The following is a 57,671-nucleotide window of genomic DNA, read 5'->3' as shown; positions in this document are numbered from 1 at the left end:
AACATATACTTATTTAATACTTTCTCTTTCTTTCTAGAATAAAGACATCAATGATGAGTGATAAGACGGCAAGTAGTGCAAACGCCTGGAATTGCTCATCATAATCACTATATACAACATTATTTATCTCTCCCTTTTGAAGTTTTCCAAGTTCTCTCTCCAGAAGGGCATCAGCAACACTACTATTATCTACGTGTATATATACTCCGTGCCCTGCATCTGCTATTTTCTTACACATTTCTTCATTGAGATGTGTCTTAACAATATTACCATTGGCATCTCTCAAGTCCTCACCATTAGGCATTGGAATAGTAGTTCCTTGTGTAGAACCTATACCAAGTATAAACACCTTAATACCCTTTTCTTGCGCTTGTTTTGCCATAGCTTCTGCACCTCCCTCATTATCTTCACCATCTGTAATGACGACAATCGCTTTACCTGTTTGAGTATTAGGTGTAAAACTGTGCATAGCTAAGTTAATCGCTTTACCAATGTCTGTTCCTTGTGTTCCGATTAATGAAGGATTTATATTATCCAAGAACATCTTTGCCGAAACATAATCACTCGTTATTGGTAGTTGAACAAAAGCGTCACCCGCAAAGACAATTAAACCTAGTTTGTTCTTCGTAAACTTATTCATGAGTCCCTCAACCATAAGTTTACTCTTATCTAAACGTGAAGGTACAACATCTGTAGCCAACATAGAGTTACTAATATCAAGCGCCATAATAACTTCGATGCCCTCTCTACTTGTATTATTTGCAATCTTATTACCAATCTGTGGACGAGCTACTATCAATATAAGCAATGTCAATATTAGTTCTGCCAAAACAAACTTTATCAACTTCCTTCTTGGACTTGCCATAGGAGATAATTGATGCATTAACTTTAGCGAACCAAATCGTTTAAGTCTACGTTTACTTTGGCGAAGAGAATATAGATAAATCATTGCTAATAGAGGTATCAGCAATAACAACCATAAATATGTAGGATTATCAAATCTAAACATTCTTCATTTATCACATTAAATAAGTTATTCACCTTATTATATATAGGCAAATCACTTATGGTAATCTTCTAAAAACCGTCAGACGTAATAGTAAATCTAAACAGAAGAGGAACAATGCCAGCCATGCAAAGGGCATATAAGCCTCATGCAAATGACTATAAGCTTTTACTCTCAATTTCGTCTTCTCTAATTTATCAATATCTTGATAAATCTTGGAAAGTTCAGCTTGGCTTTGCGCTCTATAAAACTCCCCATTTGTTGATACAGCTATATTTTGTAATGTCTTATAGTCTATTGCTCCTAAATCTCCCTCTGACTCCTTACCCAAACCTATAGTATAGATTCTTATACCATACTTCTTAGCTATAGACGCAGCTGTCATTGGAGAGATAGAACCGACATTATTACTACCATCAGTCAACAGAATTATAACCTTACTCTTTGCTTTCGAGTCTTTTAGTCGACTAACCGAATTAGCAAGTCCCATACCAATAGCTGTTCCATCCTGTATTAATCCTTTCACTACTAAATCTGTACGTACATTATGAAGAAGATTTAATAAAGCGGCATGGTCGACTGTCATTGGACATTGTGTGAAAGCCTCTCCTGCAAATATCGTCAGACCGATGTTATCATTAGGGCGTCCACTAATAAAATCTGAAGCCACTTCTTTTGCCACTTCTATACGATTAGGGAACACATCTTCTGTCAACATACTTGCTGAAATATCCATCGTCAACATGATATCAATTCCTTCAGCATCCTTATTATCCCAGGAGTTATACGTTTGTGGACGTGCTAACACAATGACCACCAAAGTATAAACTAGACAACGCAGAAACATTGGAAGATGGATCATCCGAATCCTCCAACTCTTTGAGATATGTTGATAAGCGAATGTATCGCTCATCTTTATGGTTGATTCCTTACCTTTACCACAAAGAAAATACCATAATAAATAAGGTATTAACAAGATAAGTAAAAGAAGGTATCCACTATTGGCAAATTCCATTTCTACTTCAATTTACATTACACTAGAAGTCCTATAATCTCTGACACGAAATATATGAATAGAGCCACAGAACAAACTAATAATAATATGATAGCCAACTTGATAATTTTACGAGTACGCTGACTCCTTGTCTCCTCAGTCTTGTCAACTATTGGAACAATATCATCTTTCTTTGTCGTTTTTATGAAACGTACTACATTATCGAAATAGTAGTTCTTATCATTTTCACCCGTTTGGTATTTAGCAAACTTTACGAGATCTACTGTATTGAAAATTTCTTCTAACTCTTTAATATCTGTCTCCTTACATTCATCATGTAGTTTATCCAAGATTTCAGAAGAAGTCATCTCTAAGGCATTAAACTTATAACGCTTAGAAATATATCTTCTCAAGACATCAGTTACATGCGTATAATAGGTCTTTTGATCTGAATAAGACTTTATTTGTGAGCGAATCTCTTCCAACTCATTTAGTGCTTGTTCATAAGAAGACAATACACGCTCCTTCTTACTAACCTTACGTCTACTTAATGACTTATAGAGATAATAAGCAAGCCCCAAAAGAATAAGAATCAATAGCCCTATTAGGATGACGGGAAGCCACTCTGCAAAAGTAAGGCTAACCTGCTGAATATCATCAGGTGGCATTGGGGTATTCTTGACCGTATCAACAGGAATAGAACGAACATCAAAGCTAACGGCTTTCGTCAAACTCGTCTTACCATTAATAACAACCTTCTGTGCAGGAATGGTATAATGCTTTGCATTCCATGCCGTCAACACATAGGTACGTTTATTCAACTGATGATTAGAAGAATCCGTAACACTACGATTCACCTTTAACACTTCCACGTCTTGTGCATACTCTTTCGGCACAATCTGTTTAGGAAAGGAAACCTTTGTACCACGGGGAACATCTACGACAATACTATAACTAGTTCTTCCACCTATTAATATATGAGTAGAATCAATACTAGCTCTAACATTTATCTGTGCATAGCTGACACCAACTATAGATAATAACGCTATTATCACCAAAAACCTTTTCATCGTCTTCTCTTTAAAAATAACGTTATCAACATCTTGACATAATCGTCATTAGTAGCTATAGCCACACTATCAACGTGACTTTGCGTTAAAGTATCATGCAATCGTTGTTCACGCTCTTCCCAATAGGTATTGTGAGCCTTTCGAACACGAATATCATGTGTATCAACATACATCTCATGTCCTGTCTCTGCATCAATAACTTTCAGCAAACCGACATCAGGCATTACCTTTGCACGTGGGTCATATACTTGAATGGCAACAACGTCATGTTTTCTATTTGTGATACGTAATTCCTGACTAAAATCCTTCCTTGTATAGAAATCGCTAATAACAAAAGCTGTACAACGACGTTTGACAACCTTATTAAGATATTCCAGTCCTACTCCTACATCTGTCTTCTTACTATTTGGCGTAAATGTCAACATCTCTCTAATTAAATAAAGAATATGTTTCCTACCCTTCTTGGGTGGGATATACTTCTCAACGTGATCAGAAAAGAAGATAACACCTATCTTATCATTGTTTTGAATAGCCGAGAATGCTAATGTAGCAGCTATCTCCGTCACACATTCACGTTTAAGTTGTCCAGCGGTACCGAAATCTAAAGAACCACTCACATCTATCACCAACATTACAGTCAGTTCGCGTTCTTCTTCAAAGACTTTTATGTAAGGACGATGAAAGCGACCCGTAACATTCCAATCAATATCACGAACATCATCGCCATACTGATACTCGCGTACTTCAGAAAACGCCATACCTCTACCCTTAAAGACGGAATGATATTGACCAGCAAATATATTCTGGCTTAAGCCTAGAGCTTTAATCTCTATTTTACGTACTTTCTTTAGTAACTCAGTTGTATCCATATACAATGATGAAAACTATCTTTTCTTACAATACACTTAACAATGAAACGAGAATCATTAAGGTACTTGCACCTTGTTAATTATCTCACTAACTATTGTCTCTGTAGTTAAGTTAGCAGCTTCTGCCTCGTATGATAAACCAATTCTGTGACGAAGAACATCATGTGCGACAGCACGTACATCTTCTGGTACTACATAGCCACGGTGCTTGATAAAGGCGTATGCACGGCTAGCTCTGGCAAGATTGATACTTGCACGTGGACTACCACCAAAGGTTATCATCTCTTTCAAGTCAGCTAATTGATAACGTTCAGGATATCTCGTAGCAAAGACGATATCAGTAATATACTGCATAATCTTGTCATCCAAGTAAACATCCTCTACAACCTTTCTTGCTTCAAGGATTTCTTTAGTACCAATAACAGGGCGAATTACAGGAGCATTGCCTTGTAGATTCATTCGAACAACAAGTTTCTCTTCATCTAATGTTGGATAATCAAGAACAACCTTCAACATGAATCGATCCACTTGTGCTTCTGGCAACATATAAGTACCCTCTTGCTCTATTGGATTTTGTGTTGCCATGACAAGGAAAGGATCAGGCAAGGTAAATGTAGACTCACCAATGGTAACTTGATGTTCTTGCATTGCTTCCAATAGTGCACTTTGAACCTTTGCGGGCGCACGGTTAATCTCATCTGCAAGTATAAAGTTAGAGAAGATAGGTCCTTTCTTTACGTGGAATGTTTCGTCCTTTTGCGAATAGATTTGTGTACCAATAACATCAGCAGGCAACAAATCTGGAGTAAACTGAATACGACTATAGCGCACATCAATGAGCTGTGATAGCGTCTTGATAGCAAGTGTCTTTGCTAGACCAGGGACACCCTCTAATAGGATATGACCATCACTAAGTAAAGATATAAGTAACGAATCAATTAGATGCTTTTGGCCAACTATTATTTGATTCATTCCTGTCGTAAGGTCTGTCACAAAAGAACTCTGCCGTTCGATTCTCTCATTTAACTCTCTAATATCAATAGATTCCGCCATTATTTCACAATTTATATTGTACTCTTATGTATCATTCAACGAGTCACAAAAGTACAACATAAAAGCGGATAGGGCGAATATTTGTATCTAAATTATATTAAATAAAAACTTAGTGTTGGTTTTTAAAGACTTTTTTAATTGAAATAGGTTAACGTCTATGTTTTCATCCTTAAAAAAGGTAATTAGCGAAGTGATTCTACGTAAATTTAAATAGGTAAGAAATACATATAAAGACAAATATCCTCGTCTATTCAATGAATCAATGATTCTACAAATAGGCAGGGATATTTGCCTTTATTTATATGATTGACACACTCCTACTCTAAGGCTTATGCCATTAATTCCATAGGTGCTATAAATGTTTAAACTTATCTTATTCAGTATAGAGATAACGTTTAATAGACTTCTTCGGGGTTTTCTCAAACTCTTCTTCTTGAACACGAATCTCTGCCACCTTACAATAAGCTGGTACGATGGTATTCAACTGTGTGCGGTTTTCTTCCATTATATTCTTGATGTCCTCCGCATTAAGTCCAAGATTCTGAGCTTCGTCATAGTCTGGATAAACCAAAGCTATGAGTTTCTCGCCCTTCTGAATAACCAAACATTCACTTACCAGTGCCAAGGAGTTTAACTTATCCTCAATCTCTTCAGGATAGATATTCTGTCCGTTACTACCGAGCAACAAGTTCTTGGAACGTCCCTTTATAAATACATTACCATCCTCGTCCATTAATCCGAGGTCTCCTGTGTGGAACCAACCCTCCTTATCAATGGTACGTGCAGTATCTTCCTCATTCTTATAATAACCCAACAGAACATTAGGTCCCTTTGTAAGAATCTCACCAGCTACATTAGCAGGATCAGGACTATCTATGCGCACCTCTTGATGAAGTGCAGCCTGCCCGCACGATCCTTTTGCAAAGGTATGCCAATCACGATAGCAAATGATTGGTCCACATTCTGTAGCTCCATAGCCAACAGTATAAGGGAACTCTATCATGCGTAAGAAGTTCTCAATCTCTCCATTAAGTGCAGCTCCACCGATGATGATTTCATACAAATTACCACCGAATGCTTGATAAACCTGCTCACGTATCTTTGCACGAACTTTCTTGTTTATAACAGGCATGTTCAGTAGCAAACGCATCTTGTTGTTCTGAATCTTAGGGAAGACTTTCTTGCGGATAATCTTTTCTATCACAAGGGGTACAGCTATCATAATGATAGGCTTTACTTCTTGTAATGCTTGAGAGATTATAGCTGGCGAAGGTATACGTGTAAGGTAATATACATGGACACCTGAAAGGAACTCATAAATGAACTCAAAGGACATGCCGTACATGTGTGCCATTGGGAGTATGCTTATAACATTACTTCCTGGTTTGACAACATCTCCAAGTACATGTTTAGCAAAGTCTGCATTGCTCCACAAGGAACGATAAGGAAGCATTACTCCTTTCGAGCGACCAGTAGTACCACTTGTGTAATTAATTAACGCCAATTCATCGGGGCTTTGCTCACGATAGTAATGTACATGTTCTGGTCGGAAATACTTTGGGTAACGGCGTCCAAACTCCTCATTCAGATGTTCGCGAGCATAGGTTAGTTTCTCTGTACGACTCACTACTAAGGAGTAATCTGGAATATAAATAATACCTTCCAGCTTCGGCATCTTTGTAGCATCAATCTGGGTTACAACAACGTCGCCAACAAATAAAAGTTTAGCATCCGAATGGTTTACAATATTATGTATTTGTTCGGGCATAAACTCATGCAAGATGGGTACAGCTACTGCACCATAGGTCAACACGGCTAAGAAAGAAGCCGCCCAAGCCGAGGAGTTGCGTCCACATAAAGCTATCTTATCGCCTTTCTGTACACCACTCGCTTCAAACATGATATGTAGCTTTTCAATCTTTCTGGCAACATCATGATACTGAAGGGTCTTACCCTTGTAATCTGTAAGAGCATCCATGTCCCAGAACTTTATGATACTCTTCTCTACTAGTTCATTAAAACTCGAAATCTGTTCCATTGCACATTACTTCAATATATGCGCAAAGGTACATACTTATTGGCACATTACAAAATAAAATGTGCATAAATAAAGGTTAGCTATCGGGGATTATGTAATGGGACTACGATTCCAACGCTGTTGTAAGTCAATCGTACTTTAAGTTAAACAACAATCGTACTTCAAGTTAAACGACAATCGTACTTTAAGTTAAACATCAATCGCACTTTAAGTTAGAGAATAATTCGCTTATTTTAATCCCACTGATTTAAGAGAAATCATAAGTTAAGTAAAGAATATATAATATTGATATGCAAGTTTTTATAGCAATATAAATATACTATTACTATAAGTACTTTTAAAGTATTACTTTAAATAGTATAAACAAAAAACAAAGGAACTCTTCGAAGTCCCTTTGTTTATTATTGATAAAATAAGTTTTATGTTATGAGAACTTATTAGCGTCTGCCGTGATAACTCATACCATGCTTCTCATCGTGACGAAAGGTTGTCGTAAAGTCGGGTTTATCCATCTCTATAGGATTCGCGTTAAGTTCTGGCTCCCCCATCCATTCTACTATCTTGTCTACCCAGTGTGCTGCACCTTGCCGAGTAGGATGAATACCATCTATACGAGCGGCAACAATAGAACTGCTATCAAAGAAACGTTCAGCACCAGTGCGCTCACGAATTACATTTACAATGTTTCTATTCTTTATCTTACGCCATGATAATGGTCCAACCCATACGTAAGGGATATTACCAACACGATCTAAGATGGTTTGGATAGCCTCTGAACGTCTAGTAAAGTCATAATAGCCCAAATCATTTGTTCCAAGACTTATGATTACATAGGTTGGACGAAACTTCTCAATTTGGTATTGAAGGTCCTGTGTATTTGCCCAATTACGTGTGGTACTACCATACCATACTACTGAGTGAAATTCAAAGCCATTCTTTACTGCGTAATCATTAAAACGAGCACCTAACCCATCGACCATTGAATCACCAATTAGCAAAACAACTTGATTGCGAGAATTAGCAATATGCATTGTTGACTGAACGGAAGAAACGGGCTTCGCTTCTAAAGACATTTCACTCACGTCTTCTATTGGTTTCTGGCTTATAGACTGGCTGGGCATTTCGTCAGGTTGAATATCCATCCTGGTTCGCATTGCCTGATCAATGTTTGTGTTGTCTACGATACCTTTCTGTGCTTTCATAACTTGCACGGAAAGTAAACAAATAAATGCTATTAAATACTTAATACTTTTCACAACAAAATATATTTTAATTAGTGCGTTTCTTTGACTTTGAGTAATGCCAAATTTCAACGCTGTTAATAATGTTCTGCCAAAGGATATAACATCCTGGTCCTACTGTAGAGAGCGGATTAAGATAAGTGTTGGCTATCCAAATGGCAAAGGTTGTATTCTTCTGACCTAAAGCTTGTCCAGAATTGACTGCATTATGGAAGAAGGCTCCTATTGATTTCCCTGCTATAAATTGTAACAAACATAGTACCAAACTCGAAATAGCTATGAGTAAGAGGAAAGAAACACTTACATTAGCATGGACAATATTCTTAACGGTTGTTCCAGAAACAATCAGTAAGGAGGCACACCAGAGATAATAACTTAGATCATTCACATTAATAATCCATCTATAGAGGGGGCGTAACAAGTGCCAGTGCTTTGTAATATATGCCAATAGCATTGGTACGATTAGCACTAAACTCACTTTATTAAGAATGAGCAAGAAGGCTCCAGTAAAGGTAAAGCCCATGTTCGTTTCTATCAAAGGGAAACAAATTGGAATAAGAATAGCGCAAATGAAATTTGAAATGAAAGTGTAAGTAACCATCTCTGTCAAGTCACCTCCAATTTTCTGTGTGACGACGGCTGCAGCTGAGGCGCAAGGTCCTATAATACAGGTGAGTATAGCTTCTAAAAGAATTAAAACTTTATCCGTAGCGTGGAAGTACAATATCCATCCAACTATGACAATTACGCTAACTATTTGGAAGAGTCCTACCCACAAGTGCCACTTCACGGGAAGTAGTTTATGGTAATCAACCTTACAGAAGGTAACATAAAGGACAAGGAACATAAATAAGGGAAGGATAGCATTGAAGACTGGAGCAAGGATGCTCGATGCGTTATCCAATGCAGGGATAAACGCAAAGAGGAGATATAATACTGCACCAGTGGCTATCGATACAGGTAAGGTCCAATCCTTTAAAAATTGAATACTTTTCTTCATTTCACTTCCAATCATACGTATGATTCCATTCCAACAATGAAGTCAAACGGCTGCAAAGGTACAAAAAAAATGTCATAAAAGAAAGTGTATCAAACAATTATAACAATTTATTGAAGCAAAGAATCCCTCTAACTTCTCAGTTAGAGGGATTCTAATTAATATATATGAAGCTATAGAAAAGCGATTCTACTGCTATTATCTCTCGTGTAGACGACTAACTGCATCTGTCTTGAACTTAGCAAAATCGTTCTGAGTTGCCTTACCAAATGAGGTGTATTGACTTGCAACTCTTGTAGAGAGTGTGCTAGCCTTAGCAGAAGCTGGTCTCTGACGTGCAAGATCGAGTTTGAGAACGTCTGTGGTATTTGTACTATAACCTGTACCGAAGAAGGTGTCATAACCTTTACCCTGTTCGTAACCTAAGTGGAAGCCGTCATTTCCTTTATTCTTATCCAATACGAATATAGTACCTGTCTTGGTATATTTAATATAAATGCTACCATCATTGTTCACATACCATGAGAAGTTAAGCGTTTGTGTTTCACCCTTTGAGTTAGTATCAACTTCAACGCCATTACCACTTAAAGAACTTGTAGAAGAGTCATACTGGAAGAACTTCATGTTAGCTGTAAATTGATCGCGCACACGCTGGTGACTTTTATCATCAGTGTACTCATAAACAATGTCGCCTTCCCATTCACCTGTTAGTGTTTGAGCCTCTGCAACTAGTTGGTTATTGGAGGAATTGTACTGGTTATTGTAATTGTTATTCCAGTTATAATTGCCGTTATTATAGCTGTTCCAATAAGCATTACGGCTACTGCCTATAGCATCCATGAAAGCATAGAACTCATTGGTATAGGCTTCTGGATAATGAACATAGAACCAGTTATAAGCTGTGTAATAGTCGGAACCATTAGGATAGTCATAACGATAATTGCGTACTGCACTACTAACTAAATCGTTGTAATAGTAATAACCATTATCATCATAGTCATCACAACTTGTAAAAAGCATAGGACTTGCAACTACGGCAAGGGCTAAGAATAATTTCGCAACTCGTTTCATAAGCTTATCTTTTAATATTATAGTTTCTGTTACTTGTTTGATGCAAAAGTACAGCAATTAACTAATAATCTTAATGTAAATACACTATTTGGTAATAGGGAAATCCCTATCATCCTTTCTGGACATATATCGACACGTTTTAACGAATTAGGCATAAAAACTTTTAAACAATGCAGGGAGAAACAAATAAAATTAGTACATTTGCAACACATAATAATTTAGTTTCTTATTAAAAGCAGAAGATAAAACAAACAAGAAATGAGAACAGTTTATGAATTCTCTGTCAAGGACAGAAAAGGTAAGGAAGTATCATTGAAAGAGTATGCCAACGAGGTACTGCTAATTGTTAATACAGCGACCAAATGCGGCTTCACACCAACCTATGACCAACTGGAAGCACTTTATGAGAAATACCATGCAAAGGGCTTTGAGGTTCTTGACTTCCCATGTAACCAGTTCGGACAGCAAGCTCCAGGTACTGATGAAAGTATTCATGAGTTCTGCAAACTAAATTATGGGACGGAATTCCCTAGGTTCAAGAAGGTGAAAGTAAATGGTGATGATGCTGATCCACTTTACAAATTCTTGAAGGAACAAAAGGGCTTCGCTGGTTGGGATGAATCACATGAACTCTACCCTATCCTTGACAAAATTCTTTCAGAAACTGATCCTGATTATAAGGAAAAAGCGGATATTAAATGGAATTTCACTAAGTTCCTTATTAATAAGAAAGGACAAGTCGTTGCACGCTTTGAACCAACAGAGAAGATTGAGAATATTGCTAAGCAGATAGAAGAACTATTGTAAGTCTGTTTAGACAGATAGAAAGAAAAAGAGATATAAGTAAGTAAATGCTTTCTTATATCTCTTTTTTATGATTATTGATAGATAAAATTACTCGTAATCATCAACAACAGTATTGATAAAGTCCATCATTGGTTTACCTGTCTTGCAGATGTGTTCTAGCTCTTTATGCCAACTATCACCATTAAAGAAGTCATCAGGAACGGATACCCAACAACAATAATCTTTCATACGTAAATAGTGTAAATACTCATAATCTTTAGGGAAGCCTTTAGGAGCTGTCTTTAAAGCTGCTAGTCCAAAGCCTTTCTCACTTACTTTATCATCACTCCATTCTCCCTGGTTAGGACGTCCAAATAGACTAATAAATTCGTCATTCTCAACATCTTTTCGCCATTCATCTATATTTGCCATAATTTCATTACGACATGATGTTAGGATATTCGTTGGCAACCAATAACAACCTACTGCAATTAAACAGTTTCCAGGTTGGAGATGGATATAATAACCACCACGCAATGCCTTTCTACCATGTCCACAGATGTAAGCTCCTAAGTGACGTTTGTATGGACTCTTATCGGGTGAGAAACGTATATCACGATAGAAACGATAAGTACAATCTTTCGCTGTAAGATGAGCAACTTCATCATCAAAGGTGGATAGTTGGGCTATTATCTGCTCTACACCTTTTTCAAAATCATCCTTTACAGCATCATATTCAGCCTTATGTTCTTGAAACCATTCTCGATTGTTATTTGCAGCAATTCCCTTCAGAAAGTGCATAATCTTCTTTGTGTTCATAATCTTTTTGTTCTCCCCCTTAACTACTAATAAATGATTTACAACTTGCTATCTTTCATCAACTTTGGACATATCTCATCAAAAGGACAATGTCCACAATCCGCCTTAGCACTCTTACAAACATAACGCCCATGAAGTAATATCCAATGATGTGCATCAGAAACCTCTTCCGTTGGGATGTTCTTCATCAGATAATCCTCAACCTTACGTGGAGTATTTGCTGTTGATGGTACTAAGCCCAAACGATGACTAACACGATAAACATGCGTATCTACAGCTAAGGTTGGTTTTCCAAACCAAACAGCTTGTATCACATTGGCAGTTTTGCGTCCAACACCTGGTAACTGTGTAAGCTCGTCTGGAGTAGAAGGAACTTCCCCATTAAACTTCTCCACCAACATCCTTGACATATCTACCAAATGCGTTGCCTTTGAATTAGGATAAGAAACACTCTTAACATATTCAAAGACATCCTCAACACTTGCCTTAGCCATCGTCTTAGCATCTGGATAATGTCGGAATAATTCTGGTGTAATCGCATTAATCCTTTTATCTGTACATTGAGCAGAAAGCAATGTAGCACAAAGCAACTGAAACGCAGAGCCAAAGTTAAGTTCAGTTGTCACATGACCAGTATGCTTTCGAAAGTAACTTAACACATAATCATATCTTTCTTTTCTTGTCATTCTATTATATTATGGTTTATAGAATTTTGTAGCGTAGACCATAAGTCTTTACCGATTCTACTTATTCTCTTTTATACTTACTTTATCGTCTATTATCGTAATCGCTTGCTTATTAGTTATAATCTTCAAAGATAGATGTTTGTTCTTTTGAATAACTTTCTTTGTAGCTTCCTCGAAAGGAAAACTATTGTAATGGACGATAGGATAAAAATCTATGACCCCGAGCCCACTAAAGTCTGTAAAACCAGGTGTTTGTTCAAGATGATTATCCATATCTTTGGCATATTCTATATTAGAAGCAAGTATCATTGTTCCTGCTGATTCACCTATATATAGTTTACCATTCTCTATTTGATCAATTAGTAACTTGTCTGTGCCAGTTCTTCTTAATTCTTGCATGAGGAAGAAGGTATTACCACCCGAAACATATATATAATCACAATCATTTAAGATTTCTTCTATCTCTGTCGTGCTATATTGTGTAATCTCTAAGTCCTTTATGATAAGCCCAAGAGAAACGAGAGCAGCTTTGGCATCATCTACATATTGTGTGTAAACATCATGAATACTAGCCGTAGGGATAAATGCAATAGTCTTACCCTCCAATGGAGTGGGAACAAACTCCAATAGGATTGAAGCAACATCTGCAAACGATGAACATAAAAAGATTCTCTTCATTGTCATATTATGTTTTAGTACATCCCAATGTCAATACAGCTGGCAGCATAAAGTAACTGAGACTTTATACGATCTCTTAGTTTAAAGCCAATCGTATCTCTATCCTTTTGGTTTAATGCTGCAAAGTTACTGAAAAGCTATAGATTATTTGGTGCTTTCCGAAACTTAATGTACTTTTGCATTAGAAAATTAAAACAAATCAATTATGACAACTCCAATGATAGGACTGGTTGCACTACTTGCTATTGCATTGATAGCTTGGGCAATCGCAGAACTTAAAAACAGAAGTATTACATTCACTCACTCTGAAGCTGAAGCTGAAGGGGAAGAAGAGATGAGAGAGGCTTACGAAGCTAATGGTAATAAAGAACTGAACCTTAAAGATCTGCTTGCTCGCAATAGTACGAAAGGTTACAAGTCAATTTAAAACGACAACCAATTATAAGAAGTGAGGACTACATTTATTTATGTAGTCCTCACTTTTTCATTCATTATTGAAGTAAATAAGGTTAAACAAAAAAAGGTTGTAGAATAAATCTACAACCTTCTTTATTTATATCTTTATAAGAATTAATTCTTAAAGAATTCTTTGACGTCCTCATTAGGAACCATCTGCTCATCAAAAATATAAGCACCCGTCTTTGGGCTCTTAACCATCTTGATTACCTTTGAATATGCGCGACCATCCGAAGAACCTTCATGGAGGGTAGCGACCGCTTTCTTTGCCATAGTCTATTCGTTTTAACTATTAACTTTACTATTCAGTGCGTGCTTACTTAATCTCCTTGTGAAGAGTCATCTTCTTCAAAACAGGATTATACTTCATAAGCTCAAGACGCTCTGGAGTATTCTTACGATTCTTTGTAGTCACGTAACGGCTTGTACCAGCCATACCGCTATTCTTCATCTCGGTACATTCCAAGATAACTTGGACTCTGTTTCCTTTAGCTTTCTTTGCCATGATATTTAGTCTCCTATTACCTTAATGTCCTTCCAGTCAACATAACCCTTTGATACAGCCTGCTTAAGGGCAGCATCAAGACCTACCTTGTTAATAAGACGAAGACCAGCAGCACTAATCTTCAGCTCAATCCAGCAACTCTCTTCTACATAGTAGAACTTCTTGCTGAAGAGGTTTACATCAAAGCTTCTCTTTGTACGGTGCTTTGAGTGAGACACATTACAACCTAGCTGTGCCTTCTTTCCTGTGATTTGACAAATCTTAGACATTTCTATCTTTGTTTTGTGATTCGTTAATTGATACCTATTCCAAACAGGATGCAAAATTACAAAAAGATTTCAAATGAGCAAAACTTTAGCAAAGTTAATTACTGTTTTTAAGCTTTTTTGCAGTATTATTCGGACTTTATGTCCATATCATTCAGGAAATCAAGCATTAAGCGGATAGCTTTATTGGTTGCTATGGCAAGATTAATATCACGTCCAAAGTCTTCTGTGAGCTTAAAAGTTCTTACTTCATCTTTATTTCCATAAGCAAGCCAGATTGTACCAACTGGAGCTTCTGTCGTGCCACCACCAGGACCAGCATAGCCTGTTGAGGCAATTGCGAAATCAACACCAATAGCTTCAATCGTTCCTAACACCATTTCACGAGCAACTTCTTCTGATACTGCTGTATATTGCTCTAATGTTTCGTGAGAGACATGTAATAATCTCTCTTTAACATCATCAGTATAGGCGACAACGCCACCTTTATAATAATCAGAAGAACCAGGGATTGCCATGATTGCTTCGCTAATACGACCACCAGTGCAGCTCTCTGCTGTACCAATAGTTAAACCAGATGCATAAAGGATATCGCCGATTTGGCGAGAAATGATCTTACTTTCAAAATCCATAATCTTATTGTATAGGGTATTCTATTTGTTATTACTTAAAGGTTACTTTGCTGAATGCTGGTACATCAATCTGAGTAAAGTCTTTATCTCTATATTTAAATGTACCAACACTTGCTATCATTGCAGCATTATCTGTTGTATAGCTGAACTTCGGAATATAGATTGTCCACCCATAACGCTCCGCATGATCACGGAAAGCATTACGCAAACCATTATTAGCCGACACACCACCTGCTACTGCTACATGCTTAATTCCCGTTTGTTTAACAGCCAAACGAAGTTTCTTCATTAGGATGTCTACAATGGCATGTTCGAGACTTGCTGCAATATCTTCTTTATGATTCTCTATAAAATTAGGTTCTTCTTCAACCCACTTCCTCATATTATATAAGAAAGAAGTCTTCAAGCCCGAGAAAGAGTAATCAAAGCCTGGCACATTTGGTTCTGCAAACTTATATGCTAAGGGGTTACCTTGACGAGCGAGCTTATCTATTATAGGACCACCAGGGTATCCTAATCCCATAACCTTAGAGCACTTATCAATCGCTTCACCAGCCGCATCATCAATAGTCTGCCCCAAAACCTCCATATCGTTGTAAGCATTCACCTTAACAATCTGTGAGTTTCCACCAGAAACCAATAAGCAGATAAAGGGGAAAGGAGGCATATGGTTGTCATCTTCACTTTCTTTTATGAAGTGCGCCATAACGTGTCCTTGCAGATGGTTTACATCAATCAATGGAATCCCCAAGGAACGTGCAAATCCTTTTGCAAAGCTAACACCAACTAAGAGGCTTCCCATAAGACCCGGACCACGTGTAAAAGCAACAGCAGAAAGCTGTTCTTTCGTTACTCCAGCGCGAGCCAAAGCCTGATCAACTACAGGAACCACATTTTGTTGATGTGCTCTTGAGGCTAATTCTGGTACAACGCCGCCATAAGCCTTATGAACTTCTTGCGAAGCGGTCACATTACTGAGAATGATTCCATTCTTCAATACAGCAGCACTCGTATCGTCACAACTACTTTCAATGCCTAATATATAAATATCTTCCATTGTTTCGCAAACTTCTTTAATGAGTTAATATCTCCAGTCCATGCTCGGTCATAACGAATGTATGCTCCCATTGAGCTGAAGGTTTCTCATCACCTGTGATCACTTCCCAACCATATGGATCATCAGCATCAATAAATACCTTCCATGTACCCATATTTATCATTGGTTCGATGGTAAATACCATACCAGGAACTAGCAACATTCCTGTTCCTTTATGCCCATAATGAACAACATCCGGTTGCTCGTGGAACTCAATTCCAACGCCATGACCACACAAATCACGCACAACGCCATAACCATTCTTCTCTGCGTGTTTTTGAATGGCATGCCCAATATCACCAACAAAAGAATAGGGTTTTGCGGCTTCTGCACCAATTTCAAGGCATTCTTTAGCTACTCGAACCAAGCGTTCCTTCTCTGGAGTTGTCTTACCGCCTACAATAAACATACGACTTGCATCGGCAAAATAGCCATCTACAATCGTTGTCATATCAACATTGATGATATCGCCCTCTTGAAGAATATCCTCCTTCTTTGGAATACCATGGCAAACAACCTCATTTATACTAGTACAAACGCTCTTAGGATAACCTTCATAATTCAAACAAGCAGGAATGGCGTTATGATCTTTGCAATATTGCATACAAATATCATCTATTTCCTGCGTATTCATTCCTACATGAATGGCCTCTGCAACGGCATCTAAACAACCCGTATTCACTACTCCACTCTTGCGGATACCTTCTATCTGCTCAGGCGTCTTTATCATATCGCGAGTAGGAACCAACTTGCCTTGTTTCTCAAACGCCATTATCTTTAAATCCATTTCGGTTGGCTCTTGCCCTGGAAGGCAATGCCACCTCTTCTTCTTTAATTGCATATCCGTCTAATTAATTTGGTGCAAAAGTACTATAATTCAAAGATAAAACAAAATAAATCAGTTCCTTTTTAGGTGATAGGAATCGATTAAACCATGAGAATGTATAGACGATTGTTCTATTAACTTACTAACCGCAGGCGATTTCTTCCTTTCCGAATGAGCTTACAAAGGCTTATTGCTTATGCTCTTATAATATATAAGATGTATAAAAAAACTATTATTTTAACACGATTCTTATAGTCAATTAGTAAAGTTTATTCGACTTACAAGTCCATAAGTGCTAAGAAAATAGCATATCAATGGCTACTATCAATTTGCATCAAACTATCATATAAGTTTACAAAATACTACTTATTGACGCAACGAATCTAGAAAAACAAAACAAATAAAATCAGAAAAATTCAGCTCGGATATTAGATTTTTGAAAAACGAAGGTATCTTTTTGGCAAAACGATAGTACTTTTTGGGTAAAACGATAGTACTTTTTCATCGAAACGATGGTTATTTTTCATCGAAATCATCGCTATTTTTGAGTAAAATGATGGTAAAATTTACTTAAAACAATAGTATTTTCTGATAAAAAAGAACTATCAAAGCCATAACTCTCTGATTATCTTTTACTTATAATGACATAGAAAAACAATCCTATAATTTGCATATTTGAGAGGAAATCAAGCCACGTTTCCAAATAACGCAAATAGAGACAACTGAAATGATAATATATTATTACAGAACAACTCATTACGTTTGAGCTAGAAACTACTAACCATTTCGGCAAATACAACACTACAATACACGATTTAATCGAGATTACTCACTCTGTTAGTAATCCATTTAATTTGTTTGTTCTCCTTTTTTTTATTATCTTTGCAACATCAAATTAGCTAATTGAGTATGGGATTATTTGGATTATTTAGCAAGAAGAAGAAAGAAACACTAGATAAAGGACTTGAGAAGACAAAGCAAAATGTTTTCTCGAAGCTAGCGCGTGCCGTTGCAGGAAAGTCGAAAGTGGATGATGAAGTACTAGATAATCTGGAGGAAATTCTAGTTTCTTCAGATGTTGGTGTGGACACAACGATTAAAATCATCCATCGAATCGAAGATCGTGTAGCAAGAGATAAATACGTTTCTACTAGCGAATTGAATGAAATTCTGAAAGGAGAGATTACGGAATTACTGACAGAAAATAATTCTGGAGATTCGGTAGAATGGACTTTACCCGAGGAAACACATCCGTATGTTATTCTTGTTGTTGGAGTAAATGGTGTCGGAAAAACGACAACCATAGGTAAACTTGCTTATCAATTTAAACAAGCTGGCAAGAAAGTTTATCTCGGTGCGGCTGATACATTCCGTGCGGCGGCTGTAGAACAGATTCAGATATGGGGCGACCGCGTTGGAGTTCCTGTTATTAAACAGCAGATGGGAGCCGATCCTGCAAGTGTTGCCTTTGATACTTTGCAGAGCGCAAAGGCAAACGGTGCCGACGTTGTGATTATAGATACAGCTGGGCGATTGCATAATAAAGTAGGCTTGATGAATGAGCTAAAGAAGATTAAGGACGTAATGAAGAAGGTTGTCCCTGAAGCACCTCATGAAGTTTTGCTAGTTCTTGATGGAAGTACGGGGCAAAATGCCTTTGAGCAGGCTCGTCAGTTCGCTGCTGTTACACAGATAACATCCCTCGCAATTACCAAATTAGACGGAACGGCTAAGGGAGGCGTTGTGATAGGTATTAGTGATCAGTTAAAGGTTCCTGTTAAATATATCGGTTTGGGCGAAGGAATGGAAGATTTGCAACTCTTTGATAAGACCCAATTTGTTGATAGTCTATTCAAATAGTAATAGGCTTTGCTATATTCGAATGAAAAAAAATCAAATAGATATTGTGACCATGGGCTGCTCAAAGAATCTTGTTGATTCTGAGATTATCATGAAGCAGTTTGAAGAAAATGGTTATCATTGTACACACGATGCAGAACGTCCGCAGGGTGAAATTGCGGTCATTAATACTTGTGGATTTATCGAATCTGCAAAAGAAGAGAGCATAAATACCATACTAGAATTTATTAATCGCAAGAAGAATGGTCAGCTCAATCGCCTTTACGTTATGGGATGTCTCTCACAACGTTACAAAGATGAATTGGAAGCAGAATTGCCCGAAGTAGATAAATTCTATGGTAAGTTTAATTATAAGCAGTTATTGACGGATTTAGGAAAGGCAAGTATCCCCTCTTGTGATGGAACTCGCCACCTAACAACTCCACGCCATTATGCTTATGTGAAGATAGCGGAGGGCTGTGATCGTCATTGTGCTTATTGCGCAATTCCTTTAATAACGGGCAAACATCATTCTCGTCCTATAGATGAAATATTGAATGAGGTGAAGGAACTTGTTAAACAAGGGGTAAAAGAGTTCCAGATTATAGAGCAGGAACTTACTTATTATGGGGTGGATCTTGATGGAAAGCACCATATTACAGAGCTTATATCACGGATGGCAGATATAGAAGGTGTGCAATGGATCCGACTTCATTACGCTTATCCTAATCAGTTCCCACTTGATTTATTGGATGTCATTGCAAAGAAAGATAATGTTTGTAAGTATCTTGATATTGCATTCCAGCATATTTCGGACAATATGCTTACTCGCATGCACCGTCATGTAACCAAGCAAGAAACCATTAATCTTATCCAAGAGATTCGACGCCGAGTACCTGGTATTCACTTACGTACAACATTACTTGTTGGTTTCCCTGGTGAGACAGAAGAAGATTTCAAGGAATTAAAAGAGTTTGTTACTGAAGCTCGCTTTGAACGCATGGGAGCTTTTGCTTATTCAGAGGAAGAAGGAACTTATAGTGCCACACATTATAAGGATGATGTACCAGAAGAAGTGAAGCAACAACGATTGGATGAACTGATGGCAATCCAACAAGGAATATCAGAAGAACTAGAAGCGGAGAAGGTTGGCAAAGTCTTTAAAGTGATTGTTGATCGTAAAGAAGGCGAATATTATATAGGACGAACGGAATATTGTTCTCCAGAAGTGGATCCAGAGGTGTTGATTCCAGCATCTAAAAAGCTGTTGAATATTGGGGAATTCTATAATGTTCGTGTTACAGATTCTGATGAATTTGATTTATTTGGTGAAGTTGTTGAATAAAGATTTATAATCCAATTTTAAGTTTTCTTCTTTGGATTCTAAAAAGATATATTGAATGAATAATAAAGAGTTCATAGCAGAACTAGCATCAAGGACAGGGCATACACAAGACGAGAGTCAGAAAATGGTAAAGACTGTTATTGATCAGATGACAAAATCATTTGAAACAGGCGATGTAGTACCTGTTTCTGGCTTTGGAACGTTCGAGGTAAAGAAGCGTTTAGAGCGTGTAATGGTAAATCCTTCAACAGGCTTACGAATGTTAGTACCCCCTAAATTGGTGTTAAACTTCAAGCCTGCAGCAACAATCAAAGGTCAAGTAAGAAAGGGAGGAACAGAGAATGGCTAGAACTGTTATACAAATTATTGCTAGTGCATTGGCTAAGCAATATAATCTCTCTGCTGCTGATAGCTCTGCATTCATTGATAGTTTCTTTGCAATTATCAGTGAAGAACTCAAAAAGGGTAATCAAGTTAAGATTAAAAGTCTAGGAACTTTCAAGGTTCAACGTGTTAAACCACGTGAGAGCGTCAATGTGAATACAGGAGAACGTGTCTTGATTGAAGGACATGATAAGATTTCTTTCACTCCCGATGCCGCAATGAAAGAATTGGTAAATAAGCCTTTCTCACAATTCGAAACTGTTGTTATTAATGATGGCGTAGATACAAAAGAACTGGAAAAGATTCCAACAGAGTCTAATGATAGGGAAATTGTGGAAGATTCTGTTAAATCAGAAACAATAGAAGAACCTGAAAAGACAATATCTTCTCCAGAAGAGTCTGCCCCAAAGGATGAAACAATAACAAAGAATGAGGAACAACTCAAAGAGATTCCTAAAGTTGTTGAAGAGGAGGAATATCCAAAGGATGAAAAGAAAGAAGAAGTTGGAGAGTCATCAAATGCGGAAAAAATAGATTCTAAAGAGGAAGCTATAGTAGAAGAACCAACTAATAATCCTAATTCAAAGGTAGAAAGATTAGAAAAAGATGAGCCCCGTCAAGAAGAAACTATAGTTGAACATCCAAAGACTGAAGTCAAAAAGATCAAAGAGACTCCGAAAGAAGAGCCACAAGATTCGGATATAGAAAGTTATGTCGATAACAAAGAGAATGGCATCTTGAAATTGGTAGCCGTTATCGCTGTTATTGTTATTATTTGCTTAGGAGTGTTCCTATGGATAAAGTCAGGCGGTATTAATTTATCGAAATCTACTAATGAAGTTGCCACAAAGCAAGTGGAATCTCCAAAGAAAAAGGTCGATAATGGTGTAAAAGTCATTCAGGAAGATAATAAGAAAGATACCACTATAATAAAGAAAATAGAAAAAAGAGACGATTCGTATGCCGAAATGAATAATGATGCCCGCATTCGTTATGGTGCTTATAATATTATTGGTGTAGATCGTGTCATTGTATTACGGAAAGGACAAACGATGGCAAGTATTAGTCGTAAGACTTTAGGCGCGGATATGATTGGCTATTTCCAAGTGCTTAATGGTTGCAATTCTATGGAAGCAGGTGATACTTTGAAAGTACCTAAGGTAGAATTAAGACCAGAATATAGGAAGAAATAACGCACAGATATACAATTTTAACTATATAATCTTGTAATTATTGCAAAAAACTTATATCTTTGTGCTCGATAATTTATAAATAAAGATTTTTAATATTATAAGCATTATGAAAAAGTATGAATGTGAGACCTGCGGTTATATCTATGACCCTGAGGTTGGTGATCCAGATAGCGGTATAGCACCAGGAACAGCTTTTGAGGATATTCCTGATGATTGGGTATGCCCACTTTGTGGCGTAGGTAAAGATGACTTTTCTCCAGTAGAGGAATAATTATATACGCAAGTATAACATCATAAAGTCTGCTCATGATAATTGGGCAGACTTTTCTTTTTTAAATATCCCAGTGGAATATAAATTCTACGATAGAAGGTAATCAAGAAAAATATATTATCTTTGCATACCATAATATTAGAAATGCTTTGATATGATAGATGTAAGAGTAAAAGATAACGATATTCGTAAAGCTGTAGAAGAAGGTATGGATAGTTTTATCCAGGTATTTATTGATGCCATTAATACAGCTATTGGCGGACAATTGACACAAGATAATATGGCTCAATTGAATGCTGACCAAATTACGTTGTTAGGTTGGAGTTATCTACATCGAGAAGTAATGGAAGGTGGATATATTCAATTAATATATAATGGTTATGGTGCCTTTATCTTTAAGAATCCATTTGCCGTTGCTATGCGTAATTGGGGAATTAGGGAGCTTTATACACATATTAAGCATGCAAAGAAGTTCTATGATAAAAATCACGAAGAGATAGAGAAAGTTGTCTCTGATGATGATTTTATGGCTTTGTATGAGCAGATGCCAGAGTTCGATGAGTTTGATGATGAATTTATTGTCAATGAGGAGCACTGGTGTGAGATGATAGCGGCTTATATTGATGACCATATAGATAATTTTGTAAAGGTAGAGCAATGAACAAAGAGCAACAAGATAGAAGAAAGAAATCACCAGTCCAGATAAGAAACAAGAAAGCTTCATTTGAATATTTCTTTGTAGACACATTCACTGCAGGTATTGTTCTGACAGGAACGGAGATAAAATCTATTCGTGCAGGGAAAGCATCGTTAGTAGATTCCTTTTGTTATATAAATAAAGGTGAGATGTGGGTTCAGGGAATGAATATATCTCCTTATTTCTATGGATCTTATGCTAACCATGAAGCTAAACGTCCTCGCAAACTATTACTAACACGTAAAGAAATACGTAATCTTGAGGCTGAGTCAAAGACACCAGGTTTCACGATTATCCCAACACTGATATTCATTGATGAAAATGGACGTGCAAAGGTTGATATTGCTTTGGCAAAGGGAAAGAAAGAATACGATAAGCGACAGACATTGAAAGAAAAGGAAGACCGACGAGAAATGGATCGGGCAAAGAAACATTATTAGTAAAGACAATTCATGACGATAAGGGATAGCATAAAGGAAAGAATATTGATATTAGATGGTGCTATGGGTACCATGATTCAAGGATACAAACTAACGGAGATGGATTTCCGTGGTAACCTTGAACTTCTACAAATGCTCAATTATCAGGGTAACAATGATATGTTGAACCTTACACGCCCTGATATTATAGAGGATATTCATCGCCGTTATTTAAAGGCTGGAGCAGATATTATTTCAACTAACACTTTTTCTGCTCAACGCATATCACAAGCTGATTATCACATGGAGGATTTCTCTTATGATATTGCCTTGCTAGGAGCTAAACTTGCACGTAAATGCGCTGATGAATATTCGACAACCAATAAGCCTCGCTTTGTCGCTGGAAGTATAGGTCCAACGAATAAAACTTGTTCAATGTCGCCAGATGTTAGTGATCCTGCTAAGCGTGACCTTACATACGATACTCTCTTCCATGCCTACAGCGAACAAGTTGAGGCAATGATAAAAGGTGGTATTGATGCTATTCTGATAGAAACTATCTTTGACACCTTAAATGCTAAGGTCGCCATTGATGCTTCGTTATCAGAAATGAGAAAGATGGGCATTGATTTACCAATTATGCTTTCAGTTACAATTACAGACTTATCTGGTCGAACATTAAGTGGGCAAACACTTGAGGCTTTCCTTGCTTCTATCTCATCTTATCCTATCTTCTCTGTTGGTTTAAATTGTTCGTTTGGAGCAGAACAAATGCGCCCTTATATAAAGGAATTAGCATCTAAGGCACCTTATTATATAAGTATTTATCCCAATGCTGGTTTACCGAATTCAATGGGAGAATATGATGAGACTGCTGAGGTTATGGTTCCACAGATACAAACTTATGTTGACGAAGGACTCGTTAATATCATTGGAGGATGTTGTGGAACTACAGATGAATTCATTGCTGGCTACACAAAGATTGTTAAAGACCAGTTGCCCCATGTTCCTACTCCTGTCTCCAAAGAGATGATTCTATCAGGATTGGAGCAGTTCCGACTTACTCCAGAGATAACCTTTGTCAATGTCGGCGAAAGATGTAATGTTGCTGGTAGTCGTAAGTTCTTGCGACTTATCAAAGAACATAATTATGAGGAAGCTCTAACAATAGCTCGCAAGCAGGTTGATGATGGTGCATTAGTGCTCGATATCAATATGGATGATGGTTTGTTGGAAGCGAAAGACGAGATGGTTCATTTCGTCAACATGATTTCATCAGAACCAGAGATTGCTCGTGTCCCATTAATGATCGACTCCTCTGATTGGGATGTTGTTGTTGCTGCATTAAAATGTGTACAAGGTAAATCTATCGTAAATTCTATCTCTCTGAAAGAAGGTGAAGAAACCTTTATACGTCATGCGAAGGATGTTTTGCGTTATGGAGCTGCCGTTGTTGTAATGTGCTTCGATGAAGAAGGACAGGCAACTAGCTTTGAACGTCGCATAGAGATTGCGAGTAGAGCTTATAAAATTCTTACAGAGCAAGTAGGAATACAGGCAAAGGATATCATCTTTGATCCAAATATCCTCGCTATCTGCACTGGAATGAAAGAGCATAATAATTATGCTGTTGAATTTATTCGTGCAACAGAATGGATAAAGAAGAACTTACCTGGTGCTCACATCAGTGGAGGAGTAAGCAACCTATCATTTAGTTTCCGTGGTAATAATTATATCCGTGAGGCTATGCACGCCGTATTCTTATATCATGCCATTCAAGTTGGTATGGACTTTGGAATTGTAAACCCTGCGACAAAGATTACCTATGCAGACATTCCACAAGATGAGCTAAAGATTATCGAAGATGTTGTACTTGATAGAGAAGAAGGGGCAGACGAGAAACTAATAGAACTTGCTAACAGGATTCTAGCTCAAAAGGATATTCTTAAACAAAATGGCAAGGAATCTAACCAACAAGAGGAATGGCGTAATAGTTCTTTAGAAGACAGATTAGTATATGCTCTTCGCAAGGGTATTTCAAATTATCTGAATGATGATATCCACGAAGCATTAGAGAAGTATCCTAATGCTGTCAGCATTATTGAAGGACCATTAATGCGTGGCATGAATGAGGTGGGAGATTTATTTGGTGCAGGTAAAATGTTCCTACCCCAAGTAGTTAAGACTGCTCGAACAATGAAGGACGCAGTAGCTATTCTTCAACCTTATATAGAGAAGGAGAAGGTCGGTGGGAAAGCTACTGCTGGTAAGGTTCTTTTAGCAACAGTTAAGGGTGATGTTCACGATATTGGCAAAAACATAGTTGGAGTTGTTATGGCTTGTAACAATTATGAAGTGATTGACATGGGCGTGATGGTTCCAGCTGACAAGATTATAAAGAAAGCAAAGGAAGAATGTGTTGATTTGATAGGGCTTTCTGGACTAATAACTCCAAGTTTGCATGAGATGGTCAATGATGTCATCGCTTTTAAAGAAGCAGGTCTACATATCCCCGTCATGGTGGGTGGGGCTACTACTTCAAAGTTACATGTTGCATTAAAGATAGCACCTTTATACGATGCTCCTGTAGTTTGGGTAAAGGATGCTTCTGTGAATCCTTCAATAGCAGCGTCTTTGCTCAATGAGGCAGAACGCCCAGCATTTTGCGAGGAATTAAATAAGAGCTATGAAGAATTGCGTGCTAATTATAAAGAACAACAACAGAAGATCCTTTCTTTAGAAAAAGCTAGAGAGAACAAGTTAAACCTCTTTGATTAAAGAGATAAAGTGAAGAGGGCATATTGTTCTAATTCCACTATCCCTGGTGAACTAGATAGTAGGTTGCTTGCAAAGATTAAACACTATTGACAAAGGGTGTTAAACACTTACGATGAAGAGTGTTTAACACCCTTACTTATTAGTGTTAAACACTCTTGATCCTCGTTATTCCTCAAACAAAATTGAGTTCTATTATGAGATACCCTCGGTCCTATACTTAGGGTACCTCAGTATTATACTTAGGGTACCTCAGTCCTATACCGAGGTGTTTGATCCCAATAAGTTATCACGATTAGATAACCTTAAACTTGGCAAATTTAAGAAGTAGTTGCTTTCTACCTGCATTACGAAAGTCAACTGTGGCTTTGGCATTCTCGCCTTTCCCTTCAAGACTAACTATCTCCCCTACTCCAAAACGCTGATGCTCTATTGTTGCTCCAACGCTTAGAGATGTAGCATTACTATTTCCTGTAGAAGGCATTGTACGACCACCATTCGTCATAGCTGAAGATAACCTTGCAAAATTTCCGCCCTCAGCAAGTAACCTCTGCTTAGTACGTGCAGACAATGGATCAACAGTTACTTCAGGACGTTTGCGTTCTGTTATCTTCGGTTTAGGATCTGCTCTAAACTGACTGGCGACTGGATTAGAGTTTTGATATCGAGAACCTAATTGATGATACTCTTGTCCCCAAGGTCGACTACCCGTATAGGCTTTATTAGGCTCGTATTCACGGAAGTTATCATTCGAACGAGTTCTCCAATTACTACTAAAGCCCTCATTACTATCCTCATCCCAAGGTAATCTGCGACGATTCTCTCCCAATAACCCTGAAGCACTATCCTCCACATGAAGTAACGAAGCATCAATGTCCCTCAAGAATCGACTAGGAGAATCAATTTGCATCGTTCCAAAGCGAAATCTATTCTTTGCATTTGTCAAAATACAATGACGCTCTGCACGTGTAATTGCAACATAAAGAAGGCGACGTTCTTCCTCAAGTCCTCGTTTTGAGTCAGATGACATTGGACTAGGAAATATGTTTTCTTCCAATCCAACAACAAAGACCGTTGGAAACTCCAATCCCTTTGCTGCATGAATTGTCATTAATGTTACTTTCGGCGCATTATCATCCTCTTTGTCTGCATCAGTATAGAGTGCAACCTCCTGTAAGTAATCCGTCAAATAAACATTCTCTTCTCTCCCCTCTTCACGATTAGTATCAACAAAACCTTGCAAAGCAGACATGAACTCTGCTAAGTTCTCTCTACGTGCCAAGTCTTCTGGCTCACTCCCTAACATCAAGTCAGCCTTTATACCGCTTTCTTCTATAATCTTACAACCGAGCGTATAAGCATCTGTTTGTGCAACATCCTTAATAAATTCGCTGATCAATGCTCTAAAGGTAAAGAGCTTGGTCATCGTACCTTTATTCACATTCAGCCCATGAGTAACGGTGTCCATGATGGTTTCCCATAATGAAACTCCATTTAGCTGTGCACAATCAATAATCTTCTTTACTGTCGCATCTCCAATACCACGTGTTGGATAATTAATGATGCGCCTGAATGCTTCTTCGTCATTAGGATTAGTCACTAATCGGAAATAAGCAATGATGTCTTTAATCTCTTTGCGTTGATAAAAAGAGAGTCCACCTATAATCTTATAAGGAATACCCTGACTACGGAACTCATCCTCAAAGGCGCGGCTCTGTGCATTTGTACGATAAAGGATGGCAAAGTTGCTGTAATCACAATCATCCATGTGCTTAATACGCTTCAGTTCTTTTGCAACTACCATTGCCTCTTCACGATCACTGTAACAAGGTTTGTACAATACCTTATCTCCTTCATCTTCTTTTGAATAGACATTCTTGGGGATTTGGCGTTCGTTATGCTTCATCAACGAATTAGCAGCTTGTACGATAAGTTGAGTTGAACGATAATTACGCTCTAACTTAAAGAGCTTAGCCTCATCAAACTTATTCTTAAAGTCGAGGATATTATCAATATTTGCACCACGGAAGGAATAAATACTCTGATAATCATCTCCAACCACACAGACACGTCTATGTATCTCTGCCAACTGACTAATAATACTCACCTGAGCATAGTTTGTGTCTTGGTACTCATCAACTAAAATGTATTCAAACTGCTTTCCATACTTATTCCTAACTTCTTGATGATCTCGGAAGAGGATATAAGTATAAAGTAGGATATCATCAAAGTCCATTGCATTAGCCTGTCTACACCTAGCTTCATACGCCTTGTAAATCATACTAATAGCAGGCATCTTTGCACTTCTATCTCGTTCTATTGCAGCACGGTCTTCAGCATATTCAGAGGCAGTTATCAGATGATTCTTTGCATTGGATATCACATTATGTACCGTCGCTGGTTTATAAATCTTATCATTGAGATCCAATGCTTTGATAATATTCTTTAGCAATGAACGGGAGTCTGCTTCATCATAAATGGTAAAGTTACCATTGAAACCAATCACCTCCCCTTCTCTTCGAAGGATTCGAGCAAAGATAGAGTGGAACGTACCCATATATAGCTGTCGAGCTTCCCCTAAAGATGTGACTTGTGCTATACGTTCTTTCATTTCTCTTGCTGCCTTATTGGTAAAAGTTAGCGCAAGAATATTCCAAGGCTTCAGCCCTCTACCCAGTAGGTAAGCAATCTTATAAGTTAGAACTCTTGTCTTCCCCGACCCAGCACCAGCAATGACTAAAGAAGGTCCAGTGCAATATTCTACGGCTTCACGCTGACTAGTATTTAATGTAGCAAGGATTTGTTCCTCTCTCTCTTGATCTGTCATTTATAACTATATGATGTGATATAAAGTAACTCTAAGTAAATAAACAATTACAACCTTCACCCTTAAAAGCCTAATGTTCTTCAGGGAAAGCAGGGATGAAAGTCATTTGATGCTCTATCTGCTTAACTCGCTTCAGCATATAAGGTCCAGGATTCTTTGAAGAGAACCGACGAGGATTAGGCAACGTTGCTGCTATCAACGCACAATCACGACGATTTAATTGCATTGCCTCCATACCGAAGTTCTGTTCTGCACAAGCCTGCACTCCATATATACCATCACCCATCTCAATAGAATTTAGATAAACTTCCATAATACGCTGTTTACCCCAAAGTGTCTCTATCAAGAAAGTGAAATAAACCTCAAGTCCCTTTCTTAACCACGAACGTCCTTGCCATAAGAACACATTCTTAGCTGTTTGTTGTGAGATCGTTGAGCCACCCCGTAACTTCTTTCCCTTTTTAAGGTGCTCTTCTGCCGCCTGCTCAATAGCTTGATAATCGAAACCATGGTGTGTCAAGAAACGCTGATCTTCGCTAGCCATCACTGCAACAGGCATTGACTTAGGCATTTCGTCTAAAGATATCCAATGATGATAGAGTTTTATAGATTCTCCCTTGCCCATTTGTTCAAAGCAACGTCCAATCATCAGAGGTGTGAAATAAACAGGAATGAATCGATAAGCAACAACCATCAATATGGAGGATATGAAAGCCAATGCAAATACCCAACGTATTATCTTAAAAATCTTCTTAACCATAAACTTGCGTTTTAATGTCTGCAAAGTTACTAAATCTTCTTTGATTGAGAGAATGAAAGAAGAAAAGAAGATTCTTCCCCTTGAGTGCTTTATACTTTTTGCAGAAGGGTTAGTAGTATTTACCCAAAAGCTTAGGAGTTTTTCCCAAAAGCTTAAGAGCTTTCTTCAAAAAGCTTAAGAGCTTTTCGCAAATAGCTTAGGAGTTTTTCCTAGATTGCTTTGCACGTACAAGTTCATCAACGAAGAAGCCGTAAGGTAACTAACGAAAGTAGTTATCTTACGGCTAATATTCTTCTATTGATTCACCTTATTTAATAAGGCTAACGGAACGTTTCAAGAACTTGTCTAATGCAGCTCCCTGAAGCATACCATTCTGAAGCAATGCCAAATCAATGAGTTGATGAACAACCTCATTATCTTTTGCGCAAGCCTCGATAACGGTCTTCTTCTTATCTTGCAATTCAGAGATAGACTTTTGCGTATTCTGTACATCGTCCTTCTCCTCCTGTGTCAATTCTTCAGCCTTCTTCTTGCTCTGAGCCTGTTGTAAAGCTGCAAGTCGTGCCTTCTGTCCCTTCAACTCACTAGCGATAGGCTCTAACTCCTTGGTTGTCCCTTCTGTTACCTCATTCAATACCCTCTTAATAAGTGGATGATCGGCATTCAATACAAAGTTATAAGCATCTGGCATTTGTGCATAGAAGCCCATTCCTTGCTGGAACTGACTCATCTCCTTCATACGGCGCATATACTCGTTCTGTGTAATGAGCACCGGTTGGAAACTCTCACCCAGAGCCTGCACCTCTATATTGAACTCTGCCTTTTGTATCTTAGGCATCTGCGAACGGAAAGTCTCTGACAGATTGTCAGTCTCTTCTTCTGACAAATTATTCTTAGGTGCGTCTTCCTTCTGAATGATTCTATCAATAATATCTGAGTCAACACGAACGTAGCGTGTCTTCTCTAGTTTCTGTTCGAGCATTGACAACATTGGTACATCTAGCTGTCCACTTGCGTCAATAATGCTATATCCCTTTTGTTTTGCAGCCTCGATATAGGTGTACTGCTCTTCTTTATTAGTTGTATAAAGATTGACAAGCACTCCTTCTTTGTCTGTTTGATTATCTTTTACGAGAGTCTTGTACTCGTCTAACGTAAAGTATTTGCCTTCTGTATCTTTGATAAGCGCAAAGTCTTTTGCACGATCATAGAAATCAGCTTCTGACAACATACCATAGTTTATAAAGAGCTTCAAGTCGTCCCATTTCTTTTCATATTCCTTACGGTCTTCCTTGAAAATGCTTTGCAATCTGTCTGCTACCTTCTTGGTAATATAAGACGCAATCTTCTTAACGTTTGAATCGCTCTGTAAGTAACTGCGACTGACGTTCAAAGGAATGTCTGGTGAATCAATCACACCATGTAACAATGTCAAGAACTCTGGTACTATTCCTTCCACCTGATCAGTAACGAAGACTTGATTGCAATAAAGTTGAATCTTGTTACGCTGTAACTCAATGTTATTTTTAATGCGTGGGAAGTAAAGAATACCCGTGAGATTGAATGGATAATCAACATTTAAGTGAATCCAGAACAATGGTTCATCGTTCATTGGGAAGAGCGTCTGATAGAACTTCTTATAGTCCTCATCCTTTAGGCTGGATGGAGCTTTAACCCACAATGGTTCCACATCGTTAATAATGTTATCCTCATCCGTCTCAACACTCTTACCATCCTTCCACTCTGTTTTCTTACCAAAGGCAACAGGAACAGCCATGAACTTGCAATACTTATTCAGTAACTCCTCAATCTTAGACTTCTGTAAGAACTCTTTGCAATCATCATCGATGTAGAGAACAATATCACTTCCTCTGTCCGCCTTATCTGCGTCCTCAAGTGTATATTCTGGACTGCCATCGCAACTCCACTTTACAGCCTTACTACCCTCACGATAGCTCTTAGTAATGATTTCTACTTTCTTAGCTACCATGAATGAAGAATAGAAACCAAGTCCGAAGTGACCAATGATGGCTTCTGCCTTATCTTGATACTTCTCCAAGAAGTCGTTTACACCAGAGAAGGCTATCTGGTTAATATATTTCTCAATCTCTTCTGCAGTCATACCAATACCACGGTCACTGATGGTTAGTGTTCCTGCTTTCTCGTCCAAGGTGATACGAACGGTCAAATCGCCCAACTCACCCTTAAAGTCGCCTGTTGCTGCAAGTGTCTTCAACTTCTGCGTTGCATCTACAGCATTAGAGACCATCTCACGTAAGAAGATGTCATGATCTGAGTATAAGAACTTTTTGATAACGGGGAAGATGTTCTCTGTCGTAACCCCAATATTTCCTTTTTGCATAGTTATATTTATTATAATTTTATATTCACGCCGACTAAATTACAAATACCATGCCATAACAGGAAATGAAACTGATTGATAGTTCTTCGATATACTAAACGAAGAAGAGACTTCCCTCGCAAGGAGGAAAGTCTCTTCTGTATCTAAAGGAAGCCTTACCTTATTTATATTCTAACGACTTCCTTCACACCTTTTATCGTACGTAACTTCTTCATCAGAATGTTCAGCTTAGAGTTATCGTCTAGCATAACAATTAGGTTGCCAGAGAACAATCCGTCATGTGAATCAATATTGATTGAACGCATAACGACTTTCTCATCTTTTGAGATAACATTCGTAATGTTACTTACAATACCTATGTCATCATTACCTATGATTCGTAAGGTGATAGCGTATTGTGACGTTCCCTTCCCACTCCATCGAGCTTTCACAACACGATAGCCGAAGCGTTTACGCATTTCTGGTGCATTGGGGCAATCGCAACGATGAATCTTAATACCGCCATTAACTGTCACGAATCCAAAGACTGAGTCACCATAGATGGGATGGCAACACTTAGCAAGAGAGAAGTCTAACCCTTTGAGGTTTTTATCAATAACTAAAACGTCATCATTCTTCTTCAGAATGTCTGGCGTTGGGTTCTCATACTCAAAGTTCTTTGCACTCTCTGCCTCACGTGGTTGGTTAAGGTTATGAAGATGATTATATATCTTCTGATATTCATCAATGACATAGTTAGGATCTAATTTACCATCAGCTATTTGTTGGTAAAATTCAGAACCTTCCTTAAACCCGAGCTTACGAATAAGGTGCCCCATTGAGGCTTCATCCACATCTATCTTCTTGTTCTTGAATCGACGTTCCAGCAACTCCTTTGCATAGAGTTTATCGTTAGCTTGTGTTTCTTTCAACGCAAGACGAATCTTGGATTTAGCACGTGATGACTTGCAGACCTTCAACCACTCTTGTCGTGGTTTCTGTGTAGACGAAGTAAGAATCTCTACCATATCACCACTATGGAGTTCCGTACGGAAGGACACGTTCTTACCATTAATCTTTCCTCCAACGCACTGGTTACCCACACGTGAATGAATGTGATAAGCGAAGTCGAGCACCGTTGCACCCTTAGGGAACTTCAATAAGTCACCTTTCGGTGTAAAGACATATATCTCTTTGTCATAAAGATCAGATTTAAACTGATCCATGACTTCTAAATTATCTCCTGCTTCAAGGGCTGAACGTATAGAGGCTAGCCAGTCATCCATACCGCCCTCCGCCTTTACACCTTTATAACGCCAGTGAGCTGCTAAACCATGTTCGGCAATCTCATCCATACGCTCGGTACGTATTTGTACTTCAACCCACTTCTTCTCTGGACCTAGCACTGTGATGTGCAAACACTCATAGCCATTTGACTTTGGTACTGAAAGCCAATCTCTTAATCGCTTTGGATTAGGCTGATACATGTCGGTGACTATTGAATAAGCCTGCCAACATTGCATCTTCTCTTTGTCTTCTGGTGAGTCGAGGATAATGCGAATAGCAAAGAGATCATAGATACCCTCAAAGCCACATTTCTGTTTCTTCATCTTTTGCCAGATGGAGTGAATGGACTTTGTACGACCCTTTATATGGAACTTCAATCCTGCTGCTTTCAGATGTTCGCTGACAGGAGTAATGAACCGACTAATGTAAGCATCACGAGCCGTCTTAGTAGCATTAAGTTTATCTTTAATCAGATAGTAAGCATCATGCTCTAAGTACTTTAAAGATAAGTCCTCTAGCTCGCTCTTTAGCTGATAGAGTCCTAGCTTATGTGCTAATGGGGCATATAGATAACTTGCCTCTTCTGACACCTTCTGCCTTGCCTCCGTATTCTCAACGTCTCGTATCTGACGCATGAGGTTAACTCGGTCGGCAATCATGATTAGAATTACACGCATATCCTCGGCAAAGGATAGCAACAGATTGCGGAAATTCTCACTCTCTATGATTGGTGTTCTTTGATAAAGAGTCTGTATATGAATTAAACCATGAATGATTCTAGAAACCCCTTCACCAAAAAGTTTATTTACATCTTCTAATGACAGATTATCATCCTGCACACTTTGATAAAGTAGAATGGCAATGACAGAGTCACGTTTAAGTCCAATGTCCCTTACGGCAATAATGGCTGTTTGTATAGAGCAAAGTATCGGGTTCAAACCAAATACATTGCGTTGAATCTTATTATTAATAACAGATTCATCAAGATGTTTACGCAACTTTGGAAGGTCACTTTCTGCAAATAATGGCTCAAGAAGTCCCTTCAATTCTTCTAGTAATTGGTCGGATAAGAGTCTCTCTTCTTCCGTATAAATGAATTTATCCTCCATAAGCATACCCATTATAGTTCGCAGACAAAGGTACAAGAAAAATGACACTTAAAGGAATAAAACTAGTAATTACTTGCTTGTTTACAAATTAATTCGTTATTTTTGCAATTACAAAACAATCTTTTTAAAACTTTATCGAATATGATGAACCCAACTGACCTAAGACAGATTACTAGTAAAGGAATAAGTGAAGAACAAATCAATAGACAGCTTGAAGAGTTTAAATTAGGATTCCCCTATTTAAAATTAGAAGCTGCTGCAACACCAACCAAAGGTATCGTTTTGATGAGTAGTGAAGAACAAGAGAAGGTATGTAATAGCTGGAAGACTTATCAAAGTGGAAATCATAGAGTTGTGAAGTTTGTACCTGCTTCGGGAGCTGCTAGTCGTATGTTTAAAGATCTGTTTGCTTTCCTTAATGGTGTAAACCAGGAGCCTGCAAATGACTTCGAAAGGGAGTTCTTTGACAATATACATGATTTTGCTTTCTTCAATGAGTTGAATCAGAAGTGTGAGCAGAATGAAGGGAAGAGCGTAGATGAAATAATGAAAGATGGGGACTATAAACTAATCGTTGACACCTTATTAAATATAAGAGGTTTAAACTATGGGCAACTCCCCAAAGGTCTACTCTCTTTCCACAAGTATGACGATGGAGTACGCACACCAATTGAGGAACACTTAGTGGAGGCTGCACTTTATGCTGCTAGTAACAAGCAAGCATACGTACACTTCACGATCTCGCATGAACATCTGGAACTCTTTAAACAAAAGGTAACAGAGAAGATTGCACAATATGAAGCTAAATACGATGTTAAACTGAATGTCTCTTATTCGGAACAGAAACCTAGTACAGACACGATAGCTGTAAATCCAGACAACAGTCCTTTCCGCAACGATGATGGTTCTTTGCTCTTCCGTCCGGGCGGGCATGGCGCATTGATAGAGAACTTAAACGACCTCGAGGCTGATATTGTTTTCATAAAGAACATTGACAATGTAGTTCCTGATCGATTGAAGAAAGAAACAATCGATTGGAAGATGGTAATTGCAGGAAAACTCGTGGAACTACAGAAACAAACATTCGATTACTTACACCTGTTGGATAAGGGCTGTTATACACGTACTGAGCTAGAGGAAATACTAAGTTTCTTACAGCATAATTTATTCTGTGAGAGTTCTGAAGCAAATACATTAGACGACAATGCACTTGCACAATATCTCTATGATAAGTTGAACCGACCAATGCGTGTATGTGGAATGGTTAAGAACGTGGGAGAACCAGGTGGTGGACCTTTCTTAGCTTATAACCATGATGGGACAATTAGTTTGCAGATTCTTGAAAGCTCACAGATTGATAAGAGCAATAAGGATTATGTGAAGATGTTTACCGATGGAACGCACTTCAATCCTGTGGATATTGTTTGTGCCATCAAGAACTATAAAGGCGAGCCATTTGATTTAACAAAGCATGTTGATAAGTCAACGGGATTCATTAGTTCCAAGTCTAAGAACGGACGTGAACTGAAAGCTTTAGAGTTGCCTGGACTTTGGAATGGAGCCATGAGCGACTGGAATACTATCTTCGTTGAAGTTCCACTTATCACTTTCAACCCCGTTAAAACAGTAAACGATTTACTGCGTGAACAGCATCAATAAGGACTTAAAAGTTAATGTCTAAAAATCTTATCAATAAAACAACTATCCAGTAATTGATGGGACAACCATAGAAATAGTAATTAGGCTATAATCAACTAGAGATTATAGCCTTTTTTCTTGTCACTTTTAAAGTTTTTTATACGCTAAGTTAAACAACACTTGTACTTTAAGTTAAACGACACTTGTACTTTAAGTTAAACATCAATTATACTTTAAGTTAAACATCAATCGTACTTTAAGTTAGAGCTTCCTCTTTACTTATATCAGTGTAAGAGCTGAGAATCAATAAGGTTTGATTTCTACCCTTTTTATAATTTTCATTGATGACTAAGGCAAAAAATGATGTCTTTTCTTGTAGGAGTCAAATAATTATTATACCTTTGCAAGCACAAAAAAGACACATTACTGATGTTTCTCTTTAAGAAACACAACAAATCAAAGATATAATTTCCTACATATATTATATATGTTAAGCAAAGAAGAACTATTAGAGAAAGATGTTTCTGAGCTTGAAACTATTGCTCAGAAGTCTGGTGCAGTATATAATCAAGGCGACGACAAGGATAAGTTGGTTTATGCTATTCTTGACCGTCAGGCTGAAGAGCTTAGTACTGCACGACCATCGGAGTCAAAGCGGAAGCGCACAAGAATAACGCGGAAGGATACCGACAGGGTATATTCTGTGCATGGCGATGAAGGGGAGAACTTCGATGTTAAGAAGAATAAGCCTACAGGAGAAGCACAACCTTCACTCTTTAAAGAGGAAGTAGCACCTAAAAAAGCAAGTGAAACCGAGAAAACACCAGAGGAGATTCTAGCCTCAATGCCTAAGCATAGAGGTAGAAAGTCTAAAGCTGAACTCGAAGCTATCGCTGCCGCTGAAGCAGCACTCAAAGCCAAAGAAGAGGCTAAGAAGATGGAAACAAAAAGTCAGGAGGAGACAAAACCTATAGTTGAAGAAACTATACCAGAAGCTATGGAAGATAATTTTATTCCTGAAGACCATTTCGCAAGCATGCCAGTTAAAGAGGATGCCGAGAATAAGGAGGAACTCTTAGCTCGTTTACAAGAAAAGGTCAATGCACATAATAATACAGAAGTAGTCCCTGAAGGGGTTTGGGCTGGTGATCCAGGTGATGGAACAGACTTTATACCTATAGTTGACCTCCCTATAGAGGATCAAGGTGCGGTACCAAACTACGATATGTTTGACCAGCCTACTATGCCAACTCAGACACCTTCTACACCTGCAATGTATGATGCACCAGTGGTTAGTAATGAGGAGGCTTATGACTTCACTAACATTATCAAGGCAAATGGAGTATTAGAAGTTATGCCTGATGGTTATGGCTTCTTACGTTCAAGTGATTATAATTACCTTTCTTCTCCAGATGATGTTTATGTCTCAAACAATCAGATTAAACAATATGGTTTAAAGACAGGTGATGTCGTTGAATGCTTTGTTCGTCCCCCACGCGCAGGAGAGAAATACTTCCCATTGACAAGTATTGAGATGATCAATGGTAGGAAACCAGCTGAGGTACGTGATCGTATTCCATTTGAGCACCTTACACCATTATTCCCAGAAGAGAAGTTCTCTCTCTGTAATGATCCAAAAACTACAAATCTCTCTACACGTATAGTTGACCTCTTCTCCCCTATTGGTAAGGGACAGCGTGCACTGATTGTTGCACAGCCAAAGACTGGTAAAACTATCTTGATGAAGGACATTGCTAATGCTATTGCAGCAAATCATCCCGAGGCTTACTTGATGATGCTATTAATAGACGAACGTCCTGAAGAGGTTACCGATATGGCACGAACAGTAAATGCGGAAGTGATTGCCTCAACTTTCGATGAACCAGCAGAACGTCATGTGAAGATTGCTGGTATTGTTCTAGAGAAGGCGAAACGTATGGTTGAGTGTGGGCATGATGTGGTAATTTTCCTCGATTCTATCACACGTTTAGCACGTGCTTACAATACAGTTGCACCGGCGTCGGGTAAGGTTCTTACTGGTGGTGTCGACGCAAACGCATTGCAGAAACCTAAGCGTTTCTTTGGTGCTGCACGTAATATAGAAGGTGGTGGATCGTTGACTATTATAGCAACAGCTTTGATTGATACTGGTTCTAAGATGGACGAGGTTATCTTTGAAGAATTTAAGGGTACGGGTAACATGGAGTTACAACTCGATCGCAGTTTGAGCAACAAGCGAATATTCCCAGCTGTCAACCTTGTAGCTTCTAGCACTCGTCGTGATGACCTCTTGCAAGACCGCACAACACTTGATAGAATGTGGATCCTCCGTAAGTACATTGCTGATATGAATCCTATCGAGGCTATGAACTCTATTCATGATCGTATGGCTCGAACAAAGGATAACGAGGAGTTCCTTCTTTCTATGAATGATTAAAAACATTATTCATATTAGTCTAGCACAATAAACGCTATAAATAAAGGTAGTGCCAATCAACATAGCCTTCTCCTGTAAGTTGCTATTTTGATTGGCACTCTTTCTATCATGATTCGTGGAATAAACTATCTCACCAATCTATAAGTATTCGTTCTTTCCTTACTTTTATAATTAGAAGTATATTAAAGGACAATTAGTAAAAAGATTGTAGACTGAATTGTATCAAGATTATTGAGATAGTAAAGTTATCGTATTGGGCTACTTTAAATATAATAAAAGAAGTCAGTTGAAACCTTCTTCAACTGACTTCTATTCTATTATAAATAAGTAACAATCAAGAAACCCCGATTGATTCTTAGTTATCAATTACTTACCCATTCCCTTATAAGCTTGATTCATACCTTTTACAACCTCGTTTGTAATGTTGTAAGCAGGATCAGCATATAGGATATTGTCTCCGCTCTTTGCAAGGATAATAGCATACTTCTTATCCTTATTGTATTCTTTCAAGTAATTGTGAACACTATCAGAGAGAGCCTTATTGTACTTAGCAACCTCACTCTGATATTCAGCACCCAAACGCTGTTGAAGAGCATCAGCATCCTGAGCTTGCTTCTGAATACTTGCTTGAATCTGTTGAGCCTGAGCCTGAGTGTACTTATTAGCCTGAGCATTCTGTTGGAAGTTAAGAGCAGCAGTTTGAATAGCCTTCTGCTTTCCAGCTAATGTACGTTGAATGTTAGCTTCTTTAGCCTTTATAATCTTAGTTACATCTTTCCAATAAGTATATTGACTCATGATAGAATCTATTTCTACATAAGCAATCTTCTGTGCCCCAGAGGTTGATACACTTGCAGTTGTACCTGACTGTGTCTCTGTTGTATCGTTCTTCTGTGGCTGGTTGTTACACGCAACAAAAGCGAATGTTGTCATTGCCAGCATTGCAATACTACAAAATGTTTTCTTCATTATTGTATGTTTAAATGATTATTTTAATAAGCTTTGTTCTTTGCGCGAGCTTCTTTGTCTTGATCTATTACACATCTAATACCTTTCTCCTTTAAGTAGGCATTGTCTGATATGTGTTGTGACTGGAAACTCCCATTCTTCTTTAGCATAACACGCACTCCTAAGAGCAACATGGCAATAGCAATTATTAACAATGAGTATAATAATGTTCCGAGCATTTTCTTTATCTTTGCATTGTTTATCGGCGCAAAGGTAATATAAAAGAGCAAGATAACAAAATAAAATATTATTAAATATGGCGAATATAGAATTAAAACCCGCTCGAGTATTCGAGCAGTTTGCGAAAATTAATCAGATACCACGTCCTTCAAAGCACGAAGAGCAAATGATTAAGTATTTACAAGAGTTTGCGAAAGCACGTAACCTCGATGTTAAGGTAGATAAGACGGGGAATGTACTTATCTCTAAGGCTGCTACGAAGGGTATGGAGCATGTGCCTACTGTTGTTCTTCAAAGTCACATGGATATGGTTTGTGACAAACTTGTTGACGTTGAGTTTGACTTCCATAAAGATGCAATTCAAACTTATGTTGATGGTGAATGGTTGCATGCAAAAGGTACAACTTTAGGTGCTGACGATGGTATTGGTGTTGCGCTAGAGTTAGCTATCCTTGACTCGAATGATATTAAACATGGACCTATCGAGTGCCTCTTTACTCGCGACGAGGAGACTGGTTTAACAGGTGCCTTCGGCTTAGAAGCTAACTTCATGACTGGGAAGTACCTTATCAACTTAGACTCTGAAGACGAAGGTCAGATCTTTGTTAGCTGTGCTGGTGGTAATAGCACAACGGCTACATTCAGTTTTGATCGTGAGCAAGCTCCAGAGGACTACTTCTTTATGGAAGCTAGTTTGAAAGGGTTAGTCGGCGGTCATTCTGGTGATGACATTAACAAGAAGCGTGCGAATGCAATCAAAGTCCTTGCACGTTTCCTTTATATGGAACAAAACAAATTAGATCTACGTTTGAGTCAGTGGAACTCGGGTAAGATGCATAATGCAATCCCTCGTGATGGTAAAATACTCTTTGCTGTCCCAGCAAACCATAAGGATGAGGTGAAAGCTGATTGGAACATCTTTAGCAAGAACGTTGAAGATGAATTTCACGTAACAGATACCTCGATGGAATGGTCACTTCAAAGTGCTGATGCGGCATTGGTTATGCCTAAACAGGTTTCTCACAATGCCATCCTTGCTCTTCAAGCTCTTGATAATGGTCCATTGACAAATTGTCAAGATGAGGCTTTAGCCTATATGGTGGAAACATCAAGCAATGTTGCTAGCATCCAGACTTCAGAAGACAAGCTCATCATCGTTAGTTCACAACGCTCTAACGTTATGAGTAACCTTGAGAACATGACGAACACTGTTCGTGCTTGCTTCGAATTAGCTGGAGCCGAAGTTGTTGTAAACGACAGTTACCCTGCATGGAAAATGAATCCTAATTCCGAGTTAGTAAATGTCGCCGTTGAACAGTATAAGAAACTCTTCGGGAAAGAGCCACGTGTCCTCGGTATCCACGCAGGATTAGAGTGCGGTCTATTCTCAGAGAAGTATCCAGAGCTTGACATGATTAGCTTTGGACCAACATTACGATATGTCCACACACCAGATGAATGTTTGCTTATTCCAACTGTTCAAATGGTTTGGGATCATCTCTTAGCCGTTCTTGAGAACATCGATTAAGGTTTTTTCTTTATCCTTCATCTGATATCAATCCTATCAAGATAAAGGTATAAAATCATAAGTCACCCTACTTACAGCATATTCAGAATGCTAAGTATGGTGACTTTTTTAGATAACTATAAGTGCGTTGCGATTTATTCATTTCAATGGAAAATACAATACTTTAAAGTAGCTTTCATCTCTCATTTCACTCTCTATGAAACACAAAGTGAAACAGCATTCAACCTTTAACTTAAAGTACGATTGACCTTTAACTTAAAGTACAAACGTCGTTTAACTTAAAGTACAAGCCTCGTTTAACTTAAAGTATGAACGACCTTTAAACAGCACCAACAATCGGGTGCTAATACCTATTTAATTCGCTCTGCATTCTTCCTAGCAAAGTCCTTCCAAGAGGAGTAGTGTTGGGCATCAGTTATAGGGCGACTCATTTGCAAAAAGTGGCAATAAGCAGCAGCAACAGCATCGGTAGCATCCATAAAGTGTGGCATTTGATCATCACGTAGGTGAAGGAGTTTCTGTAACATACCTGCAACTTGTTCCTTGGATGCAGAACCATTGCCCGTGATTGCCATTTTAATCTTTAAAGGAGCATACTCTTGTATTGGAATGTCACGATGAATAGCGGCGGCAATCGCTACACCTTGAGCGCGCCCAAGCTTTAGCATTGATTGTACATTCTTGCCAAAGAAGGGAGCCTCAATAGCTAGTTCGTCAGGAAGGTACTCTGCTATAATACCAGAAACACGATCGAATATTTTACCTAAGCGTAGATAGACATCTTTCTCTTTGCGCATATCTATTACACCCATAACAACGAGTTCCGCCTTATTGCCACGAACACGTAAAACTCCATAGCCCATGACATTAGTACCTGGATCAATCCCTAAGAGAATCTTTTCTGGCGTAACACTTTTCTTTTGCATTCGATCGTCTGCTAATTATCTGTCCATATATGGGTTATGAGCAAGTTCAAACCCGATAGAAGTTCGTGGTCCATGCCCCGGATAGACAATCGTCTTATCTGGTAATTGTGCAAGTTCACGCAGACTACTAATTATTTGAAACATGCTCCCCCCTGGGAAGTCCGTTCGACCTATACTTCCTTTAAAGAGTGTATCGCCAGTAAACAATACATTCTCCTCCGCACAATAGAACGATACAGAGCCAGGTGAGTGACCAGGTGTACGAATGATTTTAAAGGTATGCGAACCAAACTTAACTTCCTCATTTTCGGTAAGTTTCAAATTACCTGCAGGAAGGTCTATATTCAAATCCATCCCTAACATTTGCAAGGCTGCTTCTCTCGGGTGTTGCATGAGCACCTTATCCCCTTCAGCAACTTCTGGTTGTAAGTTGAATGCAGATAGAATTGCAGCATCACCAAAATGATGATCTAAATGTCCGTGTGTACCAAGATTATGAACAGGCTTTAAGCCTTCATCATTTATATACGCAATGACAGCATTCTGTTCTGTTTCAGTAAGTGCACCGCAATCAATGATGACACATTCCTTTGTCTCATCATTGATGACATAACAATTCTCATGTAGAGGATTAACCTCAAAGGCCTGGATTCTTAGCATTTCTTTGGATGTTAATTGTAAGATAAAGTCGTTTGAATAAGGTTACTATATGACTTATCCCGGTACATAAATAAGATATTTCCCTTTAAACCATTCCTCATCAAACCATTGTGAAATCTCTGTCTTCTCCACAATATTCTTATAAGGTTTCAACTCCTCTTCAAGGTTTCCTCCTTTAAGAACTATTACACCATTGGGCAGGACATTATGCTGATCACGAGCTATATTCTTTTTGACAATCTTCATTAAATCAGGAAGTGGCATAACGGCACGAGATACAATAAAATCGAACTTACCTTTCTCTTCCTCCCCTCTTAAATGTGCGGGAAGAACGTTAGTAAGTCCTATCGCAGAAGCAACTTCTTGTGCAACACGCACCTTCTTGCCAGTACCATCAATGAGTTTGAAATTAGCTTCAGGAAAGAGAATGGCAAGTGGAATACCAGGAAACCCTCCCCCTGTTCCAAAGTCTAACACATTAGTACCATCCCGAAAGTTTATAACCTTAGCTATTGCAAGAGAATGAAGAACATGATGCTCATAGAGATTATCAATGTCCTTACGAGAGATAACGTTTATCTTCGCATTCCATTCATGATACAAAGCATTAAGCGCATTAAACTGCTCCTCCTGTTCTGTAGTTAAACTAGGGAAGTATTTCTTTATAATATCAATCATTAGTTGTATTGTTATATGCTACGAAGAATACTCATCAACAGCACCCGTATCCTTCCTAATTATCGATTAGCGAAGGCAAAGTTACAAAAAGTTTTCGTAACTTTGCATTGTATAGAATATTAATAAGGAGAAAGAATGATAAAAGCTTGTTTGTTTGATTTAGATGGAGTTGTGTTTGAAACCGAGTCATTATATACCTCGTTTTGGAGTGAAATGAAGAAGGAATATTGCCCTGAAATAGCCGACTTTGAATATATCATTAAGGGGCAGACCTTAGTCCAAATCTATGATAAATATTTCGCTGGGGAGGAGAAGACACAACAAGAAATAACAAATAAGCTGAATGAGTTTGAACAGAGTATGCCTTTCAACTATGTTGACGGCTTTGAACCTTTCGTTAAAGCGCTTAGGTCGAAAGGGATAAAGACAGCTGTTGTTACAAGTTCCAATCGTGAGAAGATGCAAAATGTTTATCGTAAACATCCAGAGTTTCAATCCTATTTCGATGCAATCTTAACATCTGAAGACTTTGAAGAAAGCAAGCCTTCACCAGATTGTTATTTAAAGGCAGCAGCCCGCTTTGGAGTACAATCCAAGGAATGTGTTGTCTTTGAAGATAGCTTTAATGGATTGCGTTCTGGTGTAGCATCAGGTGCTTGTGTGATTGGCTTAGCTACAACGAATCCTATACATGAAATAAAGAAATACACGGATAAGGTTATCCGCAATTATATTGGTTTTACTTTGCCAAATAACTAAAAACAAGTACCTTTGCACACACAAACTTAAAATAAGGTAAAAGGTATATATGGGATATTTAACAACAGATAAGAAGAAAGTAACAGCAAAGACACTATTAGAAATGAAGGCTGCAGGTGAGAAGATAACTCAAATGACAGCTTACGATTTCACAACGGCAGGGATAATCGACGCTGCTGGTATTGATAGTATTCTTGTTGGCGATTCAGCTTCTAATGTAATGGCAGGTAATCAGGACACAACCCCTATTACTATTGATCAGATGATTTACCATGCACGTGCTGTTGTTAGGGCTTGCCAACATTGCCTTGTTGTTTGTGATATGCCATTTGGCTCTTATCAGGTAAGCCGTGAAGAGGGGATTCGTAATGCTATACGCATTATAAAGGAAACTGGTGCTGGTGCAGTAAAGATGGAAGGCGGTCAAGAGATTGCTAACACTGTCAAAGGTATTGTTGATGCTGGTATTCCTGTCATTGGTCACCTTGGTTTAACTCCACAGAGTATTCATAAGTTTGGTGGTTATGGGCTTCGTGCAAAAGAAGACGCAGAAGCACAGAAACTCATTGACGATGCCTTAGCGTTAGATGCCGCAGGTGTTAGTGCTATCACACTAGAGAAAGTACCATCTGCATTGGCAGCAAAGGTAACCTCAATGGTAAAGGCAGCTACTATTGGTATTGGCGCAGGTAATGAAACGGATGGTCAAGTACTTGTATATGCCGATGCTCTTGGAATGACACAAGGTTTCAAGCCTAAGTTTTTACGCCATTTTGCCGATGTCAATAAGTGCATGACAGAAGGAGTACAAGAATACATTAAGTGTGTAAAGGAGAAGTCTTTCCCTTCTATTGAAGAGTCTTATTAAGTCATTATTATGAAACCTCAAAGCGTTAAGGCTTAGTTGATATTAAAGACAAGAATTATGGATACTCAGAATACCCCTATTCATGTACGGTTATGGGATAAGCACTTTTGGACACTGGCAATAGCAAACCTGCTGTTGGTTATGTCATCCTATATGTTGATTCCAGCTATACCGATACGACTGAGGAGTGATGGGTATAAGATGCCACAGATAGCGTTGGTATTAGGAATCTTCTTTGTTGGAATGTATCTCTTTGGCAATAGTTCGGCTTATCTCGTGCAACGTTATCGCCGTAAGATGGTGTTCTTACTATCAACGCTATTGCTATTAGCAGTGACAGCCATACTCTATTATTTGGCAACAATGCCTAATATCAACATAGACTATGTCTTTCTAGTTGGTTTACGATTCTTACAAGGTTCGTTCTATGGCTTATCACAACTAGTCTTGTTGAGTACACTTGTAATTGATAATGTTGAGGCTGTACATCGCACCGAGGCTAATCATGCTGTAACATGGTTCGGACGTTTTGCACTAGCATTAGGACCAATAGTAGGGTTAACCATTTATCATTCTATGAACTTTGGTTCCGTGCTATTGGTATCATGTTGTTGTGTAGCACTATCCTTTATCCTTGTCAGCTTTATACGTTTTCCATTTAGATTACCTAATGAAGATCTATGCAGATTCTCCTTAGATAGATTCTTATTGAAGGGTAGTCATTGGTTGTTTATTAACACAACCCTTATCACCATTGTCGTGGGCTTGTTGTTAACGATTGAGCAAACCCCAAGGTTCTATGCTTTTATAATGCTAGGCTTCATCCTTGCGTTATTAGCCGAACGATTTGCGTTCAGTAATGCCGACCTTCGTAGTGAAGCCACAACAGGTTTGTTCTTTATGGGGGGAGCCGTCTTATTAATGCTCACAAGGAACCAATCAAGTGTAACTTATATAGCCCCCATACTTACAGGTTTTGGCGTTGGTATCATAGGTAGTCGTTTCTTACTCTTCTTTATTAAGCTAGCAGGACACTGCCAACGTGGTACAAGTCAAAGTACGTTTATACTAGCTTGGGAGACAGGAATAGGTATCGGATTAGTTATTTCTTTTGCCTTACTTCATTGTAACCGCATATTGGTTTTATGGGTAAGTTTGATAGTGCTTATTATCAGCCTTGTCTTTTATACATTCTTCATTCATAAGTGGTATGTAAAGCATAAGAACCGATAATTTGATGATAGAGTAACCACGGCCATTACTCTATCTTAAATGAGGAATTATGCTATAACTTAAACAGCAATTAGACTTTAACTTAAACTACAAATAGACTTTAAGTTAATGTAGGTTTGTACTTTAAGTTAAACGACGATTGTACTTTAAGTTAGAGGTGAAATGGACTTTTAGTTAGACATCAATTAAGCCCTCAATAAAAGTGCCCAAACACTTTCATTGAGAGCATTTGGGCACATACAACTAATGTATAGAGAAAGAGAGAAAATGAGTTCTTATTCTCTTATTTTTTATAAAACATCCAACTCTTTTTATTCACATCAAGGCTATCCAACAATCTTGTACTGCCTCACGAAATTGAAACGATTTCATAAAGAGCAGTTAGACTATTTAGAATTGGAAGTAAATAAATGGTTGTACGTCTGAACTCTTCACCTGCATGATGATAAATATCACGATGGTGATAGCTACAGCAGAAAGAACAACCCCACCCTTTTGCAAGAGCTTGACACTATTATTTTGCCAAGAGTTAGGCAAGAAATGGGTAATCAATGCAAATGCCATTAGAGCAAAGACATACTTATAAGCTACAAAGACATCGGGGAGAACAGATGGATTGAATTTCGTAAACATTTGCTTGATCATAATCCATGCACTTTCAAAGTCACGACAGCGGAAGAATATCCATGTAAAACAGAGAACGTGGAAGGTAATCAATACAGAGAAGAAGCGACGAATGCCCGCTGGGTGATAGTGCCGATCATGACGCATTATAGTTTGCGACCAGAACTTATGTAGACAAACAAGCGCACCATGGATAACGCCCCATAGAACAAAGTTAAGGGAAGCTCCGTGCCATAAACCACAAGCTGTCATGGCGATCATTTGATTGATGTACATGAAGAACGTTCCTCTTCGGTTTCCCCCTAAAGATATATAAACATAGTCGCGAATCCATGTCGAGAGAGAGATATGCCATCTACGCCAGAAGTCAGTCATGGAATCAGCTGTTAGCGGCGCATTAAAGTTCATCGGTATTTCATAACCCATCAATAAGGCAATACCTATAGCCATATCTGAATAGCCCGAAAAGTCACAGTAGATTTGAATGGTATAGCCATAAAGCCCCAACAATACCTCACCACCAGAGAACAAGGTAGGGTTATCGAAGATTCGATCTACAAAGTTTTGTGAGATATAATCTGAAATAACAGCTTTCTTGAACAGACCTATAATGATGAAGAAAACACCACGTGCAAACATCTCTGGAGAGATGTGTAAAGGCTTACGAATCTGTGGACCAAAGTCGGTTGCACGTGTAATTGGTCCAGCCAACAACGTTGGAAAGAAACTTACATAGAAGGCATAGTCTAGCAATGACTCCATGGGTTGTGCTTTCTTCCTATAGATATCAACTACATAAGAGATCGTCTTGAAAGTGTAGAAGCTAATGCCGACAGGTAAGAAGATGTCCCATGGTTGAAAGTTTCCTCCTATCATCTGTGCAATAAGACCAGCAAAGAAGTTTGTGTACTTGAAGTATGCAAGTAAACCTAAATCAATGAGGAGACTCAAAATTAACCATAATCGTGGATACTTCCCACGTGCTACACGTCGTGCAATATAGAAGTCGCTGACAGTGACAATTAGAAGTAGGAAGAAATAGAAACCACTACTCTTATAAAAGAAATAGTAAGAGAAGAGGGTTACGAACAATAGTCGTGCATCGACCTTCTTACGCAAGCAGAAATAGACAAGCATAAAGAAGAGGAAGATGAACAAGAAAGCCCCAGAAGAGAAGAGTAAAGGCTCGTGGGGGTTATAGAGTAAGATGTTAGCAATCTTGCTAAAATCTAGTGATGCGAAATAAGATAATATATCTTGGATCATTATAGTAATATACTTTGGATTATTATTTCTGTATAAGTTTCATCTTTCTTGCGTAGTTGTTCTGACCAGCAACTATTGACTTGAAGATACGTGGTGCAACATACTTACCACCCTTAAAATTAATATGAACATAGTCTTTAGAACCCATATTCTTCTCATCAACAAGGCGCATCATTGTGCCAGGTCCACCCATTGCTTTATAGAGACTATAGAAAGCAACTTTACAATCGGAAGCCATTTGGTCTTGATAACCAACAAGCATCTTAACTCCCTCCATTGTACCATCAGGTGAAGACTTCGAACCTCTATCTGGCGCACCTATCACAAGTATACTTGCTGTTGGGAAGCACTTATGGAAGAGTTGTATGACACTTTTCATCTTAGAGGTATATGTTTGTAGCTCTCTTTCCTTAGATGCAGGAGTGATGGCATTGGCTCCAAATTGGAAGACAATGAGATCATAAGGACGAACTTGAGCAAACTGACGGAGTGTGGTCTCTGGTAGTTTTGATAAGGATAGCCCGTTAGAACCACGCATACTAAAGTTGTCAAGAACTATACCTCCATTGCCTTCTTGTGCTGTAGCAAAGAGAGTTGCATTAGTACCAGAAATATCTATAGAAGCATGAGAGGTTGCTCCGTTGAATCTTACCATCTGAACATTAGGAGAAGGTGAAACCTGTTCGGTTGTAGACTTACCTCCATCAATATGGAAAGTTACACTAGCACCATTCTTCGCACGTAGGTAAAGCTGTGTTGTACTCCACTTTTCAGTTCGTGGATATTCATGAGCCATGAAAGGAGCAAGGCTAATGTTTGCACGTCCTGAAAGAGGATAATAACGTTCCGCCATACCTGCTTGAAGAACATCATAAGAATCAGGCTTCTTCACTAGATGTTCTGTAAGTCCGGTGAACTTCTGAGTTGTTGTATGCTTGTATTGATTAAGGTCATTACCAGCATCTAACCATCCAACGCCTTCTCCACCATAATACTTCTGGAGTTCCTCACGAAGGTCTGCCAAGAGAATATCTCCTTCTATAAAAGAGTCACCAAAGTAAGCTATACGAACAGGACGACCTAAGTTCTTCTTCTCCTTTAATGCTGTTAATTGCTCATAGAAGTGATCCATACCACCTGGCTTACCTTCAGAATAGTCGACGATACGTTCTGTTCCTTTTGGCCACTGCTCTTTGAAGTTAATGACTTTCCCATCCTTCTCCAACGAAAGGGTTGTAGAAGGAGTTTTAGGAGCAGGAATTACATCTTTCAGCTCTTTCTTCTGTCGTGATAAATCACTTAAGATATCAATTTCTCTCAGTTCTGTATCCCCTATCTTGAATGTTGGTAGGAAATGAAGTAACAAGAGAAAGACTACTACTAAGCATGTTAATAGTAGCGTTTTATATGTGTTAGTCTTCATCTTAATTATCTTTTAATGGAAGTTATCCTTACTATATCTTTATTGGTAAAGGCTGTATTAGCTTTCAGAGAAGTATTGATCCAATAGCTTAATACCTTTATCTGTGCAGACACCTCTAACAAACAACATGATCATAATACGACTTAATTCCTTCATATCATACTTTTTAAAGAGGCAATTATTCATAACAAACTGCTCTGAAGCAAATGAAAGTTCACGAACTATATCATAGTTTACATGCTCAAGGAAATAGCCTTCTTTCTTACCTCTTTCTATAAAGTCCACCATCTCTGCCTCTCTGTTTTCATGCAATCTCCTCACATAGCTTAACAGATTAGGATATTTCTGAAGGTCTTCAAAGAAGAGAGGATTAATCGTGATAAACTCTGATGTTCGAACCCTATAGACCTCAAGAATAATGTTGATAACGTTCGTACCAGGCTTATCAAACTCTATAACCTGTTGGCGTTCTATATCTTCCCTACGCTGTAAAACTTCAAAGAGTAAGTCCTCCTTCGTCTCGTAAATCTCATATAATGTACGCTTTGATATCTTTAAATCACTAGCTATACCATCCATCTTAACTTGCTTAATGCCATGTTGATGGAATAATGTAGCTGCAACCTTAAGGATTCTCCCCTTTAGCTTCTGTCGATAGACAGTCTCGTTATTTGTATTTTGCATTAATCGTTTCAATTTTCTGCAAAATTACAAAAAACTTTGGGAATGGTATCTGCTTTTTAGGTAGTTTTATTATCTTTGTGGCTACGTATAAAATAATTCACGAGAAAAAATTATATAAGATTATGGTCAAGGTAACAAAAGAGGTCGCTTTGGAATACCATCATAACGGTCGTCCAGGAAAGATTGAAGTTAAACCAACAAAGCCCTATAGCACACAGACTGATTTAAGTTTGGCTTATTCACCAGGTGTAGCATATCCTTGTTTAGAGATACAGCAGAACCCTGATGACGTGTATAAATATACTACTAAAGGCAATCTAGTAGCTGTTATTAGTAATGGTACTGCCGTTCTTGGTTTAGGTAATATAGGTGCAATGAGTGGTAAGCCAGTTATGGAAGGTAAGGGTTTACTATTCAAGATATATGGTGGTGTAGATGTATTCGATATAGAAGTTAACGAACAAGACCCGGATAAGTTCTGCGAAGCTGTAGAGAAGATTGCACCAACTTTTGGCGGTATTAATCTTGAAGACATTAAGGCACCAGAGTGCTTTGCTATCGAAGAGCGATTGAAGCGCACACTAGATATCCCTGTAATGCACGACGACCAACACGGTACTGCAATTATCTCTGCTGCTGGTTTGAAGAACGCCCTAGAGGTAGCAGGTAAAGATATTAGCAAGATCAAACTCGTAGTGAATGGTGCTGGTGCTGCAGCTATCTCATGTACGAAGATGTACGTAGCATTGGGCGTCAAGAAAGAGAATATCGTAATGCTAGATTCTAAGGGGGTCATCACTTCAGATCGTGAGAACCTCACCCCACAAAAGGCGTTATTTGCTACTGATCGTCGAGATGTACACACCTTAGAAGAGGCGATTAACGGAGCTGATGTATTCGTTGGACTATCAAAGGGTAATATACTCTCACAGGATATGATTCGTTCTATGAACGAGAAACCTATTGTGTTTGCATTAGCCAATCCAGTACCAGAGATTTCATACGATGACGCTATTGCAGCTCGCCCAGACGTAATCATGTCAACAGGTCGATCAGATTATCCCAACCAGATTAACAACGTAATTGGCTTCCCTTATATCTTCCGTGGAGCATTGGACGTACATGCGAAGGCTATCAACGAAGAGATGAAGATGGCGGCAGTACATGCTATTGCCGACCTAGCTAAGCAAACGGTGCCAGACGTTGTCAATGAGGTTTATCATGTAAACGACCTCACCTTTGGTCCTAAGTATTTCATCCCGAAGCCAGTCGACCCACGACTAATTACTGAGGTAAGTGCTGCTGTAGCTAAGGCTGCCATGGATAGCGGCGTAGCCCGTACGCCAATCAAGGACTTTGAGGCTTACAAGCAGCACCTGCGCCAGATGTTAGGGCAAGAGACAAAGCTCACCCGCTCACTCCACGCAACAGCCGCTCAGCACCCACAGCGCATTGTCTTTGCCGAAGGTGGTCACCCTACCATGATGAAGGCAGCTGTACAGGCAAAGCAAGAAGGCATTTGCGTACCTATCCTTTTAGGTAATCAAGACCGCTTGAATCGTGTGGCAAATCGCCTGAAGTTGGACATCAGTGACATAGAAATCATTGATATGCGTGCCGATAAGGAGCAAGGTCACCGCGCCACTTACGCTAAGCATTTAGCCGAGAAGCGTGCCCGTGAGGGATATACCTTCGAGGAGGCATACGATAAGATGTATGAGCGCAATTACTATGGTATGTCAATGGTTGAGAATGGTGATGCTGATGCGTTTATTACGGGTCTATACACCAAATACAGCAATACGATTAAGGTTGCAAAGGAAGTTATCGGAATCCGTCCCGAGTATAAACACTTCGGAACCATGCATATTCTGAATACAAAGAAAGGTGTATTCTACATCGCAGATACCTTGATCAACCGCCATCCAGATAGTGATGTCCTAACTGATGTGGCACGTTTGGCAGCCCATTCCGTTAAGTTCTTCAACGACGAGCCAGCTATTGCAATGCTCTCATTCTCTAACTTCGGCTCAGATAATGGAGGCTCCCCAGAGCAGGTGCGTGAGGCTGTTGCGAAGTTGCAAGCCGAGTGTCCAGACCTCGCTATCGATGGTGAGATGCAAGTTAACTTCGCTTTGAACAAGGAGCTACGTGACGAGAAATTCCCATTCACACGCCTAAAAGGTAAGGATGTCAACACACTCGTGTTCCCCGACTTGTCATCGGCTAATAGTGGTTACAAACTCCTACAGGCATTAAGCCCAGAGGCGGAAGTCATTGGTCCGATTCAGATGGGATTGAACAAGCCTATCCACTTTACCGACTTCGAGAGTTCCGTTCGTGACATCGTAAACATCACAGCGGTTGCTGCGATTGACGCATACGTGGAGAAGTTGAAGAAGAATAAGTAATCTGTTTTCAAGCACATATTAATAAAGCTCAGACTTGCATAAGTCTGGGCTTTATTCGTTTAGTGCTATATACTATTCATACGCTTTAAAATATCCCCTCAGTAACCTACTCGCTTACTTGCAATCATATACTAAACCTATAAACTTACACCCTATGTGCGCTCTTTGACTAATAGGTTTCCGCCTTCTTTCTCACCTGTTCCAGCATTCTTTCTCACGTGTTGCGCATCTCTTTCTCATGTGTCTTGCGTCTTTGAGTTCCGTGTCTTTTCTTATTCTCACCATGGTGAAACGAGTGTCTCATCATGATGAAACTAGTGTCTCATCGTGATGAAACTTGTGTCTCATCATGATGAAACTAACTTTACATAGCAATGTAAATGATGCACAACACGTGAGAAAGAGATGGAGAACGGGTGAGTAAGAATGCTGGAACACGTGAGCAAGAGATGCGCAACCCGCTAGAAAGAAATGGGAAACACGTGAGAAAGGAATGCGTAACACGCTAGAAAGAAATGGGGAACACGTGAGTAAGAATGCTGGAACAAGTGTATAACGATTCGCAAACAGGTGAGAGGAACTGGGCAAACCTGTTAGAACGAATCAGATATAACAAGTCTTCGGAAGAGCAAACCTGTTAGAACGAATCGGATATAGTAAGTCTTCGGAAGATATTACTATGAGTTCACGCTCGTAAGTACTATTTATTAGAAAGAAGATGAGCCTTATTCAGCCACAAGCCTACGTAAGTTAGGAGTCCATTCAACATCAGTAATTCGTAGCCAAACTTATATCCTGTAGCGTTAGAAACAATCATGTCTAAGGCAAAACATAGGAGTGGACTGGCAATAGCGATAAATGGAACATAGCGATCATTCACCTTGCGTTTCGTTGAAAGACCAAAGGCGAAAAGACCTAAGAGAGGTCCGTAAGTGTAAGAGACGATTGTATAGACTGCATCTATCAGACTCGTGGAATTGACATAACGAAAGATGAGGATAAACAACACGAACACAACAGATACACCGAGGTGAGACCACTTGCGCAACCGCTCGTCCTTGCGTTGGTTACAGATATCGACACAGAAGGTTGTGGTTAGGGCTGTCAGGGCAGAATCAGCACTGGAGAAACAGGCTGCAACAATACCAATCGTAAACAAAATTACGACCCATGTACCTAATTGACCGCCTGCAATGACCTGTAACATCAAATCGTCTGATACTGCAGGAAGAGCTTGCCCCACCCGTTGGTAATACATCATCAATAAGATTCCCAGGGCTAAGAACAGGAGATTGACGGGGGCGAATGCAAAGCCATAACTGCACATATCCTTTTGTGCCTCACGCAAAGTCTTACAAGTAAGATTCTTTTGCATCATGTCCTGATCAAGTCCTGTCATCACAATGACGATGAAGATACCGCTAAGGAACTGCTTCCAGAAGTTCTGTGTTGATACCCAATCATCTAATACGAAGATGCGCGAATGGCTATCTGCTGCGATGGCTTGCACGGCTTGAGGGAGATTCAATCCGAGTACATCCACTACCTTATATATTATGAGCAACAGAGCAAGGAGCATACAAAGTGTTTGAAATGTATCGGTCAATACAAGGGTGCGTATTCCGCCCCTCCGTGTATAGAGCCATATCAATGCAACCAACACCACAACGGTTATGGGAAACGGAATGGCGTATTTGTCGAGAACGAATTGCTGGAGTATCATGCAGACAACATAGAAGCGAACGGCTGCACTTGCCATCTTTGACAAGAGGAAGAAGGCTGCGCCCGTCTTGTAACTCCTATTGCCGAGGCGGGTTTGCAAATAAGTATAGATGGTTGTCAGGCGTAGACGATAATAAACGGGTAATAGCAGATAAGCCACGACGAAGTAACCCACGATAAAGCCCAAACAGGTTTGCATATAGGTCATATTACTTGTGAGAGTCATACCCGGTACACTTACAAAAGTCACGCCCGAGATACTAGCACCTATCATACCAAACGCCACCAAATACCATGGTGACTTACCATTGGCACGGAAGAAAGTCTCGTTATCGGCTTTGCGCCCTGTAAGCAAACTGAAGAGTAAGAGTATGCAGAAGTAGACTGCAATCGTAGCAATTATAATCATGATGTAGATAAAGTGAGAAGATGAGTTCCCGTGTGTTCCGTTTATTTGATTCTAGCAACACGAATACCGATATTCGATGGTCGTGACGTCATATACTGATAGAACGTTTCGGTAGGTTCTACTACCCTATTGCCGTTCTTCTTAAGACTGGAGGCATTCATGAGATGGAGTCCGTCCTCATGCCAAACGGCAAAGCCGAGATGAGTTGTATCGAGTTCCCGCTTGTTAGTTACAATAGCTATGATGTCGCCATCATGGATAACCTCTCGCAACTCGTTGTTATTATTCAGCAAGGCAGTAGGGATATAGCGCACCTTTGTTCCGTTACTAGCATCCTCTAATTTCTTGAGTTCAGCCACACGCCTCGGGTTATTCTTTAGCATATCATACGCCTTTGCGTTAAGGCTCATATAGTTTATTTTCAATGTTTGTACCGCTGTAAAAGGTGGGTTAGGCGTGTTGATCTCTTTGACAAATCCCATGCGCACATTGTCCTCCAACCACCAATGGAAATAGTGAAGACGGTTCACGTAGCTCATCTTACCGCCACGATAACGAATCAGTTCTAATTGGTGTACGTAATCTGAGAACTTATGTTTGCCGCGCTCAGCACATAGCGTTAGAGCCGTCACAGCCTCAACATAAGTGGTGCAATCTAATCCATGTAAATTGACGACAAGTCTTTCCTCATCGTTCTTATCCAATGTGTGCGCAACGTAAGGAACACCTATAAACTTGCGGGCTATCGTGAGGATTAGCTCCTCATGTGATAGACTATGCCTTTGTGCAGCCATATCTTGTAAGATACCACATACCAACGCACTGTCTGCTTTAGAATAAGAATCAATATAAGCAGGTAAGGCGTCTTTGTTCGCATGATGTTCGGCACTCACGGAACTATCTTCTATCTTTTCAGCCACTACCCTCTGCTGTTTATGCTTATTCTCTATCGTCTTAGCCCCACATGCAGTCAATGCAATGAGAAACAAACCAATTATGCTATACTTCTGCTTCATCACTTATCCTTTCTGTTCTTGATAGCCTTCCTTCTTCTTCGCTTTCCTCTTTCCAAAGTTGAAGCCCACATAAAGATTGACACTACCAAAGAAGTTATTTGTTGAGAAGTTACTACGCCTGTAATTGTAAGCATGGAGTATCATGCTCATACCTGCATACCACTTACTATTGTTCCATACAAGTCCAAAACGCCCGATACCATCTATGTTGATGTTATTGAACTTAAAGTCACTGATGGAGAAACGCTTATGTGTCACGTCGCCCGAGCTCTGCTTGTAAGCCAGTGCAACAGACAACGAACTAGCAAGAAGCCAGTTGTGGGCAAAGACCCAATTATAGGCATAGCCACCACTAACAGATATATCCGTGTACTTTATCTTATCGAACATCAAAGTGCTATCCACCGCAACGCTCCCTCCTAGACGATTAGCAACAAGGTTGTTTAGCTCCTTCCAATCAACCTCTAGTGTGTGTCTCGTGTAACCGATACCTAATAACGGACTACCTGCAGAGCGACGTTGTATGGTGCTTTGACTGAAAGCTGCAGGATAAGAGAAACGGCGGTGATTAAAGATATAATAAATATTGAAACCTTTGATACTTGAGGTTAATCCGTCAAAGCCAGCCCCCTTTATGGGGTCGGTATTAATAGTCTCACCAAGATAGAGTTGCCGTATCTTATAATCGTTACCAGTCCTTCTGTAATAGATATCAATGCCTAGCATCGAACTATACAAACTTAAATCATATTCCTGCCTGCGCTTATCATTAATCTTGCGTAGTAAATGCGTGATATCAACGGTATAACCTAGGAATATCCACCGCCAACCGAAGTAAGGTCCAATGCGGATATTAGCCTCTGGAGCAAAGGTAATGCTTTGCCCTTTATCGCTCGCTATACGATACACCTCGTAAGTGTTCGTATTCTGTAGCATCGTAGTAAAGTTGTATCGCTGTGGCTCAATATAGCTTGTATCTATGTCATTGAACTTATAGCCAGTCTTTCTCTTCTTGTGGTATTCCGCCTTATTCCTATAAGCACTAGAATCTACTCGCATCCAGCGTATAGTGTCAAGTGTATGTTCCAGGTTACCAACCGCTCTTGTCGAAGTATGTGCATTCGCTATCCCTATTCCCATAAAGAACAAGAGGAATGATAACAAAACACAACGATTAATAAGCTGATTCATTGATAACACGGATTTGAATAATATGTAAATGTAGTAAGGCTTCTATATCTTACCAAGAATACGATCTATCACCCAGTTCGTTGGGGTCGCACTGATACTTGTACAATCACAAGAGCCATATCCCTGCATATCTTCTATGACGGACTTAATAATTGGTAGCTGAACGTAAGGCGGATTGGCTACTTCTATATCCTTTTCGCCCTCACTTGTACAGAGGTGGATGGGCGTGTATGTATAGACAGAGAACGACAGACGTCCCTTTGTCCCATAAACCTCAATATGATCCTCACGCGCACTCTCATGGGCGACAAAGCACCAAGCACCACTGCCAGTGAGACCATTCTCGAAACGGAACACAGCATTTACAGTGTCTTCAACATCATAAAGTCCGGCTCGGTTAGCTGTATAGCCATGTGCCTTAACAATAACACCAAAAAAGTTCTGAAGCAAGTCTAACTGGTGGGGAGCTAAGTCATAAAAGTATCCACCACCAGAAATATTCGATTGTAATCGCCACGGATGTTGTACATTACTCTTATAATCTAGATCGCGCGGTGGTACAGCAAAGCGTACTTGCACGGTTAGGATATTTCCGATTGTACCATTATCTATTATCTCCTTTACCTTTTGGAAGTACGGGAGATAACGGCGGTAATAAGCAACAAAGCAAGGAA

At 39.0% G+C, this 57,671-nt stretch carries 52 protein-coding genes (2 of these 52 running past the window's edge); 17 read left to right on the top strand and 35 right to left on the bottom strand.

Annotated elements, in window-relative coordinates; genetic code table 11:
- The 10 genes from HMPREF9969_RS01785 to HMPREF9969_RS01740 form a co-directional block, all read right to left on the bottom strand.
- On the bottom strand, positions 1 to 5 hold the 5' portion of the coding sequence (locus tag HMPREF9969_RS01785; protein WP_009434213.1) for a tetratricopeptide repeat protein. The gene continues 688 nt to the left of window position 1, outside the view; the window shows 5 of its 693 coding nt (coding positions 1-5); the start codon lies at positions 3 to 5; the stop codon falls past the left edge of the window.
- An 8-nt stretch (positions 6 to 13) separates the two neighbouring features.
- Complete coding sequence (locus HMPREF9969_RS01780) at positions 14 to 1,009, bottom strand: VWA domain-containing protein (protein WP_009434153.1); 996 nt, start codon at positions 1,007 to 1,009, stop codon at positions 14 to 16.
- A 55-nt stretch (positions 1,010 to 1,064) separates the two neighbouring features.
- Positions 1,065 to 2,021 carry a vWA domain-containing protein gene (locus tag HMPREF9969_RS01775; protein WP_009434037.1) on the bottom strand — a complete coding sequence of 319 codons (957 nt, stop codon included), beginning with the start codon at positions 2,019 to 2,021 and terminating at the stop codon, positions 1,065 to 1,067.
- A 17-nt stretch (positions 2,022 to 2,038) separates the two neighbouring features.
- Entirely contained in the window at positions 2,039 to 3,070 is a 1,032-nt protein-coding gene (locus HMPREF9969_RS01770) for a DUF4381 family protein (RefSeq protein WP_009434225.1), read from the bottom strand.
- Positions 3,067 to 3,939, bottom strand: a complete 873-nt coding sequence (locus tag HMPREF9969_RS01765; protein ID WP_036894612.1) for a DUF58 domain-containing protein — start codon at positions 3,937 to 3,939, stop codon at positions 3,067 to 3,069. The genes HMPREF9969_RS01770 and HMPREF9969_RS01765 overlap by 4 nt, the downstream gene beginning before the upstream one ends.
- Positions 3,940 to 3,996: 57 nt before the next feature.
- On the bottom strand, positions 3,997 to 4,992 hold the full coding sequence (locus HMPREF9969_RS01760) for an AAA family ATPase (protein WP_009434102.1): 996 nt from the start codon (positions 4,990 to 4,992) through the stop codon (positions 3,997 to 3,999).
- Between the two features lie 373 nt (positions 4,993 to 5,365).
- Positions 5,366 to 7,030: an AMP-binding protein gene (locus HMPREF9969_RS01755; RefSeq protein WP_009434188.1), complete on the bottom strand. Its 1,665-nt coding sequence runs from the start codon at positions 7,028 to 7,030 to the stop codon at positions 5,366 to 5,368.
- A 437-nt stretch (positions 7,031 to 7,467) separates the two neighbouring features.
- The gene (locus HMPREF9969_RS01750) at positions 7,468 to 8,343 is read right to left on the bottom strand and encodes an SGNH/GDSL hydrolase family protein (RefSeq protein ID WP_009434113.1); all 876 of its coding nucleotides are present in this window, start codon (positions 8,341 to 8,343) and stop codon (positions 7,468 to 7,470) included.
- On the bottom strand, positions 8,300 to 9,271 hold the full coding sequence (locus tag HMPREF9969_RS01745) for a transporter (protein WP_009434221.1): 972 nt from the start codon (positions 9,269 to 9,271) through the stop codon (positions 8,300 to 8,302). Before HMPREF9969_RS01745 ends, HMPREF9969_RS01750 begins: the two co-directional genes overlap by 44 nt.
- Before the next feature lie 195 nt (positions 9,272 to 9,466).
- Entirely contained in the window at positions 9,467 to 10,339 is an 873-nt protein-coding gene (locus HMPREF9969_RS01740) for a hypothetical protein (RefSeq protein WP_009434130.1), read from the bottom strand.
- A 258-nt stretch (positions 10,340 to 10,597) separates the two neighbouring features.
- Here HMPREF9969_RS01740 and HMPREF9969_RS01735 point away from each other — a divergent pair, with 258 nt between their 5' ends.
- Positions 10,598 to 11,146, top strand: a complete 549-nt coding sequence (locus HMPREF9969_RS01735) for a glutathione peroxidase (RefSeq protein ID WP_009434051.1) — start codon at positions 10,598 to 10,600, stop codon at positions 11,144 to 11,146.
- A gap of 87 nt (positions 11,147 to 11,233) precedes the next feature.
- Here HMPREF9969_RS01735 and HMPREF9969_RS01730 read toward each other — a convergent pair whose 3' ends face one another.
- From HMPREF9969_RS01730 to HMPREF9969_RS01720, 3 genes are read right to left on the bottom strand one after another with little or no spacing between them, the layout of a single operon-like run.
- Positions 11,234 to 11,944, bottom strand: coding sequence for a DUF2461 domain-containing protein (locus HMPREF9969_RS01730; protein ID WP_009434121.1), 711 nt, complete (start codon positions 11,942 to 11,944; stop codon positions 11,234 to 11,236).
- A 38-nt stretch (positions 11,945 to 11,982) separates the two neighbouring features.
- Positions 11,983 to 12,630, bottom strand: a complete 648-nt coding sequence (nth, locus tag HMPREF9969_RS01725) for an endonuclease III (protein WP_009434139.1) — start codon at positions 12,628 to 12,630, stop codon at positions 11,983 to 11,985.
- 57 nt (positions 12,631 to 12,687) lie between these two features.
- Positions 12,688 to 13,308 (bottom strand): Type 1 glutamine amidotransferase-like domain-containing protein, encoded by a 621-nt coding sequence (locus tag HMPREF9969_RS01720; RefSeq protein ID WP_036894664.1) that lies wholly within the window; start codon positions 13,306 to 13,308, stop codon positions 12,688 to 12,690.
- A gap of 205 nt (positions 13,309 to 13,513) precedes the next feature.
- Between HMPREF9969_RS01720 and HMPREF9969_RS01715 the strand changes: the two genes are divergently transcribed.
- Positions 13,514 to 13,735 carry a hypothetical protein gene (locus tag HMPREF9969_RS01715; protein WP_009434161.1) on the top strand — a complete coding sequence of 74 codons (222 nt, stop codon included), beginning with the start codon at positions 13,514 to 13,516 and terminating at the stop codon, positions 13,733 to 13,735.
- A gap of 143 nt (positions 13,736 to 13,878) precedes the next feature.
- Here HMPREF9969_RS01715 and HMPREF9969_RS12385 read toward each other — a convergent pair whose 3' ends face one another.
- The 6 genes from HMPREF9969_RS12385 to map all read right to left on the bottom strand — a co-directional run bounded on the left by HMPREF9969_RS12385 (position 13,879) and on the right by map (position 17,104).
- Entirely contained in the window at positions 13,879 to 14,037 is a 159-nt protein-coding gene (locus HMPREF9969_RS12385) for a DUF4295 domain-containing protein (RefSeq protein WP_004383675.1), read from the bottom strand.
- A gap of 43 nt (positions 14,038 to 14,080) precedes the next feature.
- The gene (rpmG, locus tag HMPREF9969_RS01710; RefSeq protein WP_004383676.1) at positions 14,081 to 14,269 is read right to left on the bottom strand and encodes a 50S ribosomal protein L33; all 189 of its coding nucleotides are present in this window, start codon (positions 14,267 to 14,269) and stop codon (positions 14,081 to 14,083) included.
- Between the two features lie 5 nt (positions 14,270 to 14,274).
- Positions 14,275 to 14,538 (bottom strand): 50S ribosomal protein L28, encoded by a 264-nt coding sequence (rpmB, locus tag HMPREF9969_RS01705; protein ID WP_009434212.1) that lies wholly within the window; start codon positions 14,536 to 14,538, stop codon positions 14,275 to 14,277.
- Positions 14,539 to 14,663: 125 nt separating this feature from the next.
- A complete protein-coding gene (locus tag HMPREF9969_RS01700) occupies positions 14,664 to 15,167 on the bottom strand; it encodes a CinA family protein (RefSeq protein WP_009434149.1) in 504 nt (167 codons plus the stop codon).
- Between the two features lie 31 nt (positions 15,168 to 15,198).
- Entirely contained in the window at positions 15,199 to 16,224 is a 1,026-nt protein-coding gene (gene tsaD / locus HMPREF9969_RS01695) for a tRNA (adenosine(37)-N6)-threonylcarbamoyltransferase complex transferase subunit TsaD (RefSeq protein WP_009434061.1), read from the bottom strand.
- Between the two features lie 16 nt (positions 16,225 to 16,240).
- On the bottom strand, positions 16,241 to 17,104 hold the full coding sequence (map, locus tag HMPREF9969_RS01690; RefSeq protein ID WP_036894605.1) for a type I methionyl aminopeptidase: 864 nt from the start codon (positions 17,102 to 17,104) through the stop codon (positions 16,241 to 16,243).
- An 894-nt stretch (positions 17,105 to 17,998) separates the two neighbouring features.
- On the opposite strand from map, the gene ftsY reads away from it, so the two are divergent.
- The 8 genes from ftsY to metH all read left to right on the top strand — a co-directional run bounded on the left by ftsY (position 17,999) and on the right by metH (position 26,015).
- On the top strand, positions 17,999 to 18,949 hold the full coding sequence (gene ftsY, locus HMPREF9969_RS01685; protein WP_009434117.1) for a signal recognition particle-docking protein FtsY: 951 nt from the start codon (positions 17,999 to 18,001) through the stop codon (positions 18,947 to 18,949).
- A gap of 22 nt (positions 18,950 to 18,971) precedes the next feature.
- Positions 18,972 to 20,273, top strand: coding sequence for a 30S ribosomal protein S12 methylthiotransferase RimO (gene rimO / locus HMPREF9969_RS01680; protein WP_036894603.1), 1,302 nt, complete (start codon positions 18,972 to 18,974; stop codon positions 20,271 to 20,273).
- A gap of 55 nt (positions 20,274 to 20,328) precedes the next feature.
- Complete coding sequence (locus HMPREF9969_RS01675) at positions 20,329 to 20,622, top strand: HU family DNA-binding protein (protein ID WP_009434090.1); 294 nt, start codon at positions 20,329 to 20,331, stop codon at positions 20,620 to 20,622.
- Positions 20,615 to 21,850 (top strand): HU family DNA-binding protein, encoded by a 1,236-nt coding sequence (locus HMPREF9969_RS01670; RefSeq protein ID WP_009434081.1) that lies wholly within the window; start codon positions 20,615 to 20,617, stop codon positions 21,848 to 21,850. Before HMPREF9969_RS01675 ends, HMPREF9969_RS01670 begins: the two co-directional genes overlap by 8 nt.
- Before the next feature lie 106 nt (positions 21,851 to 21,956).
- On the top strand, positions 21,957 to 22,121 hold the full coding sequence (gene rd, locus HMPREF9969_RS12380) for a rubredoxin (RefSeq protein ID WP_009434060.1): 165 nt from the start codon (positions 21,957 to 21,959) through the stop codon (positions 22,119 to 22,121).
- Between the two features lie 154 nt (positions 22,122 to 22,275).
- Positions 22,276 to 22,782: a DMP19 family protein gene (locus HMPREF9969_RS01665; RefSeq protein ID WP_009434096.1), complete on the top strand. Its 507-nt coding sequence runs from the start codon at positions 22,276 to 22,278 to the stop codon at positions 22,780 to 22,782.
- Positions 22,779 to 23,258 (top strand): SsrA-binding protein SmpB, encoded by a 480-nt coding sequence (gene smpB / locus HMPREF9969_RS01660; RefSeq protein ID WP_009434065.1) that lies wholly within the window; start codon positions 22,779 to 22,781, stop codon positions 23,256 to 23,258. Before HMPREF9969_RS01665 ends, smpB begins: the two co-directional genes overlap by 4 nt.
- A 12-nt stretch (positions 23,259 to 23,270) precedes the next feature.
- Entirely contained in the window at positions 23,271 to 26,015 is a 2,745-nt protein-coding gene (gene metH, locus HMPREF9969_RS01655) for a methionine synthase (protein WP_009434045.1), read from the top strand.
- A gap of 292 nt (positions 26,016 to 26,307) precedes the next feature.
- Here the strand turns inward: metH and HMPREF9969_RS01650 are convergent, their stop codons facing one another.
- From HMPREF9969_RS01650 to HMPREF9969_RS01635, 4 genes are all read right to left on the bottom strand, one after another.
- On the bottom strand, positions 26,308 to 28,839 hold the full coding sequence (locus tag HMPREF9969_RS01650) for an ATP-dependent helicase (RefSeq protein WP_009434158.1): 2,532 nt from the start codon (positions 28,837 to 28,839) through the stop codon (positions 26,308 to 26,310).
- A 70-nt stretch (positions 28,840 to 28,909) separates the two neighbouring features.
- Positions 28,910 to 29,599, bottom strand: coding sequence for a monofunctional biosynthetic peptidoglycan transglycosylase (mtgA, locus tag HMPREF9969_RS01645; RefSeq protein ID WP_009434041.1), 690 nt, complete (start codon positions 29,597 to 29,599; stop codon positions 28,910 to 28,912).
- Positions 29,600 to 29,906: 307 nt separating this feature from the next.
- Positions 29,907 to 31,961 (bottom strand): molecular chaperone HtpG, encoded by a 2,055-nt coding sequence (htpG, locus tag HMPREF9969_RS01640; RefSeq protein ID WP_009434200.1) that lies wholly within the window; start codon positions 31,959 to 31,961, stop codon positions 29,907 to 29,909.
- Positions 31,962 to 32,125: 164 nt separating this feature from the next.
- Complete coding sequence (locus HMPREF9969_RS01635) at positions 32,126 to 34,336, bottom strand: RelA/SpoT family protein (RefSeq protein ID WP_036894653.1); 2,211 nt, start codon at positions 34,334 to 34,336, stop codon at positions 32,126 to 32,128.
- Positions 34,337 to 34,477: 141 nt separating this feature from the next.
- Here HMPREF9969_RS01635 and HMPREF9969_RS01630 point away from each other — a divergent pair, with 141 nt between their 5' ends.
- A complete protein-coding gene (locus HMPREF9969_RS01630) occupies positions 34,478 to 35,995 on the top strand; it encodes a DUF4301 family protein (protein ID WP_009434211.1) in 1,518 nt (505 codons plus the stop codon).
- A 466-nt stretch (positions 35,996 to 36,461) separates the two neighbouring features.
- Positions 36,462 to 38,411: a transcription termination factor Rho gene (gene rho, locus HMPREF9969_RS01625; RefSeq protein WP_009434215.1), complete on the top strand. Its 1,950-nt coding sequence runs from the start codon at positions 36,462 to 36,464 to the stop codon at positions 38,409 to 38,411.
- 366 nt (positions 38,412 to 38,777) lie between these two features.
- Here the strand turns inward: rho and HMPREF9969_RS01620 are convergent, their stop codons facing one another.
- Positions 38,778 to 39,380 carry an OmpH family outer membrane protein gene (locus HMPREF9969_RS01620; protein WP_009434085.1) on the bottom strand — a complete coding sequence of 201 codons (603 nt, stop codon included), beginning with the start codon at positions 39,378 to 39,380 and terminating at the stop codon, positions 38,778 to 38,780.
- A 23-nt stretch (positions 39,381 to 39,403) separates the two neighbouring features.
- The gene (locus tag HMPREF9969_RS01615; protein WP_009434048.1) at positions 39,404 to 39,598 is read right to left on the bottom strand and encodes a hypothetical protein; all 195 of its coding nucleotides are present in this window, start codon (positions 39,596 to 39,598) and stop codon (positions 39,404 to 39,406) included.
- Between the two features lie 77 nt (positions 39,599 to 39,675).
- Between HMPREF9969_RS01615 and HMPREF9969_RS01610 the strand changes: the two genes are divergently transcribed.
- The gene (locus HMPREF9969_RS01610; protein WP_009434118.1) at positions 39,676 to 41,127 is read left to right on the top strand and encodes an aminoacyl-histidine dipeptidase; all 1,452 of its coding nucleotides are present in this window, start codon (positions 39,676 to 39,678) and stop codon (positions 41,125 to 41,127) included.
- Between the two features lie 350 nt (positions 41,128 to 41,477).
- Here the strand turns inward: HMPREF9969_RS01610 and ruvC are convergent, their stop codons facing one another.
- The 3 genes from ruvC to rsmG are packed head-to-tail and all read right to left on the bottom strand — an operon-like array spanning position 41,478 to position 43,391.
- Complete coding sequence (ruvC, locus tag HMPREF9969_RS01605; RefSeq protein WP_009434230.1) at positions 41,478 to 42,053, bottom strand: crossover junction endodeoxyribonuclease RuvC; 576 nt, start codon at positions 42,051 to 42,053, stop codon at positions 41,478 to 41,480.
- Between the two features lie 15 nt (positions 42,054 to 42,068).
- Positions 42,069 to 42,713, bottom strand: coding sequence for an MBL fold metallo-hydrolase (locus HMPREF9969_RS01600; RefSeq protein WP_009434043.1), 645 nt, complete (start codon positions 42,711 to 42,713; stop codon positions 42,069 to 42,071).
- A 54-nt stretch (positions 42,714 to 42,767) separates the two neighbouring features.
- The gene (gene rsmG / locus HMPREF9969_RS01595; protein WP_009434190.1) at positions 42,768 to 43,391 is read right to left on the bottom strand and encodes a 16S rRNA (guanine(527)-N(7))-methyltransferase RsmG; all 624 of its coding nucleotides are present in this window, start codon (positions 43,389 to 43,391) and stop codon (positions 42,768 to 42,770) included.
- A gap of 135 nt (positions 43,392 to 43,526) precedes the next feature.
- On the opposite strand from rsmG, the gene HMPREF9969_RS01590 reads away from it, so the two are divergent.
- From HMPREF9969_RS01590 to HMPREF9969_RS01580, 3 genes are read left to right on the top strand one after another with little or no spacing between them, the layout of a single operon-like run.
- Positions 43,527 to 44,150: an HAD family hydrolase gene (locus HMPREF9969_RS01590; RefSeq protein ID WP_009434063.1), complete on the top strand. Its 624-nt coding sequence runs from the start codon at positions 43,527 to 43,529 to the stop codon at positions 44,148 to 44,150.
- Between the two features lie 49 nt (positions 44,151 to 44,199).
- Complete coding sequence (gene panB / locus HMPREF9969_RS01585) at positions 44,200 to 45,018, top strand: 3-methyl-2-oxobutanoate hydroxymethyltransferase (RefSeq protein ID WP_009434133.1); 819 nt, start codon at positions 44,200 to 44,202, stop codon at positions 45,016 to 45,018.
- 57 nt (positions 45,019 to 45,075) lie between these two features.
- Entirely contained in the window at positions 45,076 to 46,251 is a 1,176-nt protein-coding gene (locus HMPREF9969_RS01580) for an MFS transporter (protein WP_009434184.1), read from the top strand.
- A 390-nt stretch (positions 46,252 to 46,641) separates the two neighbouring features.
- On the opposite strand, the gene HMPREF9969_RS01575 is transcribed toward HMPREF9969_RS01580, so the two are convergent.
- From HMPREF9969_RS01575 to HMPREF9969_RS01565, 3 genes are read right to left on the bottom strand one after another with little or no spacing between them, the layout of a single operon-like run.
- Positions 46,642 to 48,141, bottom strand: coding sequence for an MBOAT family O-acyltransferase (locus HMPREF9969_RS01575; protein WP_009434125.1), 1,500 nt, complete (start codon positions 48,139 to 48,141; stop codon positions 46,642 to 46,644).
- A 22-nt stretch (positions 48,142 to 48,163) separates the two neighbouring features.
- Positions 48,164 to 49,564, bottom strand: coding sequence for a hypothetical protein (locus HMPREF9969_RS01570; protein ID WP_009434132.1), 1,401 nt, complete (start codon positions 49,562 to 49,564; stop codon positions 48,164 to 48,166).
- Between the two features lie 57 nt (positions 49,565 to 49,621).
- Positions 49,622 to 50,248 (bottom strand): TetR/AcrR family transcriptional regulator, encoded by a 627-nt coding sequence (locus HMPREF9969_RS01565; protein WP_009434088.1) that lies wholly within the window; start codon positions 50,246 to 50,248, stop codon positions 49,622 to 49,624.
- Between the two features lie 122 nt (positions 50,249 to 50,370).
- Here HMPREF9969_RS01565 and HMPREF9969_RS01560 point away from each other — a divergent pair, with 122 nt between their 5' ends.
- On the top strand, positions 50,371 to 52,659 hold the full coding sequence (locus HMPREF9969_RS01560; RefSeq protein WP_009434140.1) for an NADP-dependent malic enzyme: 2,289 nt from the start codon (positions 50,371 to 50,373) through the stop codon (positions 52,657 to 52,659).
- Between the two features lie 700 nt (positions 52,660 to 53,359).
- On the opposite strand, the gene HMPREF9969_RS01555 is transcribed toward HMPREF9969_RS01560, so the two are convergent.
- The 4 genes in view from HMPREF9969_RS01555 to HMPREF9969_RS01540 are tightly spaced (at most 42 nt apart) and all read right to left on the bottom strand, a layout consistent with a single transcriptional unit that may run on beyond the window.
- A complete protein-coding gene (locus HMPREF9969_RS01555) occupies positions 53,360 to 54,790 on the bottom strand; it encodes a sodium:solute symporter (protein ID WP_009434109.1) in 1,431 nt (476 codons plus the stop codon).
- A gap of 41 nt (positions 54,791 to 54,831) precedes the next feature.
- The gene (locus tag HMPREF9969_RS01550; RefSeq protein ID WP_009434155.1) at positions 54,832 to 55,806 is read right to left on the bottom strand and encodes an N-acetylmuramoyl-L-alanine amidase-like domain-containing protein; all 975 of its coding nucleotides are present in this window, start codon (positions 55,804 to 55,806) and stop codon (positions 54,832 to 54,834) included.
- Between the two features lie 3 nt (positions 55,807 to 55,809).
- Positions 55,810 to 56,997 carry a DUF4421 domain-containing protein gene (locus HMPREF9969_RS01545; protein WP_036894600.1) on the bottom strand — a complete coding sequence of 396 codons (1,188 nt, stop codon included), beginning with the start codon at positions 56,995 to 56,997 and terminating at the stop codon, positions 55,810 to 55,812.
- Positions 56,998 to 57,039: 42 nt separating this feature from the next.
- Positions 57,040 to 57,671, bottom strand: the 3' portion of a protein-coding gene (locus HMPREF9969_RS01540) for a Gfo/Idh/MocA family protein (RefSeq protein ID WP_009434137.1). Its footprint extends 352 nt past the window's final position; the window shows 632 of its 984 coding nt (coding positions 353-984); its start codon lies beyond the right edge, outside the window; the stop codon is at positions 57,040 to 57,042.

It is taken from the genome of Prevotella sp. oral taxon 306 str. F0472, from assembly GCF_000257925.1.
Lineage (GTDB): Bacteria > Bacteroidota > Bacteroidia > Bacteroidales > Bacteroidaceae > Prevotella > Prevotella vespertina.
This window is presented reverse-complemented; position numbering and strand designations above follow the sequence as displayed.

Bases quoted from the DNA above. Each gene is read 5' to 3' on its own strand.
- HMPREF9969_RS01760 (WP_009434102.1), bottom strand. From the start codon at position 4,992: ATGGCGGAATCTATTGATATTAGAGAGTTAAATGAGAGAATCGAACGG.
- HMPREF9969_RS01615 (WP_009434048.1), bottom strand. From the start codon at position 39,598: ATGCTCGGAACATTATTATACTCATTGTTAATAATTGCTATTGCCATG.
- rsmG (WP_009434190.1), bottom strand. From the start codon at position 43,391: ATGATTGATATTATAAAGAAATACTTCCCTAGTTTAACTACAGAACAG.
- HMPREF9969_RS01755 (WP_009434188.1), bottom strand. From the start codon at position 7,030: ATGGAACAGATTTCGAGTTTTAATGAACTAGTAGAGAAGAGTATCATA.
- HMPREF9969_RS01555 (WP_009434109.1), bottom strand. From the start codon at position 54,790: ATGATTATAATTGCTACGATTGCAGTCTACTTCTGCATACTCTTACTC.
- rimO (WP_036894603.1), top strand. From the start codon at position 18,972: ATGAAAAAAAATCAAATAGATATTGTGACCATGGGCTGCTCAAAGAAT.
- HMPREF9969_RS01780 (WP_009434153.1), bottom strand. From the start codon at position 1,009: ATGTTTAGATTTGATAATCCTACATATTTATGGTTGTTATTGCTGATA.
- HMPREF9969_RS01715 (WP_009434161.1), top strand. From the start codon at position 13,514: ATGACAACTCCAATGATAGGACTGGTTGCACTACTTGCTATTGCATTG.
- htpG (WP_009434200.1), bottom strand. From the start codon at position 31,961: ATGCAAAAAGGAAATATTGGGGTTACGACAGAGAACATCTTCCCCGTT.
- HMPREF9969_RS01630 (WP_009434211.1), top strand. From the start codon at position 34,478: ATGATGAACCCAACTGACCTAAGACAGATTACTAGTAAAGGAATAAGT.
- HMPREF9969_RS01720 (WP_036894664.1), bottom strand. From the start codon at position 13,308: ATGAAGAGAATCTTTTTATGTTCATCGTTTGCAGATGTTGCTTCAATC.
- HMPREF9969_RS01590 (WP_009434063.1), top strand. From the start codon at position 43,527: ATGATAAAAGCTTGTTTGTTTGATTTAGATGGAGTTGTGTTTGAAACC.
- HMPREF9969_RS01565 (WP_009434088.1), bottom strand. From the start codon at position 50,248: ATGCAAAATACAAATAACGAGACTGTCTATCGACAGAAGCTAAAGGGG.
- rd (WP_009434060.1), top strand. From the start codon at position 21,957: ATGAAAAAGTATGAATGTGAGACCTGCGGTTATATCTATGACCCTGAG.
- ftsY (WP_009434117.1), top strand. From the start codon at position 17,999: ATGGGATTATTTGGATTATTTAGCAAGAAGAAGAAAGAAACACTAGAT.
- HMPREF9969_RS12385 (WP_004383675.1), bottom strand. From the start codon at position 14,037: ATGGCAAAGAAAGCGGTCGCTACCCTCCATGAAGGTTCTTCGGATGGT.
- HMPREF9969_RS01770 (WP_009434225.1), bottom strand. From the start codon at position 3,070: ATGAAAAGGTTTTTGGTGATAATAGCGTTATTATCTATAGTTGGTGTC.
- HMPREF9969_RS01550 (WP_009434155.1), bottom strand. From the start codon at position 55,806: ATGAAGCAGAAGTATAGCATAATTGGTTTGTTTCTCATTGCATTGACT.
- HMPREF9969_RS01650 (WP_009434158.1), bottom strand. From the start codon at position 28,839: ATGACAGATCAAGAGAGAGAGGAACAAATCCTTGCTACATTAAATACT.
- panB (WP_009434133.1), top strand. From the start codon at position 44,200: ATGGGATATTTAACAACAGATAAGAAGAAAGTAACAGCAAAGACACTA.
- HMPREF9969_RS01545 (WP_036894600.1), bottom strand. From the start codon at position 56,997: ATGAATCAGCTTATTAATCGTTGTGTTTTGTTATCATTCCTCTTGTTC.
- HMPREF9969_RS01745 (WP_009434221.1), bottom strand. From the start codon at position 9,271: ATGAAGAAAAGTATTCAATTTTTAAAGGATTGGACCTTACCTGTATCG.
- rho (WP_009434215.1), top strand. From the start codon at position 36,462: ATGTTAAGCAAAGAAGAACTATTAGAGAAAGATGTTTCTGAGCTTGAA.
- HMPREF9969_RS01620 (WP_009434085.1), bottom strand. From the start codon at position 39,380: ATGAAGAAAACATTTTGTAGTATTGCAATGCTGGCAATGACAACATTC.
- mtgA (WP_009434041.1), bottom strand. From the start codon at position 29,599: ATGGTTAAGAAGATTTTTAAGATAATACGTTGGGTATTTGCATTGGCT.
- HMPREF9969_RS01775 (WP_009434037.1), bottom strand. From the start codon at position 2,021: ATGGAATTTGCCAATAGTGGATACCTTCTTTTACTTATCTTGTTAATA.
- HMPREF9969_RS01735 (WP_009434051.1), top strand. From the start codon at position 10,598: ATGAGAACAGTTTATGAATTCTCTGTCAAGGACAGAAAAGGTAAGGAA.
- HMPREF9969_RS01610 (WP_009434118.1), top strand. From the start codon at position 39,676: ATGGCGAATATAGAATTAAAACCCGCTCGAGTATTCGAGCAGTTTGCG.
- HMPREF9969_RS01675 (WP_009434090.1), top strand. From the start codon at position 20,329: ATGAATAATAAAGAGTTCATAGCAGAACTAGCATCAAGGACAGGGCAT.
- HMPREF9969_RS01560 (WP_009434140.1), top strand. From the start codon at position 50,371: ATGGTCAAGGTAACAAAAGAGGTCGCTTTGGAATACCATCATAACGGT.
- tsaD (WP_009434061.1), bottom strand. From the start codon at position 16,224: ATGGAAGATATTTATATATTAGGCATTGAAAGTAGTTGTGACGATACG.
- nth (WP_009434139.1), bottom strand. From the start codon at position 12,630: ATGACAAGAAAAGAAAGATATGATTATGTGTTAAGTTACTTTCGAAAG.
- HMPREF9969_RS01740 (WP_009434130.1), bottom strand. From the start codon at position 10,339: ATGAAACGAGTTGCGAAATTATTCTTAGCCCTTGCCGTAGTTGCAAGT.
- map (WP_036894605.1), bottom strand. From the start codon at position 17,104: ATGCAATTAAAGAAGAAGAGGTGGCATTGCCTTCCAGGGCAAGAGCCA.
- HMPREF9969_RS01700 (WP_009434149.1), bottom strand. From the start codon at position 15,167: ATGGATTTTGAAAGTAAGATCATTTCTCGCCAAATCGGCGATATCCTT.
- metH (WP_009434045.1), top strand. From the start codon at position 23,271: ATGACGATAAGGGATAGCATAAAGGAAAGAATATTGATATTAGATGGT.
- ruvC (WP_009434230.1), bottom strand. From the start codon at position 42,053: ATGCAAAAGAAAAGTGTTACGCCAGAAAAGATTCTCTTAGGGATTGAT.
- HMPREF9969_RS01670 (WP_009434081.1), top strand. From the start codon at position 20,615: ATGGCTAGAACTGTTATACAAATTATTGCTAGTGCATTGGCTAAGCAA.
- HMPREF9969_RS01600 (WP_009434043.1), bottom strand. From the start codon at position 42,713: ATGCTAAGAATCCAGGCCTTTGAGGTTAATCCTCTACATGAGAATTGT.
- rpmB (WP_009434212.1), bottom strand. From the start codon at position 14,538: ATGTCTAAGATTTGTCAAATCACAGGAAAGAAGGCACAGCTAGGTTGT.
- smpB (WP_009434065.1), top strand. From the start codon at position 22,779: ATGAACAAAGAGCAACAAGATAGAAGAAAGAAATCACCAGTCCAGATA.
- HMPREF9969_RS01730 (WP_009434121.1), bottom strand. From the start codon at position 11,944: ATGAACACAAAGAAGATTATGCACTTTCTGAAGGGAATTGCTGCAAAT.
- HMPREF9969_RS01665 (WP_009434096.1), top strand. From the start codon at position 22,276: ATGATAGATGTAAGAGTAAAAGATAACGATATTCGTAAAGCTGTAGAA.
- HMPREF9969_RS01570 (WP_009434132.1), bottom strand. From the start codon at position 49,564: ATGAAGACTAACACATATAAAACGCTACTATTAACATGCTTAGTAGTA.
- HMPREF9969_RS01575 (WP_009434125.1), bottom strand. From the start codon at position 48,141: ATGATCCAAGATATATTATCTTATTTCGCATCACTAGATTTTAGCAAG.
- rpmG (WP_004383676.1), bottom strand. From the start codon at position 14,269: ATGGCAAAGAAAGCTAAAGGAAACAGAGTCCAAGTTATCTTGGAATGT.
- HMPREF9969_RS01635 (WP_036894653.1), bottom strand. From the start codon at position 34,336: ATGGAGGATAAATTCATTTATACGGAAGAAGAGAGACTCTTATCCGAC.
- HMPREF9969_RS01765 (WP_036894612.1), bottom strand. From the start codon at position 3,939: ATGGATACAACTGAGTTACTAAAGAAAGTACGTAAAATAGAGATTAAA.
- HMPREF9969_RS01580 (WP_009434184.1), top strand. From the start codon at position 45,076: ATGGATACTCAGAATACCCCTATTCATGTACGGTTATGGGATAAGCAC.